Below are 44,678 nucleotides of genomic sequence, written 5' to 3' on the forward strand. Positions count from 1 at the left end.
ATAACGCTCGATACATCTGGCTTAACTAAAGACTACGATGTGCGTCCATTTGTGATGCAGTCAAACGAAAGCGATTATGACTTTTTAACCCGTTTGTGGCGTAGTGAAGGTATTAACTGGCTGGTCGATGAGTCACAGCTTTTTGTCGCTGACCCGAATGCTTCTATCCAGCCACAAGTCTTACGTTTAATTGACGATAACCAAAATTATCAGGCACTTGAACGCCGTAGCATCCGCTATCAACGCAGCAGTGCGACAGAACAGTTTGATACCATTACCCAAGTCAAAGCTGAGCGTCGTTTACAACCAACCTCGGTTCATGTGCAACGCTGGCAAGCCGATGCTTTGCAACAAGAAGAAGGTAGCGGCAGCGTACAAGGCACCCAAAAGCACAGCGAACACTATGACAATGCAAGCCTGAACCTTGAAGATGCATGGCATGTTAGCCCAGCGTGGATGCAGGATTTAAACGGGGAAGATCAAGCCACCGCTTCAGGCAATAGCCAGATTGAACAGCTTAACCAGCACATCAATGCTTACCATCACTTGAGTTCTAAACAGTTTACCGTTGCAGGCAACGTCCGTGATGCACAGGTAGGTTACTGGTTTGAACTCAATGACCATCCGGAACTTGACCAACATGACAGTGCTGATAAAGAGTTCTTAATCTTAAGCAAACACTAACACCCAAAAGCACAGCGAACACTATGACAATGCAAGCCTGAACCTTGAAGATGCATGGCATGTTAGCCCAGCGTGGATGCAGGATTTAAACGGGGAAGATCAAGCCACCGCTTCGGGAAATAGCCAGATTGAACAACTTAACCAGCACATCAATGCTTACCATCACCTGAGTTCTAAACAGTTTACCGTTGCAGGCAACGTCCGTGATGCACAGGTAGGTTACTGGTTTGAACTCAATGACCATCCGGAACTTGACCAACATGACAGTGCTGATAAAGAGTTCTTAATCTTAAGCAAACACTACTATAACCAGAATAATTTACCGAAAGAATTACAACAGCAACTCGAGCGCTTATTACCACAAGGCAAACTCAAGGCAGCCCAACTCGACAGTCAAAACCCTGAGCAGCGCCACTTTGCTGAACTGAACGTTGTTCGTCGTAATATCAAAGCTGTGCCTGAATATAACCCGCTAGAGCACCGACCAGCCGCTCACCCGCAGCGCGCTAGAGTCGTGGGTCTGGAAGGTGAAAGCATCCATGTCGACCAATGGGGGCGCATAAAAGTCCGTTTCCTGTTTACCCGAACTGACGACCATAGTCATGATGGTGGAGCAGGCAGTAACGACAATGACACCGACTCCGCTTGGGTCGATGTACTCACCCCTTGGGCGGGCACGGGCTATGGCGCACGCTTCCTGCCTCGCGTAGGCGAGATCGTTGTGATCGACTTTTTTGACGGCAATATTGACCGTCCATTTGTGGTGGGCCGCATTCATGAAGCCGAACGCCACCCGACCCAGTTCGATCAGAAAGGCCAGTTACCTGATACCAAAAAACTGAGCGGCATCCGCTCAGAAGAAGTGGATGGAAAAGGTTTTAACCAACTCCGTTTTGATGACACGACAGGCCAAATCAGTGCCCAGCTACAAAGTAGTCATGCGGCCAGCCAACTCAACTTAGGTAACTTAAGCCATCCAAAAGACAAGGCGGAAAGTGATGGACGAGGTGAAGGTTTCGAACTCAGAACAGACCAATGGGGAGCGGTAAGAGCGGGTAGTGGCTTACTCGTTAGTACTCACAAACAAGACCAAGCTCAAGGCGTACACCTTGATGCAAATGAGGCCAAACAACAAATAGAAGGTGGCCTTAACAATGCCAAGGCACTTAGTGAAGTTGCTAAAAATCAGCAAACTGATCCGTTAGAAAATTTAGAAAACTTAAAATCCTTTATTGAAAAACTCGAGCAGCAAGACAACGCAAAAGCTAAAACGTTTAAAGAAGCGATTATGCTGCTGGCAAGCCCAAATAGCGTCGCGCTAAGCAGTAATGAAGACATTCACCTAAGTGCAGATGGGCAGCTCAACCAAACTGCCGGAGACAGCATTAACCTGTCTACCCAAAAGAATTTAATCGCGCATGCCCAAAATAAAATTAGCCTTTTTGCGGCTCAAGAAGGAGCGAGGCTTTATGCAGGCAAAGGCAAAGTTGAGATACAGGCTCAAGGTGACGGAGCAGATTTAATTGCCCGTAAAGCTGTGCAGGTGATTTCGACTGAAGACAAAATCGAAGCGACCGCAGCCAAAGAAATTGTGCTCACCGCAGGTGGCTCTCAAGTCAAAATTACTGGTTCTGGCATTTTTATGACCACAAGTGGCAAATTTGAGGTGAAGGCTGGGCAGCATTTGTTTATGGGGGGCGGGAGTGTGAATAGTTCATTACCGTATCTACCACAAGGAAAACAAAAATATGGTGTATGGTTTGATGTAATGGATAAACAAGGAAATAAACTAAAACCTGGTACGGAATATATTATTTTTGATGAACATGATAAAGAAATTGAGCGCGGTAAGTTAGATCGAACTGGCTTGGTTAAGTTAGAAACTGAAGAGCCGAATAAGCAATATAAAATACATGTGGTAAATTGAAATGGATAATGTAATAGATGCCAATAAAGATATAAAAAAACAAGCGACTGAATTGTTAAAAAAAGCACATGGAAAAGTAAGTAATGTGCCGCCAGTAATTCCAGTTAAGTTAACAACTTATACTCATAGTTTAACAATCTTCATTGGAGGGGCAGCTGATAAGTATGTATTTACACCCGGAGATGTTCCTGTCGGGTGGGGGGATTTTAGACCTATTGGCCCAACATACTTTGTTGGAAACTATGTTAATAATTATTTTGCAACTATAAAAGGTGGCAGTAAAAATGCATTTGTTAAATATTATGGGTATGAAGAGGCATATGTATCTGATACAAGAGAGTTAACAGTAAATACAAATAAGGATAAAAAATTAAATGCTTTCAATGATGTAAAAAATTTTTTAAAAACCTATCCTCAAACACAAGTAAATATTGTTGGTCATAGTTTAGGTGGTTGGAATGCAGCTGGATTAGCTGAAATATTGCATAAGAATAATATTTGTAAGGTTAACGTGCTGATAACTATTGATCCAGTGGGAGAAATATTATCTAAAATTGGTTTGGGATCTAGAACTAGTATCTATTATAGTAGACCAAAGCCAGTATTTAATCTTTGGATTAGTATAAGTTGTGACCCTAAAAGTTATGAGTGGAACAATGATTTGATTGCAGATTTAGGTGGGCAATGGAGTAGTTATCCCTCTAGTAATAGTTCCTATTACTATGTAACAAGGTATAGCCATGCAGATTTCAGATTAATGATGCAAGAGAAAATTGTTAATAATTTAAGTGTGCAGGATATTTTGTCAAAAGAGTTGAGTAGAATAAAATGAAATATTTTTTATTAACATTGCTTTCTATAACATTGTCAGCATGTAATCCTTTTATAAATAATGAGAAAGCATCTAACAATAATGCAGAGATTAAGAGTTTAACTTACTCACGTCTGGATGGTATGAGTGGTGATATTTTTAAATTTAATTTAGAAACAAATGATGATTTAAATAAGATTTATCAAGAGAATAATTATAAATATTCACATTTTAAGTGCGATAATATTAAAAATTACTTTGTGACAGGAGCTATTTCAGTCGAGGGAGAGAAGTTAAAAAAAGGAAAATATACTTCATCTGGGTACTTCAAAGTCTGCGAAGATGAATCCATGAATGTATGTATCGATAAGAATCAATTGGAAAAATTGTTAACTAGCAATATGTCTTGTAGAGTAGTTTTTGGGGGTTTATTACAAAGTAGTAAAGTTGTAGCAGATAATATTTTAATATCCAAAGAAGCTATAAGAAAATCCAATTTCCAATAGAGTTTTAAATGAAAAAATTTCTTTACCTATTAGGGCTAATTTTTTTAAGTGGATGTAGTGAAAAAATTTCAAATTTCACAATAGAACATACTAGGAAAAGTAATGAAAAATTAAACTTTGCTACGAAAATTGAAGATAAGGAAGTTTTAAATAAAATAAAAGAATCTTCATCAAAAAAAATTGTTTGCAAAAATACTGCTAATAACAATCAAATGTTGGATGCTTATATAGATAAGATTGAAAATAACAAAATTGATGTATCTGTAGAATTTTGCTCAAATTATGATAATAGAAGCTGCGAGCCTATAAATATCAGTTCACTTAAAAAAATTAATTTAGAATGCCAAGCAATTTTCTCTGCAATGATTGGTAATGTCTCTAAATCAGAAAAATTTCCAATTGTATGGGAAGAAAAATAATTTGTTTAGAAATCTAAAACTTGACTTGATAACTTTAGGTCTTCCCTTGTTACTTATGGCAGGGTGTGGTCACGAATATACAATTGAGCCTGAAAGACTTCCAGTAGCCTATGTAGGTAAGGCATATAACCAGCAATTAAACATATCAGGTGGTAGAGTGATACCATATTCTTTTGAAGTTGAAACTAACTTCCCTAGTGATATGAATATCTCTATTAGCCCAATAGATGAACATGAAGCGGATGCTTATAATAATTTAAAAATTTCTGGAGTTCCAAAGTATAAGGGAACTTTTACAATTCATATATATGCGGGTTTTTATGCTACTGGGGATGGGAAGTTAGATAAGACCTATGAATTTATTGTAAATGAATAAGATATTTAACCATATGATTTTATTTGGTTTAAATAAGAGATAAGTATGAAAAAGAATTTATTAATTACCATACTAATTTTACTTTTCATCATACAGTCCTTAATAAACTATTACTTCTGGAAAAGTACAAAAGTACCAGAAATTCATGTTTTAGAAAAACCTTTAAAGATATATTCGTTTGAAGGTAAATATTCGAAAAATAGCACTTTGCCAGAATATTATATTTTGCCAGAAGGTACTGTTTTATATGATGATAGTGACTCTTTGAACAGAAGAGTTATGGTTTATTTCAATTTACAAGGTGTAGATTTTAAATTCGAAGAACAAGACCCAGACATCTTAAAACAACCTAGTGAAGTCAGTGGTATAAGGTCGAAGGACTTGCCTGATTTACTAAAAGAAATTCCTCTGACTAAAAAAGATATTTATTTAATTATTAAACATGATGAACGTATAAAAGACTCTGTGCGTTCAATTTTATTCAAAGAATACAAAATTGATACTTCAGAGTATGAAAAATAATTAAATATTTCTGGGGCATAGAAACATAAAATTAAAAAAGTTCAGAGAAGCGTAATTAATTACGCTTCTCCTCTCATAAGAAAATTATTTAAGCAGCTTGAATGGCTTCACCACAAAAGGAGACAGTCTCTTGTTTATGCTGGTGTAAATACCAGAACTGCCCCGCAATCGTTTCAGGATGTACCGTGTAGGTCTTATCTTGTGCTCCAGATGTCCCATCAACGAAACCATTCACAATTACTTGGCTCACGTAAACATTTGAGTCAGCAAGACTATGAGCAAGTAAATTTGTGGTTTTATATTGAGCGGCAGCGGTAGTTGCTAAGGATGAGTACTCTTTAGCCACCAAGTCGATACCCACTGCATCGAAAGCAAAAATTCCGTTTGTCGATAAAATGCTACCGTGGTTCTTCTCTAAATCACCTAAACAAGCCTGTACCGTCGCAATATAGCTCGAAACGCGAATATGAAAGCTTTTGGTAAGTTCTAGTGGAGGGGTTTCTAAAATATTGCCTTCAATATCATGGAAAGCATTCCAATGAATATTTTTAATCTCTCCTAATTGATCTTTAATACGTTTAATAAGATTTGGTATATCTTCAAGAACAGCTAAATCACATGCAAAAGCGTAAGCTTCAATACCTTGTGCTTTAAGTTCTAGAATAGCCTTTTCAAGTTTTTGGGCGTTTCGTGCCACTAACCCGATTTTATAGCCTTCTTTACCAAACTTATGTGCTACGGCTTTGGAAATACCTGTTCCATAACCAAAAATTATAATATTGTTGTTCATTATAAAGTTCCAAAAAACCAATTATTTGGTTAGAAATAATTTATAATATGTTTTTATAATGTATTCAAGCGCAAAAGTTATCTCTAAGAATAGTACGCAAAGAATAAAAATACTTAAAAGCGGGATTAATAAGTCGGCTTTACATGAGTTATTCGGCTAAACATAGATTGATGGAAGAGTTCCCAATTTGGTCTACAAATTTTTTAATTGGTAAAATAAACCGAAAAATACAAATAAAGTGGAATTTAAATTTAACTAATTATAGGTAAATGGGAATATATTCTTTTAAATTTGCATAATGGCGTAAAAATTCCCATAAATAATAAAAATTCGCTTTTCTTAGAAAAACAATCCCGCAGGGTGCTGGCTAAACTATATCTCAAGGGTGTGATAGGGATCGAAAAGAGTAGCATGCACCGAAACGTATAACGTTAGTGTGTACTCACCCAAAAGGTCTCGATTCGGCTTAGGACGCTATAGATCAAAAGTTTATAGGCACAAGGTTATAACTTACAAAGTTATGATTGTTGAAGTAAACCATAGATGTTTTCCCTTGACACCCTAAAAAATTCTCAATAATAAAAATGATATTTTACAAGAATATAATTTATGAATAAGCCTTATTTTTCTGCGCTACCTCCTGACATTCAAATCTTATTATATGAAGCCTATGATTTCTGCCCACCGAAAAATAGTTTCATCGACTTTACAGATTTTAGGTTAGAGCGCTATTTTTATTTACGATGCGATCAATAAAAATCGTTTATATACTAATCTTATGATTAATTGCGAGCTGGATAATATGGAGAATAAAAATCAGTGTCGCCAATGCGCCGTATGTGGAAAGAGCTTTCCTTTAAAAGATTTAGTATCTGGTGAAGTCATCCGTAACGTGATTAGTGATGAAATTTTAAAAGACCATCCAGATTGGAGTTACTCAAGCTTTATTTGTCGGGCCGATCTGGCAGATTATCGAATTAAATATGTGCAGTCGCTATTACGCTCGGAAAAGGGTGAGTTATCTAACCTAGAAAATGAAGTAATTGGCAGTATGCAACGGCATGAATTAATTAGCCGAAATACAGAGTCAGATTTTGATCAAAACTGGACGTTTGGAGAAAAACTGGCAGATAAAATCGCATCATTTGGTGGTAGCTGGGCTTTTCTCATTTGTTTTGCTTTATTTTTAACGGGGTGGATTGTTTTAAATACGGTTGTGATGGTGGTCCGTCCCGTCGACCCTTATCCCTTTATTTTGCTGAATTTAGTGTTGTCATGTTTAGCTGCAATTCAGGCACCTATTATTATGATGAGTCAAAACCGTCAAGAAGCAAAAGACCGTTTGCGTTCCCAACATGACTATCAAATTAATTTAAAAGCCGAGCTTGAGATTCGTCATTTACATGAAAAAATGGACCATCTTTTATCGCATCAGTGGGAAAGGCTTGCACATATTCAAGAAATTCAGCTTGATCTTTTAGCTGAAATGAATAAAAAACGATAAAGATTTTCCGAGTTTCACGTGGAACATAGGTAGGGCGCTATAGATTATTTTGCGGTAGGTCTGAAATTTCTTTATGATTTGCCGCCATGCTCCATTGCTGTTTCTACGACCATGCCTTTAAACGACAACTTTGTTTACGCTCCACCACAAGATCCGCTTTCAATTTTATTTGAAGATGACGATTTAATTGTGGTTGATAAACCTGCGGGTTTGTTGTCGGTTATGGGTCGGTTACCTGAACATCATGACAGTGCGTATTTAAGGGTATTGGAAAAGTTCCCTTTAGCAAAGGTTACGCACCGTTTAGATATGGCAACCTCAGGTTTACTTATGTTTGCCAAGCATCGCGATGCAGAAGTTGCGGTAAGTAAAATGTTTCAGGCTAGAACAGTCAAAAAACATTATATTGCTTTGGTACAAGGCCAAGTAAAACAAGAGGGCAGTGTTGAAGTTCCACTCATTACTGACTGGGAAAATCGCCCAAGACAAATTGTACATTTTGAATTAGGCAAACATGCTAAAACGTTGTTTCAACCGCTCGTTTATGATGAAACAACAGATCAAAGTCGAGTGTTACTTGAGCCTGTGACAGGGCGTTCGCACCAGTTACGTGTACATATGATGCATATTGGGCATCCGATTATGGGGGACAAGTTATATCATCCTGAACCTAAACGATTTCATTTGAATCGTATGGCTTTACACGCTGCATATCTCGCTTTTCAACATCCTTTGAAGGGGACAGATGTGGTGATTGAGTCACAAGTGCCTTTCTAAAAAATTAAAATTTGATGCAATTCGCAACTGAATACATATCCAAACTGCAATAAAAGTCGGTTATTCTTAATGCCGAATAATACAAATAGAGCAACAACAAGGACAATCTAATGAACCGCGATTACGAACAATTTCCAGATGATGATAACGGCAATGTACTTTGGCAAATGGTTGAAGACGGGGATGATTTAACCGAGCTTCATGAAATTGAATTTTCAATTGCATTTCAAGATCAGCAAAATGCAGAGCAATGCGCGATGCATTTACTCTATCAAGAGCAAAAAATTTCTCTTTTCCAAGATGATTCTGTTGAACCGAATGAATGGATCATTACCATCTTTGTTACGATGGAACCAGAGTATTCAGATATTGTTGATCTGGAGCAGTGGTTTTCGACAATCGCTGAGCAATTTAACGGCGAATATGATGGATGGGGCTGCATGGCTTATGTCTTCGACGAAGAAGAAGATGACATTTTACAGTAAAGCCTAAATATAGCTGGGAGGTTCTACAATGAGCTTATCTCAAAAAGAAATTGCGGTACGTTTTTTAGAGCTTGCTGCCGCTGGCGAGGTCGATGAAGCCTACGGCAATTACACCGCTCCAAACTTTAAGCATCACAATCCTTATTATGCTGGTGATAAGACTTCTTTGAAGGAAGGGATGCGTGAAAGTGCAATTGAAACCCCAAACAAAGTTCTTGAAGTTCAACATGTCATTGAGGATGGTGCTTTAGTTGCAGTACATTCGAAACTGGAAATGCAAATGAATAACAAGCTAACAATTTTAGCTGTGGTTCATATATGCCGTTTTGAAAATGGAAAAATTGCGGAGTTTTGGGATATTGGGCAAATACAGCCCGATCCACTCGTTAATGAAAATGGTATGTTTTAGTGAAAAGCCCGAAACTATTCGGGCTTTTTTATTTTATAGATAAATTAAAACTTCCACTGTGCCGAAATTGAGGCGTTCAATGGTTCACCCGGTTGAACCCATAAATCGCTATAGCTTGAGACATAGTAGGTCTTATCAAATAGGTTATTTACATTCAGCTGATAACGTAAGCGGTCAGATGGCGCATAGTAGCCATTTAAATTGACCAGCGTATAACTTGGTAAGTTAAAGCCATTATCAAGATTATGTCCGCTGCGTTCACCGACATAGGTAAGGTTGGCACCTACACCTGCTTTTCTTGCGCCGTCTTGCAGAAACTCATAATTGGTGCTTACTGAACCTTGGTGTTTTGGAACATTGCTCAGACGTGCACCCTTCGCGAGGTCTTGGTCTTTTTCAATTTGAGCATCGGTATAACTATAGTTGGCATTAACGAACCAGCGGTCATTGATCTGGCTATTTAAGTCAAATTCAACTCCTTTACTACTCACTTCGCCTGCTGCGGTTTGAAAGTTACTGTCGATTGGGTCAGTTGTGAGTACATTTCGTTTTTTCATTTTAAACAGAGCGAGACTCAACACACTTTGGTCGTTTATTTTATATTTGGTACCGACTTCATAGCTTTCGCCTTTTTCAGGAGCGAAGGTTTGTCCATTTCGGTTCATACCACTATTCATGGCAAATGAGCGGCCATAGTTTGTATAAAACGCCCATTGCTCAGAGGCTTTAAAATTTACTCCGAAACGTGGACTATTCTGGTGAAGTGTCTGGTTGTCCTCGGTCTGTTTTATATGATTTTTAAAGTCTTGTTCGACCTGATCAAAACGGTTACCGAGTAACAAGCTCCACTGGTCATTGAAAAAGATCTGGTCTTGTACATTAAGCGCGAAGTAACGCTGGCGCTCTTTGGTGTCGGTAAACGGAGTGAGATTCGGTAAATATTTGCCATATTCAGGTTGGTAAATATCAATTGTGTTTACTGTAGTAGGTGAGTTTGAGTCATGGTTGCGACGAAGCTGGTTTTGTTTGTAGTCGAGTTGACCAAGCTCGGTTGAAAGTAAAATTTCATGGCGAGCCCACGAAGTATCAATCTTGCCAAGTAACTCTGTCTGAGCCAGAACATCTTCACTTGTATGATCACGATAGCGACGTTGACGTTCTAAAGTACGTCCATCGGCTTGCATACGCCGAGGTTCGGTTGCAAAGCCGACCATTTTGGCGTCTTTATAGCTGACCGCACTATTTAGTTTCCAGTCAGGATTAAACTCGTGACTTAGACGTAATTGGTAAAAGTAATCTTTTATTTTCAGATCACCATCGTCAGGCTCACCTGTAAAGGTTTTCGGGTCCATCACAAACTGATGATTGACTGTGCTGACACCACGGTCAAAGGTTCCTTTGTGCTCTGTAAATTCACTGTCAAAGTCGAGTTGTGTTTGGTCTGAAATTTTCCATGTGAGCTGTGGTGAAAAGAACCAGCGTTCACTGCTGACATGATCACGGAAGCTTTGATTATCTTCGTGAGCCACTGCTAAACGATAGGCCAGTTCATCGTTAATAGGCGCGGTGTGTTCCAGACTTATGCGATATTGTTCTTGGGTATTGGCACGTAGGTTAAGTTCACTTTCGCTTTCCCATTGTGGTTTTTTACTGTTGAGGTTGAGTAAACCACCTGTTTCGCCGCGGCCATATAGTGCGGCCATTGGTCCTTTTAAAAACTCTAAAGATTCAATATTCACTACATCTTTTGGAGCATTAATTCCTCGGTTAACACTCAAACCGTTACGGATCATAGCCGCACCTAAATTGGGGTCGGTACTAAAGCCACGAAATGAGTAGTTATCCCAAAAACCACCACCAAAACTATTTTGATGAAAAACCCCACTGACTAAAGTTAATGCGTCATCAATCCGTTGCACGTCTTGCTGTTCCATTATTTGTTTAGAAAGATAAGCACGGTTAAAAGGGACATCTAAAACATCGTGAGTAAATTTAGTTGCCGAGCTATTTTGGCTCACATCTTCTCGAGTACTTTCGGCCTGAACACGTATGGTTTCAAGTACCGTTGATGTTTCTTCTCCCCAAGTGAGTGTCGATATAAATGATAGACCTAACGAAGACAACAATCCTAATTTATGTCGCATAAATAATCAGCCATAAAAAGACAAAAGGAATTAAATGTAATAGTATAACGTTACATTATTTTGTTGATTACTGCTATGTCTTTAGAAAAGAATATTGAACGTTTACAGTCAATTGATGCATTGCGCGGTTTGGTGATCATCATTATGTTGCTCGACCATGTAAGAGAAACTTTCTATTTACATAAACAGGTTACCGACCCAATGGACGTAACAGTAACAGAACCAGCATTATTTGGCAGTCGATTATTGGCCCATATTTGTGCTCCGGTTTTTGTACTTTTAACCGGTATTTCTGCTTTTTTATTTCAGTCAAAAAAACAAGATTTACAGCAAACACGTGCTTTTTTATTAAAGCGTGGCTTATTTTTAATTGTGTTAGAGCTTACCCTTGTGAACTTTGCATGGACGGCAACTTTTCCGCCTGAAGTCATTTACTTACAGGTGATCTGGGCGATTGGTATTAGCATGGTGGTGCTAGCTTGTTGTGTGGGTTTGCCTTTGCCTGTTCTTGCTGGTGTAGCGTTGGTGATTATTTTTGGGCACAACTTATTAGATTCTGTGCACTTCTCACAAGGCATCCTACAGAATATATGGTTCGTTTTACATGAACGTGGCTGGATTGAGATTGCAGGCATCAAGCTTCGTACAAGTTATCCGGTTTTACCTTGGATTGGCGTGATTTTATTAGGCTACGTTTTAGGTCAGTTCTTTAGTTCAAAATATTCAGCAAAGCGAAGAAGCCGCGCTTTACTCAGCCTTGGTTTAGTAAGTATTGGATTGTTTATTTTATTACGTTTTATCAATGTCTATGGTGACCAGCAGTGGCAACATTTTGAGTCATTACAACTGAGCCTCATGAGCTTTTTTAACCTCACCAAGTATCCACCGTCTTTATTGTTTATTTTGCTAAATGTTGGAATTGGCTTGCTTGTGCTCGTTGCTTTTGAACGTATGCAGCAATATTCATTTCTAAAACCATTGGTCGTGTTTGGTTCGGTGCCGATGTTCTTTTATTTACTGCACTTATATGTGTTGAAACTGATGTATGTGTTGGCACTCAGTGTGTGGGGAGCTAACTACGGAAACTATTTGTCGGTCAATCATGTGTGGATGCTGTGGTTAATCACGATTGTATTGTCTTTTGCACTCTATCCAGCGGTGAAATGGTTCTCGAAATTTAAACATCAAAACAAGCATATTTCGATTTTAAAATATTTCTAATTTCCAAAAGGTGAGTAAAGCGAGTTCAATAATGCTCGCTTTACTTGCTCACATCGAGATATAGAGTTTCTTTCACTTCTTCCATGACCACATAACTGTGTGAAGATGCCGAAGCTGGGAGTTTCTTTAATAGATCTCCTAACAAGCGGCGGTATGCACTCATTTCTTTTAAACGCGCTTTTACAAGGTAGTCAAATTCGCCTGAAATAAGGTGACATTCGAGTACTTCAGGAATCTCAACTAAGTCTCTGGCTACCTGATCAAACACATCGCCAGATTTGGCAGATAACTTAATTTCTAAAAAGACAAGCAGGTTACGGTCTACGTAGGCTGGGTTCAGCCGTGCGTAATAACCCATGATAATGCCATCGCGCTCAAGGCGCTTTACACGCTCTGAACAGGGGGTGGTAGAGAGGTTGACTCTTGATGCCAATTCACTAATCGCAATTCGTCCTTCACGCTGCAAAATATCCAGAATCATGCGATCTATACGATCTAAGGGGCGCATAGATATTTCCTCTTTTTTTAAAATTCTCGCGAGAAAAACATAAATTTACCTAGATTATAGCCTAAAAAATAGTGAAATAAACTATTGAAGCAGAAATATACTAGTGAAATAAACTGGTGTGCGTGAGGGAATGGAAATGCGCGTAATTGTACTAGGTAGCGGCGTTATTGGAGTGGCAAGTGCCTATTATCTGGCTCGACAAGGAGCCGAGGTTACTGTTCTCGATCGCCAGTCAGGTCCTGCTGAAGAAACAAGTTTTGGTAATGCAGGTCAAATTTCGCCTGGGTATTCGACCCCTTGGGCAGCACCAGGAATTCCTTTTAAAGCTGTGAAATGGATGTTCCAACACCATGCACCGCTTGCGATTAATTTAGATGGCAGTATGTGGCAATTACAGTGGATGGCGCAAATGCTGAAAAACTGTAATCCGCAAAGTTATGCTGTGAACAAAGAACGTATGATGCGTGTGGCTGAATACAGCCGTGACTGCTTACGTGAACTTAGAAAAGACACGGGTATTCACTACGAAAACCGCGCCAAAGGTACTTTGCAGCTATTCCGTAAAGAAGCACAAATGGAAGCGGTTCAACGCGACATTAGCGTGCTTGAAGAGTGCGGCGTAAGCTACGAATTATTAAATGGCAACGAGCTTGGTCGTGTAGAGCCAGCTTTGGCAAATGCACAAGATAAACTCGTGGGTGGTTTACACTTACCAAATGATGAAACAGGCGACTGCTATTTATTTACCAATGCTTTAGCTCAAATTGCTAAAGAGTTGGGCGTTAATTTTCAGTTTAACCAGAACGTAGAAAAATTGATTGTCGAAGGCGATCAAATTAAAGGCGTACAGGTCAATGGTAAAGTTTTAACCGCAGATCGTTATGTTCTAGCGTTTGGTAGCTATTCACGTGATTTCTTGAAACCGCTTGATCTACAGTTACCTGTATATCCTGTGAAAGGTTACTCGTTGACGATTCCTATTGTTGATCCTGCTTTTGCTCCGCAATCTACAGTGCTGGATGAAACTTACAAAATCGCGATCACTCGTTTTGACCAACGTATTCGCGTAGGTGGTATGGCTGAGCTAAGTGGTTTCAATTTAGGTCTAAACGAAGACCGCCGTGCAACCTTGCAAATGGTGACTCAAGACTTGTTCCCGGGTGGTGATATGGAACAAGCATCTTTCTGGACAGGTTTACGTCCAATGACACCAGACAGTACTCCAATTATTGGTGCGACTCGCTTTAAAAATCTGTTCTTGAATACAGGTCATGGCACTTTAGGTTGGACCATGGCGTGCGGTTCAGGAAAATTAATCAGTGACATCGTATTGAATCATAAGACTGATATTAGTACCGATGGCCTTTCAATTCAGCGTTATTCACACGCACATGCGGCTTAACGGACGTTAGGAAAGTAATCATGCCTCGTCCTATTACCGCAGTGATCCACCGTCAAGCCTTACAAAATAACTTGGCGGTGGTACGCAAAGCTATGCCAAACAGTAAGGTCTTTGCCGTTGTCAAAGCTAATGCTTATGGACATGGAATTGAACGTGTCTATGAAGCATTTAAAGCAGCAGATGGCTTTGCCTTACTGGATCTTGAAGAAGCAAAACGAATTCGTGCTCTAGGCTGGACAGGCCCGATTTTATTGCTCGAAGGAGTTTTTTCTCCTCAAGATTTATTTGATTGTGTGCAGTATCAGCTTAGTTTCACCATTCATAGTGAAGCGCAAATTGAGTGGGTAGAACAGCATCCTTATCCTGCTCAATTTGATGTTTTCTTGAAAATGAACAGTGGTATGAACCGTCTTGGTTTTAAACCACAGCATTATGTGCAGGCTTGGGAACGTTTAAATAATTTGGTAAATGCCGCCAAGATTACACACATGATGCATTTTTCGGATGCAGATGGTGATCGTTTCGGTCAGCAAGGTATTGATTATCAAATTACTGCCTTTGAAGAAATTGTGAAGGATTTACCGGGTGAAAGATCGGTAAGTAATAGTGCGGCAATTCTGCGTTATCAAGACCAGCTCAAATCAGATTATGTCCGTAGCGGCATCATGCTTTATGGCAGCTCGCCAGATTACCCAACCCATAGTATTGCGGACTGGGGCTTGCAGCCGACCATGAGCTTACGGTGTGAAATTATTTCCGTTCAGCATTTGGAGCCGAATGAAAGTGTAGGTTATGGCTCAAACTTTGTCGCAGAGCAACCCATGACGATTGGGATTGTGGCTTGCGGCTATGCCGATGGTTATCAACGTATTTCGCCAACAGGTACTCCGGTTTTAGTGGACTCAGTACGCACGCGTACAGTTGGTCGCGTCAGTATGGATATGTTGGCAGTCGATTTAACGGGTATTGAGAGTGCCAAAGTTGGTAGTGAAGTGGTGCTCTGGGGTCAGTCAAGTACAGGCGTCGTTCTACCTATTGACGATGTTGCAGTTTCATCCGGTACGGTGGGTTATGAACTGATGTGTGCCGTCACCGCCCGTGTTCAATTTATTAATCAGGTATAAGGAAATCCGAATGTCTAATTCAGATATACAAAAGATTAACACTAACGAAGTCATGAGCGCCGTGACTGTTTTTAACAAAGTGGTTTATTTGTCAGGTCAGGTGCCTAAAAATACCGAGCAAGATGTGGCAGGCCAAACCCGTGAAATTCTTGCAACAATTGATGAACTTTTGGCATTAGCCAATACCGATAAATCTCGCTTGCTCTCTGCGCAGCTCTATTTGAAAAATCTTTCTGACTTTTCAACCGTAAATGCAATTTGGGTTGACTGGTTAAAAGGGTGTGTTGCTCCATCGCGTGCCACAATTCAGGCCGATTTGGTCAATCCAGATTGGTTAATTGAAATTGCCGTGACGGCAGCACAAAAGTAATTCGGCTTTACTCCAAAAACGATGATGTATCTAACAGAAGGAAGATAGATACGGTTTAACCAGTCATTTTTGGTGAACAGATTCAGTGACCTATGGCATACGGTTCAATTTTCGCCATAGGTTGCTGATCTTAACAAAGGAATTCAAAAAGGAATTTTAATATGACAACGGCTCGTCATTTAGATACGGAAAATTCTCCCGATCATCTGCAACGAAAACTGTCTAACCGTCATTTACAACTGATTGCAATTGGCGGTGCAATTGGAACTGGCCTATTTATGGGCTCAGGTAAAACCATCTCCCTCGCAGGTCCTTCAATTCTCTTTATTTATATGATTATTGGAGGTATGTTCTTTTTCTTAATGCGTGCAATGGGTGAACTACTCCTTGCAAATCTGCATTACAAATCTTTTGTTGATATGGCTCATGACCTGATTGGTCCTTGGGCCGGGTACTATTTGGGTTGGACCTATTGGTTAGGTTGGGTGCTGGTCGGTATTGCGGACCTTTCAGCAGTCATTAACTATTTGAGCTTCTGGCTACCCGATGGTGCAAGCTTCTCACCAATACAGCAGGCCATGATTAGTGCAGGCTGTGTGTTGTTTGTGATGGGTCTTAACCTCCTTACAGTACGACTATTTGGTGAAATTGAATTCTGGTTTGCCCTTATTAAGATTCTGGCAATTATTGGCCTGATCGGTGTGGGTGGCTATATGATTTTCAGCCATTTTCAAGCTCCGCAAGGCGCTGTTGCCAGCATTAGTAATGTCTGGTCACATGGCGGTTTATTCCCGAAAGGTACAGAAGGCTTCTTGGCAGGATTCCAGATTGCCGTTTTTGCGTTTGTCGGGGTTGAGTTGGTTGGTACAACAGCTGCTGAAACGAAAGACCCGCAGAAGAACTTACCGAAAGCAATTAACGCGATTCCGGTACGTATTATTTTGTTCTATGTATTGGCGTTATTTATTGTGATGTCGGTAACACCGTGGGATCACATTCGTGCAGATAAAAGCCCGTTTGTTGAGTTATTCTTAAATGCAGGTATTCCGGTTTCTGCGATCATCATGAACTTGGTGGTACTGTCTTCGGTCATGTCTTCAATGAACAGCGGTGTGTTTTCAACCAGTCGTATGCTGTTCGGTTTATCAAAAGACGGTCAGGCACCGGGAGCATTTGGACGTTTATCAAAACGCGCAGTCCCTTCAAATGGTTTGATTTTCTCTTGTACTTTCATTATGGGCGGGGCAGTGCTTCAGTACTTTGTTCCAAACACAATGGAGGCATTTACATTAGCAAGTTCACTCTGTGTGATTCTATTCATTAGTGTCTGGAGTCTCATTATGGTGTGCTATTTACGCTATCGTAAATTACGTCCTGAATTACATGAAAAATCTACATTCAAAATGCCGGGCGGCATTTGGATGAGTTATGTTGTTTTGGCATTCATGCTTTTCACTTTGGTGATCTTGGCATTAGAGCCTGATACCTTAAAAGCGCTATATGTCAGTCCAGTATGGTTGATCATTTTAGGTGTGACTTATCATGTGCTGTATAAACCGCGTATGAAAAGACTAGGACGTGAACTCGTCAACGACCATTAAGTTTTATTAAAAAGCCAATCTAACATGATTGGCTTTTTTTATTTTCTTTAGGTTTTTTATCGGAATAATATTGTTTATTTTTGAGTCATCAGTGCAGTTTTGGAGGGGGTGGTAAAGCGACATCGAACAATATCGCATGCTACACTTCGGCTCATCTGGTGAATTGAGATTGGATAATTAAAATTGCCGTGAAGGCAGTACATAAATAATGCAATTTAAAAAAATAGGGATAAAAGATAGATCAATTAAGGAAAAAATATACTTGAACATCTTGTCCCGATGTATAGACTCAGCAACCCACGATATACGGTTCGTTTTCTCCCTATATGTTGCTGATTGAAATTAAGCAAATATAAAAAGGACTTCTAATATGACAATGGTTCATCATTCAGATGAGGCAAGTTCCCCTGATCATTTACAACGGAAATTAAGTAATCGCCATTTACAGCTCATTGCAATTGGCGGTGCAATTGGTACGGGTCTATTTATGGGCTCGGGCAAAACCATCTCCCTCGCAGGTCCTTCGATTCTCGTTATTTACATGTTAATTGGCGGTATGTTCTTTTTCCTTATGCGTGCATTAGGTGAATTACTGCTTGCTAATTTACATTACAAGTCATTTGTTGATATGGCATATGACTTAATCGGCCCATGGGCTGGCTATTATATTGGCTGGACCTATTGGCTAGGCTGGGTATTGGTCGGTATTGCCGATCTATCAGCAGTTATTAATTATTTAAGTTTCTGGTTGCCCGAGGGTGCCAGTTTCTCACCAATGCAACAGGCCATGATTAGTGCGGGCTGTGTACTATTCGTGTTAGGACTTAATTTGCTTACGGTCAAGTTGTTTGGTGAAGTAGAATTCTGGTTCGCACTCATTAAGATTTTGGCAATTATTGGCTTAATTGGTGTGGGTGGATACATGATTCTCACTCATTTCCAAGCTCCTCATGGTGATGTTGTCAGCATCAGTAATGTCTGGTCGCATGGTGGTTTGTTTCCAAAAGGTGTAAGTGGTTTTTTAGCCGGATTCCAGATTGCCGTATTTGCCTTTATTGGTGTTGAGTTGATTGGTACCACAGCGGCTGAAACGAAAGATCCGCAAACTAACTTACCAAAAGCAATTAACGCGATTCCGGTACGTATTATTCTGTTTTATGTGCTAGCACTTTTTGTCGTGATGTCAGTGACGCCTTGGAATCATATCCGTGCAGATAAAAGCCCGTTTGTTGAATTGTTCTTAAATGCAGGTATTCCGATTTCAGCAATTATCATGAACTTGGTTGTGCTGTCTTCGGTCATGTCTTCGATGAACAGTGGCGTGTTTTCAACGAGCCGTATGTTGTTTGGTTTATCTAAAGATGGTCAGGCACCGAGTGTCTTGGGACGTTTATCAAAACGTGCTGTACCGTCAAATGGTTTAATCTTCTCATGTATTTTCATTATGGGCGGAGCAGTGCTTCAGTACTTTGTTCCAAACACAATGGAAGCATTTACTTTGGCAAGTTCGCTCTGTGTGATTTTATTCATTAGCGTGTGGATTTTAATCATGGCGTGTTATTTACGTTATCGTAAAATTCGCCCAGAGTTACATGCAGCATCTACCTTTAAAATGCCGGGCGGTGTGTTGATGGCTTATGCCGTTATTGCATTCTTCTTGTTTACCTTGGTGATTTTGGCATTAGAGCCAGATACCTTAAAAGCGCTATACGTTAGCCCAGTATGGTTAGTGGTTTTAAGCGTGACCTATTATGCGTTCTATAAGCCGCGTATGAGAAAATTAGGTCAAGAAATCTTTTAATTAACCTGTCTCGATTTACCAGAAAGCCAATCATATGATTGGCTTTTTATTTATTATTTAATCAACCAGTAAATGTTGGTATTTATCGGCCTGTTTACGCAAGTAATCCCAAACCAGTTTAATGCGCGGCTCATGCTGTAAATCAACGAAGGTCAGCATCCAGAAGGTATGAGTAAAACGAACTTGTTGTTCTAACACCTCTTCAAGCTCAGGCTTATCATCTGCCAAAAACTTGGGCAAAATTGCAAGACCTGCGCCTGCGCTGACCGCAATTTGTTGCGCCAAAATGCTGCTACTGCGAAAGTTCGCGTTAAGCTTTAAAGGTAAGCGTTCTAGACAATATAGCTCGGGGCTATACACCAGATCATCAATATAGTTCACAAAGCGGTGCTGGGTTAAATCTTCCAGACGGCGAATTGGTGGGTTTTGCGCTAGATAGGTTTGGCTACCATAAATTTTTAAACAGTAATCAGATAAGCGCGTAATGATATAAGGCCCTGAGGTTGGGCGTTCAATCGATACCACAATATCTGCCTCACGGTGCGAGAGCTTAATCATTTTTGGTACGGGTATCAGGTCGATGGTAAGCAGAGGATACTGGATGGAGAACTCAGCCAGTAAGCGGGCTAAAAATGCAGTTCCAAAACCCTCAGGTGTGCCAATTCGCACACGACCTTGTAAAGGTTGATGCGGTTTTTCAATTTGTAAGAAAGCTTGTTCCATTTGTTCAACTCGAGGGACAAGTGCCATCCCTTCGAGAGTTAACTCATAGCCCGTTGCTTCACGCTTAAATAGCGTGGTACCTAAAGCAAGTTCTAGTGCCTGAATCCGTCTAGCCACAGTACTGTGCTCGACACCTATAATACGTGCAGCATTGGTTAGAGTTTTAGTGCGTGCTAAAACCAGAAAAAACTGTAGATGATCCCAATCCACTTTCATTTTTGTTATTGTCCCTGTGCATATTTGCACAACAATCGTGCATGAATTTGCGTTGGTGGTCAAAGATTTCTTTGTTAGTCTCAAATAAAACCTGAATAAAGAAAATACATAGAAAAGTATTTTCTAATAACTGAACACAATAAAAATATGACCTACGGAGAGGTTATGAACACAATCCAGAAAATCGAATTGGACACCGCTAAATTACTTATTAACGGACAGTTTATCGAATCTAAAACACAAGAATGGCAAGACATTGTTAACCCTGCAACTCAGGAAGTGATTGGCCGCGTGCCTTTTGCAACGGTTGAAGAAGTCGACGCTGCTATTCAGGCTGCACAAGATGCTTTTGCTTCATGGCGCCAGACCCCAATTCAGGCACGTATGCGCATCATGCTCAAGCTACAAGACTTGATCCGTGCCAACATGAAAGACATTGCACAAGTATTGACGGCTGAACAAGGTAAAACCTTGGCAGATGCCGAAGGCGATATTCAACGTGGTCTAGAAGTGGTTGAACATGCATGTTCAGTTGGTACTTTACAAATGGGTGAATATGTTGAAGGTGTAGCACGTGGTGTAGATACATATACCTTGCAACAACCTTTGGGTGTTTGTGCGGGTATTACGCCGTTTAATTTCCCAGCCATGATCCCGCTTTGGATGTTCCCAATGGCTATCGTGTGCGGCAATACTTTTGTTTTAAAACCTTCAGAACAAGATCCATTATCGACCATGATGTTGGTTGAGCTTGCGATACAAGCAGGTATTCCGGCAGGCGTGCTGAACGTTGTGCATGGCGGTAAAGAAGTGGTTGACCGTTTGTGTACCCATAAAGACATTAAAGCAATTTCATTTGTAGGATCAACAGCGGTTGGAACACATGTTTATAACCTTGCAGGGCAGCATGGCAAACGTGTGCAAGCCATGATGGGTGCAAAAAACCATGTGGTTGTGATGCCGGATGCCAATAAAGAACAAACTTTAAATGCTTTAGTAGGTGCAGCGTTTGGTGCTGCTGGGCAACGCTGTATGGCATTGTCGGTTGCAGTGATGGTTGGTGACAGTAAACAGTGGATTCAAGAGTTAGTTGAAAAAGCCAAAACTCTAAAAGTAAATGCAGGCCATGAACCAAATACTGACATTGGTCCAGTGATTTCAAAACGTGCCAAAGCGCGTGTAATTGACTTGATTAATAGCGGTGTTGAGCAAGGTGCAGAGTTACTACTCGATGGTCGCAATGTTCAAGTACAAGGTTATGAGTCAGGTAACTTTGTGGGTGCCACGATTTTTAGTGGCGTAAATACCGACATGCGCATTTATAAAGAAGAAATCTTTGGCCCGGTACTTTCAATTATTTGTGTAGATACACTCGATGAAGCGATTGCTTTGATCAATGCCAACCCATTTGGTAACGGTGTAGGTCTATTCACACAAAGCGGTGCCATTGCACGTACTTTCCAAAACCTTATTGATATTGGTCAAGTCGGTATCAATATTCCAATTCCTGTACCAGTGCCGTTCTTTAGTTTTACCGGTTCAAGAGGCTCAAAACTAGGTGATTTAGGACCATACGGTAAACAGGCTGTGCAGTTCTATACCCAAACCAAAACGATTACCAGTCGCTGGTTTGAAGATAGCCATGAAGTTGGCGGTGTAAATACAACCATTAGTTTACGTTAAGGGGATCACGGATGAATATCGCCTTTATCGGTCTAGGCAATATGGGCGGCAGAATGGCCCAAAACCTACTAAAAGCCGGACTCAAAGTTTATGGTTACGACCTCAGTGAAGTCGCGATTCAGCACTTCGCCGAGGCAGGGGGGGTGGTTTGCGACAGCCCACAGGACGCAGCTTAAAGAGGTTTACTTGGGCGAAAATGGTGTCTTGGAAGTGCTAAAAGCAGGTAGCTTATGCATTGATAGCAGCACCATTGACCCGCAAACCATTAAAGACATTGCTGCTGTTGCACGTAGCAAAAATATTAAAATTTGTGATGCACCAGTTTCTGGTGGAACCATTGGTGCTCAAGCAGGAACCTTAACCTTCATGGTCGGTGCCGATGAGCAAACCTTTAATGAGGTGAAACCTGTGCTCAGCCACATGGGCAAAAATATTGTTCACTGTGGTGATGTGGGTGCAGGTCAAATTGCCAAAATTTGCAATAACCTGATTTTAGGAATTTCAATGGCTGCGGTGGCCGAAGGCATGGCGCTGGGGGTGAAGCTAGGCATCGACCCACAAGCATTGGCAGGTGTAATTAATACTTCAAGTGGCCGTTGCTGGAGTTCGGATGTATGTAACCCATGGCCACATATTAATGAAAATGCGCCCGCATCTCGAGGCTATCAAGATGGGTTTGCGACACAGCTAATGTTAAAAGATTTAGGACTCGCTGTAGAAGCCGCAGGCCAAGTGAAACAGCCGGTTTTATTAGGTGGCATGGTACAACAGCTTTATCAGCAAATGTGTATGCGTGGTAATGCTCATCTCGATTTCTCGAGCATTATTCAACAATACCTACCACAAGAGACATAACGGTAAAGCCAAAGGATGGCTTTAAACGAATAAATCAAACCCTGTCGTGAATAACAACAAATCCGGACTGAGGGAAAAGATATGATGGATTATCAAAATGCTGTACAGGCTTTCGATTTGGAAAGCACTGCTAAACAGATGTTGTCAGGTTCACTCGATGCATTGAACGCATGTTATGAATGTTGTGATAGACATGCAAATGGCGACAAAATCGCACTGTACTGGCAAGGAAAAGACGGTCGCAAAGAACAATATACCTTCCGTGAACTAAAAGAATGGTCGAGTCAGTTTGCTAACTTTTTAAAATCACAAGGTGTGAAAGCGGGAGACCGTATTTCAGGCTTATTGCCAAGAACACCTGAACTGATTGTGACCATTTTGGCAGCTTGGCGAATTGGTGCGGTGTACCAACCCCTATTTACTGCCTTTGGTCCCAAAGCGATTGAGCACCGTATTCAACTTGCTCAAAGTAAGCTGGTGGTGACCGATATGGGCAACCGTAGCAAGCTCGACGAAATTGAAAAGTGCCCTGCAATTATGACAGTGGCCGACGCACAAGGTACTCCGCTTAAAGCAGGTGATTTTAATTTCTGGAATGAAGTGAAGCAGCAGTCCGATCAATGTGATCTAGTCATGCGTAGCATCCAAGACCCGTTCTTGCTTATGTTTACGTCTGGCACTACAGGACCAGCGAAACCATTGGAAGTGCCACTAAAAGCATTGATTGCTTTTGGTCGATATATGCAAGATGCCATTGGTTTAACCGAAGAGGATTCATTCTGGAATATTGCAGATCCGGGTTGGGCGTATGGGTTGTACTATGCGATTACTGGGCCGTTATTTTTAGGCCATGCCACTTTGTTCTATGAAGGCGGTTTTAGCACCGATAGCCTATGCCAAATTGTGAAAGATTATAAGGTTAACAACTTGGCAGGTGCACCAACCGCTTACCGCATGATGATGGCAGCTGACCCAGCACAAATGGCACCGTTAAAAGGACAATTCCGTGTGGTGAGTAGTGCAGGAGAGCCGCTAAATCCGGAAGTAATTCGTTGGTTTAAACAAGTCCTTGATGCTCCAATTTATGACCACTACGGGCAAACTGAAGTGGGCATGGTGGTGTGTAATCATCATGGTTTAAAACATGAAATTCATGCTGGTTCAGCAGGTTTTCCAAGTCCGGGCTATCGTGTTGCGATTGTTAATGAACAAGGTGAAGAGCTTCCGCCAGACACACCGGGAATTTTAGCAGTCGACATTAGCCAGTCTCCAATGATGTGGTTTGGTGGCTATAAAGAAAGTCGAAAATCGCCATTTGTTGGTCATTACTATTTAACGGGTGATACTGCCGAACTCCATGCCGATGGCAGTATGAGCTTTGTCGGCCGTAGCGATGATGTGATCACCACATCAGGCTATCGTATTGGACCTTTTGATGTGGAAAGCGCACTACTTGAACACGACGCTGTGATTGAAGCCGCAGTAATAGGCGTGCCTGATCCAGATCGCACTGAAGTGGTTAAGGCTTTTGTAATTTTAGCTGCGGGCGTACAACCTTCAGATGCGCTTGCTGAAGAACTCAGCCAGTTTGTTAAAAGACGACTTTCTGCTCATGCTTACCCACGATTAGTTGAATTTGTGAGTGAATTACCTAAAACTCCAAGTGGCAAAATTCAGCGCTTTTTATTGCGTAATCAAGAAATTGCTAAACAACAAGCTAAAGCAGGGTAAAGGAAATAATAATGCAATTTACCGAAGAACAATTACTCATTCGTGATATGGCGAAAAGTTTCGCCCAAGAACAAATCAAGCCTAATGCCAGTGATTGGGATCGAGATGGAACTTTTCCAAAAGAAACTCTGACTCAAATGGGACAACTCGGTTTTATGGGAATGCTTGTTTCAGAGGAATGGGGTGGTTCAGACACGGGTAACTTAGCCTATGTACTGGCACTCGAGGAAGTTGCAGCAGCGGATGGTGCAACCTCGACCATTATGAGTGTACATAACTCGGTTGGTTGTGTGCCTATTTTAAAATTTGGGACCGACGAGCAAAAAGAGCGCTTTTTAAAACCTTTGGCACAAGGTGAAATGATAGGAGCTTTTGCCTTAACCGAACCGCATACTGGCTCAGATGCAGCAGCCATCAAGACCCGTGCGGTAAAAGATGGTGACGATTACATTTTAAATGGTGCCAAGCAGTTTATTACCTCGGGTAATAATGCCGGCGTCATTATCGTGTTTGCTGTGACCGATCCGAGCGCAGGTAAAAAGGGCATTAGTGCCTTTTTAGTTCCACGCGAGACACCGGGTTATGAAGTGATTCGCGTTGAAGAAAAACTAGGTCTGCATGCTTCAGATACGTGTCAGATTGCTCTAACAGATGTACGCATTCACAAAAGCCTCATGCTAGGCAAAGAGGGCGAAGGCTTAAAAATCGCTCTCGCTAATTTAGAAGGTGGGCGTATTGGTATTGCTGCACAAGCAGTTGGTCTAGCACGTGCGGCGCTCGAAGAAGCAACTCGTTATGCCAAAGAGCGTATTACTTTTGGCAAACCAATTTTTGAGCATCAAACCATCGCATTTCGTCTTGCTAGCATGGCAACAGAAATCGAAGCAGCGAGACAACTGGTTCACTACGCTGCACGTCTCAAAGAAGCAGGTCAACCGTGTCTCAACGAAGCCTCAATGGCCAAGCTATTTGCTTCAGAAATGACGGAACGTGTGTGCTCAAGTGCCTTACAAGTGTTTGGTGGCTATGGCTATCTCAGAGACTTCCCAATTGAGCGTATTTATCGTGATGCGCGTATTTGTCAAATTTACGAAGGCACAAGTGATATCCAACGTTTAGTCATCGCACGTAGTCTATAAAACCAGAACAAGGAATAAATAATGCAGTGGCAAAGTATTTTATTAGAAAAGTGTAATGGGGTTGGATTGATTACATTAAATCGCCCTCAAGCGCTCAATGCTTTAAATAGTGAATTAATTAGCGAAATTAATCAGGCATTAGATCAACTCGAAAAAGATCGCGAAATTGGCTGCATCGTATTAGCCGGCTCAGAAAAAGCTTTTGCCGCAGGGGCCGACATTAAAGAAATGGCCGATTTGGCATTTCCCGATATTTATTTAGATGACTTTTTTCATCTTGCAGACCGTATTGCACAGCGCCGTAAACCTTTAATTGCTGCGGTGAGTGGCTATGCATTGGGTGGTGGCTGTGAATTAGCACTCATGTGTGACTTTATTTATTGTGCTGATAACGCCAAGTTTGGTTTACCCGAAGTCACTTTAGGGGTAATTCCGGGTATTGGTGGGACACAACGATTAACCCATGCCATTGGTAAAGCTAAAGCAATGGAAATGTGCCTTACCGCTCGTCAAATGGGCGCAGTAGAGGCAGAACAAAGTGGTTTGGTTGCACGTGTGTTTAGTAAAGAAGAATTACTTGAACAAACCTTGCAAGCCGCTGAAAAAATCGCAGCACGGTCTTTAACTGCAAACATAATGCTCAAAGAAACCATTAATCGAGCTTTTGAGGTGAATCTCACCGAAGGTTTACGTTTTGAACGCCGCATGTTCCACTCCATTTTTGCAACTGCGGACCAAAAAGAAGGCATGCAGGCATTTGTTGAAAAACGGCAGGCAAATTTTAAAAATCAGTAAGAGATCAATAAAATGAATACAGAAAATCACTTAATGATTGAGCGACAAGGTAAGCTTGGCGTGATCACCTTAGATCGTGTGACTCATCTCAATGCATTGTCGCTAGATATGATTGAAGGGATTGGTGCCCAATTGGAGTTGTGGCGAAATGATGCTGCTGTTCAGGCGATCTTAATCAAATCAAATAGCCCAAAAGCCTTCTGTGCAGGTGGCGATATTCGCTATCTCTACGACAGTTATAAAAATGGCACAGCCGATTACAAAGGCTACTTTAGTGCCGAATATAAAATGCTCAATACACTGCGCGAATATGAAAAGCCAATCATCGTTGTGCTTGATGGCTATGTATTAGGTGGTGGTTTTGGCTTGGCTCAGGCGTGTCACATTGTGGTAAGCAGTGAAAAGTCCAGATTTGCCATGCCTGAAACAGCGATTGGTTTTTTCCCGGACGTTGGCGCAACTCATTTCCTGTCTCGTCTTGATGATATTGGCGTTTATATGGCAATTACGGGTGAGCAGATCAGCAGTAGCGATGCGCTCTATCTCGACTTAATTGACTACCATGTGCCAAGCGATCAGTTACAAGCTTTACAAGACGCTCTCGTTGACGCGCCAAGTTTAAGCAAAGAGGGAATTGAACACATCATTACCCGATTTATTACTCGTCCTGCTGAAAGTGAGCTCAAACAGTTGGCAGAAGGTATCCGTAAACATTTTGGATTTCAGCATTTAGATGAGATCGAACAAAGCCTTGAAAATGAACAGGATGAAAGCTTAAAGACTTGGGCAAGTAAGATGCTGAGTATTTTGCAGCAGCGTTCATTTATTGCCAAACAAACCAGCTTGAAACTGCAACATTTAGGCCGTGGACTTTCACTACAGCAGTGTATGCAGCTTGAGCGTGATTTACAGGATATCTGGTTTGAGCATGGTGACTTTATTGAAGGCGTTCGTGCGCTCATTGTTGATAAAGATAAACAACCACGGTGGCAAGAACGTAATCCTGAGCTGGAACAAATTTTAGAAAAACTAAGCTAAACCATTTTTCAAACACATAAAAAGCTTAAGGAGATCAAGCGAGACCTGAACATGCTTATGGTCAGGATAGATCATAAGCATAAAAAGACAAAACAAGAAAATCTAAAAAGGACATTACGATGCAAACAATACATGGAAACGGTTCACATCCTAAAAAGTCGTCACATCGATTAGCAGGCATCTCTAGCATGGTCGGCACCACGATTGAGTGGTATGACTTTTTTGTTTATGGTGCAGCAGCAGCCCTCATTTTTAACAAACTATTTTTCCCAAATCTGGACCCACTTACAGGTGTGCTTGCAGCATTTGCAACCTATGCTGTTGGGTTTATTGGGCGGCCTTTAGGTGGTTTAGTCTTTGGCCATTTCGGTGACAAGATTGGCCGTAAGTCAATGTTGTTGCTAACGCTGATGCTCATGGGGATTCCAACCGTACTGATTGGCCTCTTACCGACTTACGAATCAATTGGATATTGGGCTGCAATTGGCTTGGTGATCTTGCGATTTATTCAAGGTATGGCCATGGGCGGTGAGTGGGGCGGTGCCGTGCTTATGGCAGTAGAACATGCACCCGAAGGTGGTAAAGGGTTTTGGGGAAGTTTACCTCAAGCCAGTACCGGTGGGGGCTTAATGCTCGCCTCAATCGCACTAGGACTGGTGTCGTTATTACCTGAGCAAGCATTGTTTAGCTGGGGCTGGCGATTACCATTTCTTGCCAGCATTATTTTACTGGCAGTGGGTTGGTATATTCGTGTAAAAGTGCCTGAGTCACCAGACTTTGAAAAAGTAAAACAACAGTCCGAAGAAGTCAAAGTTCCGGCTTTTCAGGTTTTTAAAAACCATCCAAAACAACTTATCACCATTATTTTGGCGAGAGCTGCTGAAAATGCATGGTTCTATATTGCTTCAACTTTTACGCTAGCTTACACCACCACACAATTAGGTATTCCACGACAAGACATTTTGTTTGCTACCATTTGCGGTGCAGCCGTGATTTTATTTATGACGCCGTTATGCGGACATTTGTCCGATAAAGTCGGTCAACGCAATATGTTTATGTTTGGTCTATGCGTATTGGCACTTTATTCTTATCCATTTTTTAGCATGCTCAATACCAAAGATCCGGTACTGGTCTGGACGGCAATTGTTTTGGCAATTGGTGTGGTGTTTCCGATTATGTATGCGCCACAAGCTCAGCTTTTTGCGCGTCAATTTCCTGCTGAAATTCGTTATAGCGGTATTTCGATTTCGGTACAGTTGGCAGGTGTTTTGGGTGGTGGTTTAGCCCCTATGATTGCCACTAAACTGCTCAGTATTGGGCAAGGCAATCCATATTTAATTATGTTTTATATCGGAAGTATGGCTGTAGTTGCGATTATATCGACATCATTTATGCCGCGCGATTGGAGCTATAAAAAGGATGAGACTTATTATAAGAAAGCAAACCTAAATCTAAAAACCAAGATTGATTAATATGCACTCATTGCTCGGTCATATGTATAGATTGCTATGTAAAAATTAGGACTCATGCCCCAAGGATAGGCATGAGTCCTATATAAGAAATTAGATATCAATCAAGCATGCAAACATCGAATATCCATCAATCGTCATTGGTGGACCTGCACGATGGGCACGAAAACCCGCAGCACGTAATAAACGTTCTACTCCAAGAGGAGAAGTCGTAATGAGTTGTTTTGCGCCTTGTTCTCTTGCAAAGTTGATTGCTTCTTGCAGAATTGCAATTGAGACAGGTGATGACACAGCCTGACTGGTAGAGGAAGGTGGATTTGAAAAATCTACGGCTGAAAACCTTGATAATTCCCAAATTTCTGGTGAGCAGGGAATAGGCATTCCATTGAGAAGTTGGGGAAATATTTCCCCGAGTAAATAGGGTTGTGTGGTGGGTAGTAGTCTGGCACAACCAATGATATTGGATTCTCTGTCTTGAGCCACGACATAAGCTGTATCGACTTTATCAAATTGATCTAGTTCTTCATTGTTTGGACAGTTCAACTCCCAACCCAAATATTCAACAAATACCCTGTAGCGGTAACTTTTAAATTTGGTATATAGGCCTTCTGAAAAATTGTTTTGAAATCCAGCAATAATATTCATTACAAGTGCTTCCACTTATTTTTCAAGTGACTTTACTGAACAGCTGGAAAGGCGGTAACTGTAAGAATTTACAGGTTTCTAAGAGAAGGTTTGACTTAATGAAGACTTGGTTAAGGACGTATCGATTTGGGCATAAATAAACGGTTCCCAGAACAAAGTATCTATTTTTTTCTCGAGTAATGTTTCATTAATATCAAATCCGATATCCATACCAGATACATCAACAATCATGATATTGCTTCGAGGTAACCCCACTCGTTTTACGGTAGTGATGCCATTATTCTCAATGAGTTCCCAATCCCATCCGGTACTTAAAGCTGGAGTTTGTGAAGTTGCCCATTCAGTAAAACCATAATAGAAAATTTGAGACGCTTCAGTATGTCTAGATTCAACGGTGGAGATGATGTGTTGGAGAGGATAACTCATGAGTTGGTTTTCGTTCATTCGAATAAAACCATCTGTTGAGATAGAGAAATGAGGGGGTATGCTAACCATGCTACCTGCTTAAGTACCCTAAATTAAGATTTAATGAATAAATAACATAAATTTTTGCCAATAAAATACTGTTATATTTAACAGGTTAACTGTAATTTGTTAGCACATCTTTAAGCTCTTCTTATTAGAGAGATTTTCGGGTAAAAAGTTATTTTTTTAAAGAGAATCCTTCGATGGAGCTTATTACATAGTCAATATTGCTACTACTCAAATAATAATTACAAGTATAGGGATTTCTACAGTAATTGATTGGTTTTTAAAATATTATAATTATTTTTAGTTTTTATATATAAAAAATAAGAAAATTGGAGATATCGAATAATTGATAGACAATATTATTTAATTAAATTAATAAAAGCATACTATAAAGATTAAGTGGTCGACCTCTTTATAAATTAAAAAAATATATATTTTGGAATAAAATGCATCGTATAAATTTTAATTTTTAAAGCATAATCTGCGCATGAAATATAACAACCTTGAAAGCTTTCAGACATCTAGTTTATCTGAATAATTTGCAACCATTCCGGGCTTAAAAGTGTTGTTAATTGGATGATGAATTCAAAATCTTTAATTGAGAGCTCTAATAGAAGAGTAGGCGCCGAAAATATATTTAGCAACTTCAGAATCTTTTAGATTTTTGAAGGACTTTATGGAAATTACGGTAAAAGATTAGACCTGCACTTCAATTTGATTGCTTGGATTCACAATATGCAACCGAATAAAAAATAGTCTGTGAATGGAGTCTAATGAGAGCAAATGGAAAGTTGGCAAGAGGATTTATTATCAGCATTTTTGGTGGTAAAAAATGAATACCAGTTGTTTGATATTGTTAAATCTACCGCATCAAGGCTCGGATTTGACTATTGCGCTTATGGTATGCAATCACCCTTATCTATTGCTGAACCAAAAACGATTATGTTGAATAATTATCCAGAAGCATGGCAGAAACGTTATGTGGAACAGCAATATGTGAAGATAGATCCAACTGTGCAGCATTGTATGGTATCACTTCAACCTCTTGTTTGGTCGAGTCAATCTGCAAAGACACAGGCAGAAAAAGATTTTTGGGAGGAGGCGCGTTCTTATGGTTTAAATATCGGTTGGGCTCAGTCAAGCCGTGATTTTATTGGGACCCGAGGAATGCTAACACTGGCAAGATCCAACGACCAGTTATCAGAAAAAGAGCAAAAAGCACAATATACGAATATGTACTGGTTAACTCAAACAGTGCATTCCAGCATTGCTAAAATAGTAAATGATGTAGAGTTTGCTAAATTCAATCTTTATTTAACGAACAGGGAAAAAGAGGCGCTACGTTGGACTGCCGAAGGCAAAACGTCAGCAGAAATAGCTCAGATTCTTGGAGTAACTGAAAGAACCGTAAATTTCCATCTCAGTAACTCCATGCAAAAGTTAAATGTAAATAATAAAATTTCAGCAGCTATTCGAGCAGTAATGCTAGGGCTTTTGTAGAGAGTATAAATAACACAGGACTTTAATATTAAAATTAAAAGAAATAAATAATTTTAAGATTTATATGATTGATTTACATTAATTAAATGTTTTAAATTTAAGGAAATATAATAAATTAATTTTCAATATTAAAATATCTATCTATCTATCTATCTATCTATCTATCTATCTATCACTATGCTATATTTTTAAATATTTATATTTTATATATGCCTATATAAATATAATAATTTGATTTTTAATTTATATTATTTTTATAAAGTTTTTGAAATTATTTAATCTAGAGTTAAAAATAATAAGAAAGAAACTGTTTAAGAGTAAAAAACCTTCAAAATCTTGGCTTGTGCGTATCTAAATTAGGTATAGATGAGGCATTAATTTAAAATAATGATAAGAAATTAAAAATATATAACTAAACAAAAAATGATTCATATAAAGGATTTAGCTTCTTAATTTTCGATAAGAGACCACTAACCTGTAAACACTTACAGGTGTAATAATCAACACTCATACATAAAATATAATGTGAATTTATATTTTAAATAAAAAGTATATTTATTCTTTATTAAGAAACCTAGCAAGAAATGTCGTTTCTGAATTAGCAGATTTTAAAGGTTAATTATAATTAATCGGAGTAAGTTATGGCTGTAATGTGTACGGATAATATCATTGCAACTTTGGAATCCCACGCAAAATTAAATGGAAATAAGATCGCTTTTGAGTATTTGGGACGCCAGTCTGGTGGTATTCAATCTCTGACATATGCAGATTTGAATGAGCGAGTTCAACATCAAGCCCAAATATTAATGAATCTTGTAGACAGTGGTGACCGTGCCGTATTGCTGTTCGAACCTGGGTTGGATTTTATCGTATCGTTCTTTGCCTGTTTGAAAGCTAAAATTATTGCAGTACCAGTCAGCTTACCGTTTAACCGTAATGGTTTTTCTAATATTTTGAATATTATGAATGACTGTGAGCCTAAGATTGTATTCACAACAAAAAAGATTCTTGAGCTAGCAGGTCTTATCACACTAAAAGCTCAAAATGAAAATTTGATATTACATGCTGTTGATGCCGAATTGCAGCGTGACTTGGTGGAAAAGGATTTTCCGCTTATTACTGAAAAAGATATCTGCTTCCTTCAATATACTTCAGGCTCAACAGGCTGGCCTAAAGGCGTAATTGTCACTCATAAAAATATTATGGCCAATGAAGTCATGATTGCCGAAGCTTTTGGTACACAACCAGAAGATGTTGGCCTGACATGGCTGCCTGTTTACCACGATATGGGGTTGATTGGCTCGGTTTTGCAAACCGTATATGTGGGACTGACTTGTTATATCATGTCGCCGCTGGACTTCATTCGAAAACCTCTTAAATGGCTACAATTTATTAGTGAAAAAGGCGTCACGATTAGTGGTGGACCAAACTTTGCCTATGAATTGTGTCTACATCGCATCACTGATGAGCAGGCTGCAGCGCTTGATCTAAGCCGTGTGCGTGTGCTGTTTAATGGTGCCGAGCCGATCAAGGCCCATGTTATGCAACACTTCATGGAAAAGTTCAATACACAATCGAAGCTCCGACTAGATACTTTCTTGCCATGTTATGGCTTGGCAGAAGTGACGCTCTTAGTCAGTGGCGTAACTGGCCCTCTCAATGCAATTTCACTTGATCGTGACAAGTTAAATGCCCATTTGGTACAGACCAGCCAAGATCAGACAGCCGTACAAGTAGTGAGCTGTGGCAAGATCTCGAAACATATTGATTGTCGTATCGTTAATCCTCATACCCGTAAAGAGGTGGCGGCTCACGAAGTCGGTGAAATCTGGCTAGCAGGTGAGAGTGTCACTGCGGGTTACTGGCAAAAGCCGGAAGTTAATCAGGAAACCTTTGAAGCAACGATCCTTGATGAGGCGGGACAACCTAGCCAAGTACACTACTTAAGAACGGGTGATATGGGCTTTATCAAAAACGGAGACCTTTATATAACCGGCCGCCTTAAGGATGTGATTATCATTCGTGGCAAAAACTATTATCCGCAAGATATCGAGTGCTCTGTTGAAATGGCACATCCTGCTGTTCGTAAAGGTTGTGTCGCAGCAGTGAACTTTGCTGATTCTGAAGGGGTTACGGTTGTACTTGAGATTAAGAAAAAGTCCTTAGATAAAACACTTAATTTTGATACCATCAGAACTCAAGTTAAAGAACAAGTGGCGGCTGATATTGGCTTGCCTGTAGACGGTGTCTATTTACTGCACCAAGGCCGAATAAATAAGACCACTAGCGGCAAAATTAGAAGAAGAAAAATTAAAGAGCAGATCGAACGCGGTCAACTGGTCTGTTTAACCCATCCAAACCGTAGAACGGTGATTGCTCGAAACTATGTCAAGAACGGCTTAGACGTCATCCGTGATCGTGAGCAGCGGGGGCAGCTGATTCGTTATAGCTCCAATCTACTCAACTCAATGATCAAGGAACGTGAAGTACGCACGCTGATTTTTAATCGTCTGAAAAGTGCTTTGTTTTAACCCTTATCTTTTAAATCTTTGAGTGAAAATCCATGTCACTTACGTCCAATTTGCGGCAGTTTCAATCTGCCGCTCGTCTGGAGCAAATTTTAGGCTCCGTACATGATACCAATAATGATTTTTCTTGGTCCGCAGCTATCGAGCGTGATGAGAAAGAGCAATATCCACAGCGAGCTGTTGATTTTCTGAATGCGGTGGGTATGAACCGTTTCTATGTGCCTTCAGAGCTTGGAGGCCGTATGGAAATTGGTGAAGAGTTGTTATATCTGCATCGCGTGTTGGCACGACGCGATCTGACCATCAATTCGACCTATAGCACGAATGCTTGGTCTGTGATCGTATGGATCGGTGGTAATGAGAGCCAATGCCAAAACATCGCTAACCGAATTTTAAGTGGTGCTGCTCCAGCGCTGGCTTATAGTGAGAAAGCGCATGGTGCTGACCTGTTATCTAGTGAAGTGACTGCGCAGCCTTCCGACAGTAAGTACATCTTAAATGGTGAGAAATGGTCGATCAATCGCGCCACTTTAGGAGATTCTTTAAGCTTAATCGCTAAAACGTCAAATGATCGTGGACCCCGTAGCCTGAGTGCATTCTGGCTCGATAAGCGTCATATGGCTTCTAAAGGAACGTATAGCCTGAACCGTCTTCCAACAGTAGGTATGCGTGGTCTAGATATCAGCGGTATTGGTTTTAATAACGCTGAAATTCATAAAGATGCCCTAATCGGTGAAGAAGGCCAAGGATTAGAGCTTGGGCTTAAGACGCTACAGGTAACACGTGCATATTGCAGTAGTTTCTCTCTAGGCGCTGGCGATACGATGCTACGCATCGCAACTGAGTTTGCGATTGAACGCGAGTTATATAACAAAAAAGTAATAAGCATACCGTTGGTACGTGAGCAACTCGCTACAGCTTATGCCTACCTTTTAGCAGCGGAGGTGTTATCACTTGTTGGTGCGCGAGGGTTACACGTTTGTATCAATCAATTCAGTACATGGTCACCAATCGTCAAGGTACTGGTGCCTGAATATGTAGAGTCGCTTGCCAAAATCACATCCTCAGTGCTTGGGTCACGTTTTTTCTTAAGAAATGCATATGCAGATGGAATGTTCCAGAAAGCATTCAGGGACCATCTGATTGTCAGTGTGTTTGACGGTAGTAGCACCGTCTGTCTAGACAGTCTGAGTTTTCAGCTCAAATCTGCCAATAAAGGGCGCAGTAAAAAAGCCGACCATCTCAATCAAGCTGAAGCGAAAGCACGCTATCGTCAGTTATATGACTTACAGGTAGAGACAGGTGCTATTGATTTCCGTGAGCTTGAGATTTTCAACCGAGATGGTGACTTGGTGATGGAGTCACTCGAAACAATCATTGAAATGCTCAACGATCCTAATGTCACAGTTGGGTTGTCTGCTGAGATGCTAGCTACGCTACGTGAGCGAGCAGACCAACTTCTTGTTGAACAGCGTTCATTGGATCAAAAAATTCAGGACTACTTTTCAAATTCTGAGCAAAGCAAGGAGTTTGAAACGATGCGCTTCAGTCTTGCCCGTAACTATGCCGAGTTATTCGCTCGTATTGCTGTGTTGGGTTTCTGGGTTTTTAACCGCCATGGTTTAAGGCCTGCTTTACAGGATGGTGCATGGCTGATCATTTTCTTAAATGCTGCTGAAGGGCAGACAGCTCCTCCTATGACGTCACTACGTGAAAGCACATTGGCAGATCTGCTGGACCGAATTTCAACCAATCACATGTTATCTGTCATCGATTTTGCACTGGCACCGCGTGATGCCAAACCGGTTAAAAAGGAGATTACCCCATGAATAAAGATAAAGCTTACTGGAGCGCAATCATTCGTACGCTAGTCGCTAAAGAGATGCGCGTAGAGCCTGAGACGATTGATCCAGATCAAAAATTTACCAGTTATGGTCTTGATTCGATTGTTGCTTTGTCTGTGTCTGGGGATTTAGAAGATCTGACGAAATTAGAACTTGAGCCAACACTATTATGGGATTACCCAACAATCAATGCGTTGGCTGAATATCTTGTTTCTGAGTTGCAGCAGGGAGTCGCTTCATGAACAACTTTGCACGACTAGAACCGGAAGTTCTGTCGCGTCATGCGATTTCTGCAGAGCAGCTTGGCATTTGGTATATCCAGCGTCTTGAGCCAACTTGCAGTGCCTACAATATGGTGGTGGCCTTTGATGTGAAGGTTAACCAACCATTAGGTAACAAGCCAATAGAAATACTAGAAGCGGTAATGCATGATTATCCGCTACTGCGCGTAAGCATGCCAGCCAATGATCAGGGAATTGAGCAACTCATCTGGGATCGCGTGTACCCGAATATCATCTTTTCTGATGCTCGTCATATTGATGCTTCTGATTTGACGCAATTGGTTGAACAGGACACCAAGCAGCCATTTGACCTGACTCAGCCACCGTTATGGCGTATTCATTGTTATGAACGAGGTCAAAATCATTATGTAATCGCATTTGTGATTCATCATGCGCTCATGGATTTTTGGTCAATTGGTCTATTGCTGCGAGACGTTAGCAAACGTTTTGGACTCGTTGCAGAGTCGGATGCAGTGAACGGAATCGAGTTTGCACAGTATGCCGATAAGCAGCAGAGCAGCGTGATTGATGATACTGATGAGAGCTTAATTTTCTGGAAAAATGTACTGAAGCATGCACCACATGTGCATAGCATTCCGCTTGACTATCCTCGTCCAGCCGTACAGCAACATAAAGGTAGTTCACTGGTTTTCCGTGTGCCTGAGTCAGTGTCATCTGGCCTTGTAAACTTAGCAAAAGATTATGAGATCACATTATTCGGACTTGTGCTCTCTAGCTTTTATGTTCTGCTACACAAACTATCTAATGAAAATAATCTAGTCATTGCTACGCCCGTAGCAGGTCGACTTGAACGTTCTTTACGTAATGCATTGGGTCAGTTTGTCAACACGATTGCTATTCACATAGACATCGATGCTGATCAGACTTTACGTCAATTTACCCAGCAGGTTCAGGAACAATTAAGACAAAGCCTTAAACATCAAAAAATTGCCTTTTCTAGAGTAGTTGAAGCTGTCTCACCAAAGCGTGATGGCAGTATTAATCCATTGGCTCAGATAGGAATGTTCTGGGAACGTCTGGGTGGTATGGATGAGTTTAAAGAACTACTCCTACCAATCCAGACTCCGGCCACTTTGGTTGGACAAGATTTGACGTTAGGAAGTTTTCCGGTTCGCCAGCAAGAAGGACAGTTGGATATTACGCTGGAAATGGGCGGTGAATATCAAGGTGAACTCGTTGGTGTATTGAAATACAACACTGATCTATTTTCTGCGCAGTCTGCCGAGAATATGGTGCAATTGTTGCAAGCTGTACTCGCAGAGATGGTGGCCCATCCTGAACGTAAGATTGTTGAGCTAGATATCGCTCCTGATTATAAAGATGGCATTCAGTTCGAGGCTCTCCGTGGAAAGGTGACTGATTATGCTCAGCATGATCTACTTGGAATGATTCTAAAGCAGATTGTTGAGCGTGGTGAAAATCATGCTTTAACCTCAAACGATCATACGATTAGTTATCATGACTTAGGTCAACATATTGCTGGTATTGCTGAATATTTGCGTGCACACGGTATTACACGTGGCGATCGTGTAGGACTAATGTTAGACCGCACGGCGTTATTGCCAGCAGCAATCCTTGGGATCTGGGCGGCAGGTGCAGCTTATGTGCCACTGGATCCTAATTTCCCAACTGAACGTCTACAGAACATTATTGAAGACGCTGAACCTAAAGTCATCTTGACTCAAACCGAGTTAATGGATGGTCTTAACGTTTCTGTGCCATGCTTAGATATCAATCAAGCTGGTGTTGTGTCACTAGAGCACGTGCGCGAGACGCTTGCCTTTGGTGACATAGCTTATGTGATGTACACATCAGGCTCGACAGGTAAGCCTAAAGGTGTCCGTATTGGGCATCCTTCAATTATCAATTTCTTGCTATCTATGAATGATAGATTGCAAGTAACGACTGAAACTCAGCTATTAGCAATTACCACGTATGCCTTTGATATTTCAATTCTTGAATTACTCATTCCGCTGATGTACGGCGGTGTGGTCCATGTTTGCCCACGTGAAGTATCACAAGATGGCAATCAATTGGTGGATTATCTAAATGCTAAGTCTATCAATGTCCTGCAGGCAACACCGGCTACTTGGAAAATGCTCTTAGACAGCGAGTGGAGCGGCAATGCGGGATTGACAGCACTCTGTGGAGGCGAAGCGTTAGATACTATTCTGGCAGAAAAACTGCTCGGTAAAGTCGGTTGTCTATGGAATGTCTATGGTCCGACCGAAACTACAGTGTGGTCTAGTGCGGCTCGTATCACTGATGCAAAGTATATTGATTTAGGTGAACCACTGGCGAACACTCAGCTTTATGTCCTTGATGAGCAGCAGCGTTTAGTTCCACCAGGCGTTATGGGTGAGCTTTGGATTGGCGGTGATGGTCTGGCAGTTGATTACTGGCAACGCCCTGAACTGACAGATGCACAATTTAGAACATTGCCATCTCTACCAAATGCCGGTCGACTCTACCGTACAGGGGATAAAGTCTGCCTGCGTACAGATGGACGTCTGACTCATCACGGACGTCTGGATTTTCAGGTCAAGATTCGTGGGTTCCGTATCGAACTAGGTGAAATCGAGAATGTCCTCAAACAGATCGACGGTATCACAGATGCAGTAGTGCTGGTTAAAACTACAGGTGATAACGACCAGAAACTGGTGGCATATGTAACTGGACAAGAGCTTGATATTGCTGGTTTAAAAAAGACCCTGCAAATCCATCTTCCAGCTTATATGGTGCCAAGTGCGTTTATCCGATTGGATGAGTTTCCAATGACGGCCAACAATAAGTTGGATCGTAAGGCATTTCCTGAGCCGATCTTTGAGCAGAGCAATGATTATGTTGCACCACGTGATCCGATCGAAATCGAGCTGTGTACTACCTTTGAACAGATCTTGTCGGTCAAGCGAGTTGGTATACATGATGATTTCTTTGAATTAGGTGGGCATTCACTATTAGCTGTGAAGCTTGTCAATCATCTCAAAAAGGCTTTCGGTACCGAACTGTCAGTTGCTTTGTTGGCACAGTACTCCACTGTGGAACGTCTGGGTGAGATCATTCGTGAAAATAAAGAAATTAAACCATCCATCGTAATTGAGCTGCGCCGTGGAACCTCTGAGCAACCGTTGTGGCTGTTCCATCCAATTGGTGGCAGTACCTTCTGTTATATGGAACTTTCGCGTCATCTTAATCCGAACCGTACCCTACGTGCTATTCAGTCTCCTGGACTGATTGAGGCAGATGCTGCGGAAGTGGCGATTGAAGAAATGGCGACGCTCTATATTGCTGAAATGCGAAAGATGCAGCCTCAAGGGCCTTATTTCCTCGGTGGTTGGTGTTTCGGTGGGGCGATTGCCTACGAGATTAGCCGTCAGTTGCGTCAAATGGGACAACAGGTCACAGGTATTGTCATGATCGATACCCGTGCTCCAATTCCAGAAAATGTACCTGAAGATGCCGATGATGCCATGCTTTTGTCTTGGTTTGCCCGTGATTTGGCTGCGCCTTATGGCAAAAAGTTGACGATTCCAGCGCAATATTTGCGTGAGTTGAGTCCAGATCAAATGTTTGATCATGTACTTAAAGAAGCTAAGGCCATTAATGTTCTGCCTCTCGATGCAGACCCATCAGATTTCCGACTTTACTTTGATACCTATTTGGCGAATGGCATCGCACTCCAGACCTATTTCCCAGACCCAGAAGATTTTCCAATCCTTTTGGTTAAGGCCAAAGATGAGCCAGAGGATTTTGGGGAAAGCTTAGGTTGGGATCAACTAGTCAAAGACACGTTGACACAAGTCGATTTGCCTGGTGACCACTCATCAATTATGTACGCTGAGAATGTCGTAGCTGTAGCCCAGACAATTGATCAGATGTACCCAATTCCTGCATAAGAAATATAAGAAGGTAGAACCACTATGGTGACCATAGAACATGCTTTCCTCATACCGGCCAAGATTGACAAGGTTTTCAACTACCTTGCAAACCCAGCCAATGATGCAGGTTGGCAATTGTCGTGTAAACATTCTGAACTGCTAGACAGTACTCCGCGTGTGGGCAGTAAGTACGAGATTGGTTTTAGCTTTATTGGTCGTGAAATGTCCTTTAAAGGTGAAATTACACATCTAGTACCGAACGAATTGTATGCGTTTAAAGTAGTGGAGGGACCCTTTCACTACACAGGTACTTACCGTTTCAAACCACATCCGGAAGGTACATGGATTGAATGGGTGTTTGAAGCTGAACCAGGTAGTTTTTTTGGTGTATTGCCGCCAGCACTGCTAAAAAAGATGGTGCTCGCCCAGTTCAAAAAAGATGTCGACAATCTTCAAGCATTGGCTCAGAAGGGTGAAGCCTATGAGTCAGTTGGCAATGAAAATAAACCAACTCTCGAAACCAATAGACCACCTCATAAGACTCAACAAATGATGGAGAGATACGCGCGTTGGATTCTTAGCCACCGCCGTATTGTCTTGACTTTGGTGATGCTCTTAACACTTGCTCTGGCATATCTGGCATCTGGTGTAAAAATTATTATTGACCCAGATGCACTTGCACCTAAAGGGCATCCCTACATCACCTCGACCAAGCTGATTGAAAAGAAATTCGGCTCCAAATATATGGTCGTGATTGGTATTACTCCGAAGCAGGGTGATATTTATCAGCCGCAAGTATTGGAGAAAGTCAAACGCATTACAGAAGAAGTTGATAATGCACCGGGCGTGGTCCGTTCCACGATGATGAGTCTGGCTGCACGTCAGGCAAAAGGTATCGAGGCGAATGCAGAAGGGTTCGATGCCAAGAAACTATTGCCGAGTAGTTCAGTCACTCAAGAAGATATCGATCACCTGAAAAAACTGCTGGCACTGAATCCAACCTATATGAATTCAGTGGTATCTAAAGATCAACAAACTGCTGCGATTTTGCTTGAGCTTGAGGAAAGTCCAGAGGGCTTCCAGAAAATGATGGGCCCGATTAATAAAATCGTAGAAAGCGAACAATCTAAAGATATGACCATCAGTGTCGGTGGCAATCCTGTGTATCTGGATAAAGCTGAAGACTACTCTAAGCGTATCAATATCTTGTTCCCGATTGCCGTATTAGTGATTGGTTTATTGCACTTTGAAGCATTCCGCAGCAAGCAAGGTTTGATTCTGCCGCTCGTTACAGCTTTGTTGGCTGTGGCATGGGGTATGGGCATGATGGGCTTGTTCAAACAGCCAATGGATATCTTTAACTCGCCTACGCCAATTCTGATTCTGGCCATCGCGGCAGGGCATGCCGTGCAGTTGCTCAAGCGCTACTATGAAGATTTTGATCGCCTGATTGCTCAAGGGATGGAGCCTAAAGCTGCCAATAGCGAAGCTGTAGTGCAGTCTTTGGTTCGTGTTGGTCCAGTTATGGTGTTGGCTGGTGGTATTGCAGCAGCTGGATTCTTCTCTCTGTTGACTTTCAACATTCCAACGATTCGTTCATTCGGTATTTTTACAGGAATTGGGATCATCAGTACGCTGGTGATCGAGATGACTTTTATTCCGGCACTCCGCTCAATGTTGCCACCACCTTCGGTTGTGAAGGTCAAACGCAAAGGCTTGCCAATTTGGGATTGGATTCCAAATCGTATTGGTGATGTCATTTTGTCAGTTCGTCCACGAATGATGTTAATGACTGCGATTGCGGCAATGGGCGTCTTACTTGCTATCGGCACGAGCCGTATTGTGGTAGACAACGACAGCCGTAATTTCTTCTCTCGTGACTTACCAATGCAACAAGACGACAGATTCTTGAATCAGTCTCTCGGTGGCACAAACAGCCTTTACATTATGGTTGATACCAAAGTTCGTGATGGTATTGAAAACCCTGAAATCCTAAAAGCGATTGATAATACAGAAAAGTTCGCGAACTCAATTCCAGAGGTCGGTAAAACCATCTCTATCGTGGACTATATCAAACGAATGAATCAGGCAATGAATGCTGATCAGCCACTAGCATTTCAGGTTCCTGCAACCAAAGATGTCGTTGCTCAGTATCTGCTGCTGTATTCAATGTCTGGTGAGCCGACTGATTTTGATTCATACATTGATACCACTCAGCGCTATGCCAAGATCACGATTCTTCTGAAAACTGGCAGTAATCATCGCATTAAAGAAATCCTTGAGTCGCTAAAAACGTATATGGCGGGTCAATTGGGCGATAAAGCTGTAGTAAGTTTTGGTGGTGATGTGACGCAAACCATTGCCTTAACTGAAACCATGGTTCACGGCAAGCTCATGAACATTCTACAAATTTCATTTGCCGTATTCTTTATTTCAGCATTGGTTTTCCGTTCGATTTCAGCGGGACTGATTGTTCTTACACCACTTCTGTTCTCAATTCTTGCCATCTTTGGTGTGATGGGCTGGCTCGACATTCCGCTCAATATTCCGAACTCTCTCATCTCGGCCATGGCTGTAGGTATTGGTGCGGATTATGCCATCTACTTCCTCTATCGCTTGCGTGAAATCTTGCGCGAAGAAGGCGGCGATATCAAAGATGCTATCCGTAAAACCTTAAGTACTGCTGGTAAGGCTTCTCTTTTTGTTGCGACTGCGGTTGCTGGTGGGTATGGCGTATTGTCCTTATCACAAGGCTTTCACGTCCATCAATGGCTCGCGATGTTTATTGTGATTGCGATGCTTTTCAGTGTATTTGCAACCTTAATTATGGTACCTACAATGATTCTAATATTAAAACCTCGTTTTATCTTTTCTCCAAAGAAGAAGAGCATACCTGTTGCACAAACTGTGATGACAAGCCTTTTGTTGGGTACAGCGCTCACAATGTCGATGCCTAAAACATCTCATGCAGATGAAGTTCAAGATATTGTTAATCGTAGTGATGATGCCTCTAAGTTCTTGTCTTCAACGGCTAGTGCCAAATTTATTTTGACCTCTAAAAATGGGGAGCAACGTGTACGTTTAACTAAAAATATGACCAAGCTTGCTGGAAATACGCAGAACAACATGCGTTTGACTGAGTTCATTTCACCAGCAGATGTCCAAGGAACCACGACGCTGTTGATTGAAAATGCGAAAGGCAGCGATAGTATGTTTGTCTATTTGCCTGCGTTGAAAAAAGTACGCCGTCTTGCATCAGCGAATAAGGGTGATGCTTTTATTGGTACAGACTTTAGTTATGGTGATGTTCTTGGCTATAAGCTCAGTGACTGGAAGTACACGAAACTGGCAGATGGCAAATTTAATGGCAAAGATTGCTACATGATTGAAGCAACGCCAATCAATAATACGGTGAAGAGTGACTTTGGTTATAGCAAACGTCGTATGTGCATACTCAAAGACAACTTTGTTACAGCAACCATCGATATTTGGGATACAGCAGGCAAACCATTAAAACATATTGAATTCACCGATATCCGTCCTTACGGCAAAGTGAAACCAAGATGGCAAGCCATGAAATCTATGGCGAAGAATCTGCAAACTCAACATATGACGCAAGTGATCGTCAATGATTTTGCGGCAGAAAAAACCTTGTCCGATAAGCTTTTCTCACCGCAGAGTCTTGAGAAATGACGCAAGGTGCCTATTGGGTATTTGTATGCTGCAGTAGCTTTATGCTACTGCAGCATACTTATGCAGATGACAGCGAAATGAGTTTTGTGAGCCAAAACTCAGCTAGACTCGATGTGTGGTCATCAGATCGCGATTTAAGTTCGTTAAAAAACATTGGGCAAGCAAGTTTCTGGTCCAATGGTACACTCAAATTTAACCCTGCATTTAAGCTGCATTACGACATAGTGGTTTCAGACGAAACAGACCACACTGTAAACCCAGATCAGGTGAGTAAGGTAAATCGTAACTTACGTGAGTTGTATTCGTCATATAATTGGGACCAGACCGTCTATGTCGATGTTGGTCGTCAGATTGTCGTCTGGGGGAGAGCAGATGGAATTAACCCAACGGATAACCTATCGCCCCGTGACTATACGCGTCTAGTACCAGACGAGACAGATCAACGTCTAGGAAATGATGCAATCAAATTGATGTATATTCCTGAATCTGGAACCAATAAATGGACGGCATTGTGGTATCCGCGTAGTCGTTCAGATGTGATTCCATTGCGTCAGATTGCTGGTGTTCAGTATGACATAGACCGTAAGAGCCGTCCTGCATTTGCAATGCGTTGGGATTATTCCGTAGATGGTCTAGATGTAGGGGCGTCGTATTTCTCAGGTTTAGATCATATGCCTGATCTGTCAGTTCTTTCAGCGTCTCCAACCGGGGAGGCCACATTGCAACTGAAAAATAACCCTATGTCTGTCTATGGGTTTGATTTCAGTTATAACCATAACGATCTCGT

The 44,678-nt window shown here is 41.3% G+C and carries 33 protein-coding genes and 3 pseudogenes; 30 read left to right on the plus strand and 6 right to left on the minus strand.

The window, feature by feature from the left end:
* The 6 genes and pseudogenes from C1642_RS05565 to C1642_RS05590 all read left to right on the plus strand — a co-directional run.
* A pseudogene (locus C1642_RS05565) lies at nt 1-2,608 on the plus strand (contractile injection system protein, VgrG/Pvc8 family); the annotation flags it as partial.
* Between the two features lie 4 nt (nt 2,609-2,612).
* On the plus strand, nt 2,613-3,443 hold the full coding sequence (locus C1642_RS05570; RefSeq protein ID WP_000370898.1) for a hypothetical protein: 831 nt from the start codon (nt 2,613-2,615) through the stop codon (nt 3,441-3,443).
* On the plus strand, nt 3,440-3,928 hold the full coding sequence (locus C1642_RS05575; protein WP_000873301.1) for a hypothetical protein: 489 nt from the start codon (nt 3,440-3,442) through the stop codon (nt 3,926-3,928). The genes C1642_RS05570 and C1642_RS05575 overlap by 4 nt, the downstream gene beginning before the upstream one ends.
* An 8-nt stretch (nt 3,929-3,936) precedes the next feature.
* The gene (locus tag C1642_RS05580) at nt 3,937-4,347 is read left to right on the plus strand and encodes a hypothetical protein (RefSeq protein WP_000714238.1); all 411 of its coding nucleotides are present in this window, start codon (nt 3,937-3,939) and stop codon (nt 4,345-4,347) included.
* Nucleotides 4,301-4,723, plus strand: a complete 423-nt coding sequence (locus tag C1642_RS05585; protein WP_000056184.1) for a hypothetical protein — start codon at nt 4,301-4,303, stop codon at nt 4,721-4,723. The genes C1642_RS05580 and C1642_RS05585 overlap by 47 nt, the downstream gene beginning before the upstream one ends.
* A gap of 45 nt (nt 4,724-4,768) precedes the next feature.
* On the plus strand, nt 4,769-5,245 hold the full coding sequence (locus C1642_RS05590; protein ID WP_000739893.1) for a hypothetical protein: 477 nt from the start codon (nt 4,769-4,771) through the stop codon (nt 5,243-5,245).
* A gap of 88 nt (nt 5,246-5,333) precedes the next feature.
* Here the strand turns inward: C1642_RS05590 and C1642_RS05595 are convergent, their stop codons facing one another.
* Nucleotides 5,334-6,035, minus strand: coding sequence for an SDR family NAD(P)-dependent oxidoreductase (locus C1642_RS05595; RefSeq protein WP_001063519.1), 702 nt, complete (start codon nt 6,033-6,035; stop codon nt 5,334-5,336).
* Nucleotides 6,036-6,837: 802 nt separating this feature from the next.
* Here C1642_RS05595 and C1642_RS05600 point away from each other — a divergent pair.
* The 4 genes from C1642_RS05600 to C1642_RS05615 all read left to right on the plus strand — a co-directional run bounded on the left by C1642_RS05600 (nt 6,838) and on the right by C1642_RS05615 (nt 9,210).
* Entirely contained in the window at nt 6,838-7,539 is a 702-nt protein-coding gene (locus C1642_RS05600) for a DUF1003 domain-containing protein (RefSeq protein ID WP_000428563.1), read from the plus strand.
* A 111-nt stretch (nt 7,540-7,650) separates the two neighbouring features.
* Entirely contained in the window at nt 7,651-8,316 is a 666-nt protein-coding gene (locus C1642_RS05605; RefSeq protein ID WP_001130511.1) for an RluA family pseudouridine synthase, read from the plus strand.
* A 110-nt stretch (nt 8,317-8,426) separates the two neighbouring features.
* Nucleotides 8,427-8,801: a ribonuclease E inhibitor RraB gene (locus tag C1642_RS05610; RefSeq protein WP_001078193.1), complete on the plus strand. Its 375-nt coding sequence runs from the start codon at nt 8,427-8,429 to the stop codon at nt 8,799-8,801.
* A gap of 28 nt (nt 8,802-8,829) precedes the next feature.
* Nucleotides 8,830-9,210, plus strand: coding sequence for a nuclear transport factor 2 family protein (locus C1642_RS05615; RefSeq protein ID WP_000059270.1), 381 nt, complete (start codon nt 8,830-8,832; stop codon nt 9,208-9,210).
* Nucleotides 9,211-9,254: 44 nt separating this feature from the next.
* Here the strand turns inward: C1642_RS05615 and C1642_RS05620 are convergent, their stop codons facing one another.
* A complete protein-coding gene (locus C1642_RS05620) occupies nt 9,255-11,354 on the minus strand; it encodes a TonB-dependent receptor (RefSeq protein WP_213064256.1) in 2,100 nt (699 codons plus the stop codon).
* Nucleotides 11,355-11,429: 75 nt separating this feature from the next.
* Here C1642_RS05620 and C1642_RS05625 point away from each other — a divergent pair, with 75 nt between their 5' ends.
* Nucleotides 11,430-12,575 (plus strand): DUF1624 domain-containing protein, encoded by a 1,146-nt coding sequence (locus C1642_RS05625; RefSeq protein ID WP_072689096.1) that lies wholly within the window; start codon nt 11,430-11,432, stop codon nt 12,573-12,575.
* 40 nt (nt 12,576-12,615) lie between these two features.
* On the opposite strand, the gene C1642_RS05630 is transcribed toward C1642_RS05625, so the two are convergent.
* Nucleotides 12,616-13,083, minus strand: a complete 468-nt coding sequence (locus C1642_RS05630; RefSeq protein WP_001247568.1) for an Lrp/AsnC ligand binding domain-containing protein — start codon at nt 13,081-13,083, stop codon at nt 12,616-12,618.
* Nucleotides 13,084-13,219: 136 nt separating this feature from the next.
* Between C1642_RS05630 and C1642_RS05635 the strand changes: the two genes are divergently transcribed.
* From C1642_RS05635 to C1642_RS05655, 5 genes are all read left to right on the plus strand, one after another.
* Nucleotides 13,220-14,485: a D-amino acid dehydrogenase gene (locus tag C1642_RS05635; RefSeq protein WP_001263981.1), complete on the plus strand. Its 1,266-nt coding sequence runs from the start codon at nt 13,220-13,222 to the stop codon at nt 14,483-14,485.
* Nucleotides 14,486-14,505: 20 nt separating this feature from the next.
* Nucleotides 14,506-15,609, plus strand: coding sequence for an alanine racemase (gene alr, locus C1642_RS05640; RefSeq protein WP_103236031.1), 1,104 nt, complete (start codon nt 14,506-14,508; stop codon nt 15,607-15,609).
* A gap of 10 nt (nt 15,610-15,619) precedes the next feature.
* Nucleotides 15,620-15,979, plus strand: coding sequence for a RidA family protein (locus C1642_RS05645; protein WP_000071347.1), 360 nt, complete (start codon nt 15,620-15,622; stop codon nt 15,977-15,979).
* A 161-nt stretch (nt 15,980-16,140) separates the two neighbouring features.
* Complete coding sequence (locus C1642_RS05650; RefSeq protein ID WP_103236032.1) at nt 16,141-17,580, plus strand: amino acid permease; 1,440 nt, start codon at nt 16,141-16,143, stop codon at nt 17,578-17,580.
* A gap of 370 nt (nt 17,581-17,950) precedes the next feature.
* Nucleotides 17,951-19,381 carry an amino acid permease gene (locus C1642_RS05655; RefSeq protein WP_000178999.1) on the plus strand — a complete coding sequence of 477 codons (1,431 nt, stop codon included), beginning with the start codon at nt 17,951-17,953 and terminating at the stop codon, nt 19,379-19,381.
* A 57-nt stretch (nt 19,382-19,438) separates the two neighbouring features.
* Here C1642_RS05655 and C1642_RS05660 read toward each other — a convergent pair whose 3' ends face one another.
* The gene (locus C1642_RS05660) at nt 19,439-20,320 is read right to left on the minus strand and encodes a LysR family transcriptional regulator (protein ID WP_049590025.1); all 882 of its coding nucleotides are present in this window, start codon (nt 20,318-20,320) and stop codon (nt 19,439-19,441) included.
* A 165-nt stretch (nt 20,321-20,485) separates the two neighbouring features.
* On the opposite strand from C1642_RS05660, the gene C1642_RS05665 reads away from it, so the two are divergent.
* The 7 genes and pseudogenes from C1642_RS05665 to C1642_RS05695 all read left to right on the plus strand — a co-directional run bounded on the left by C1642_RS05665 (nt 20,486) and on the right by C1642_RS05695 (nt 29,033).
* On the plus strand, nt 20,486-22,003 hold the full coding sequence (locus C1642_RS05665; protein WP_001092383.1) for a CoA-acylating methylmalonate-semialdehyde dehydrogenase: 1,518 nt from the start codon (nt 20,486-20,488) through the stop codon (nt 22,001-22,003).
* 11 nt (nt 22,004-22,014) lie between these two features.
* Nucleotides 22,015-22,858, plus strand: a pseudogene (gene mmsB / locus C1642_RS05670) (3-hydroxyisobutyrate dehydrogenase).
* Nucleotides 22,859-22,939: 81 nt separating this feature from the next.
* The gene (locus C1642_RS05675) at nt 22,940-24,589 is read left to right on the plus strand and encodes an AMP-binding protein (protein WP_103236033.1); all 1,650 of its coding nucleotides are present in this window, start codon (nt 22,940-22,942) and stop codon (nt 24,587-24,589) included.
* Between the two features lie 11 nt (nt 24,590-24,600).
* The gene (locus C1642_RS05680) at nt 24,601-25,728 is read left to right on the plus strand and encodes an acyl-CoA dehydrogenase family protein (protein WP_001160766.1); all 1,128 of its coding nucleotides are present in this window, start codon (nt 24,601-24,603) and stop codon (nt 25,726-25,728) included.
* A gap of 21 nt (nt 25,729-25,749) precedes the next feature.
* Nucleotides 25,750-26,523 (plus strand): enoyl-CoA hydratase, encoded by a 774-nt coding sequence (locus C1642_RS05685; RefSeq protein WP_103236034.1) that lies wholly within the window; start codon nt 25,750-25,752, stop codon nt 26,521-26,523.
* A 12-nt stretch (nt 26,524-26,535) separates the two neighbouring features.
* Nucleotides 26,536-27,561, plus strand: coding sequence for an enoyl-CoA hydratase/isomerase family protein (locus C1642_RS05690; RefSeq protein ID WP_103236035.1), 1,026 nt, complete (start codon nt 26,536-26,538; stop codon nt 27,559-27,561).
* Nucleotides 27,562-27,680: 119 nt separating this feature from the next.
* A complete protein-coding gene (locus tag C1642_RS05695) occupies nt 27,681-29,033 on the plus strand; it encodes an MFS transporter (RefSeq protein ID WP_001193289.1) in 1,353 nt (450 codons plus the stop codon).
* Nucleotides 29,034-29,123: 90 nt separating this feature from the next.
* On the opposite strand, the gene abaI is transcribed toward C1642_RS05695, so the two are convergent.
* Nucleotides 29,124-29,690, minus strand: a complete 567-nt coding sequence (gene abaI / locus C1642_RS05700; RefSeq protein WP_000387874.1) for an acyl-homoserine-lactone synthase AbaI — start codon at nt 29,688-29,690, stop codon at nt 29,124-29,126.
* Between the two features lie 63 nt (nt 29,691-29,753).
* Nucleotides 29,754-30,170, minus strand: a complete 417-nt coding sequence (locus C1642_RS05705) for a DUF4902 domain-containing protein (protein WP_103236036.1) — start codon at nt 30,168-30,170, stop codon at nt 29,754-29,756.
* 759 nt (nt 30,171-30,929) lie between these two features.
* Here C1642_RS05705 and abaR point away from each other — a divergent pair.
* From abaR to C1642_RS05740, 7 genes and pseudogenes are all read left to right on the plus strand, one after another.
* The gene (abaR, locus tag C1642_RS05710; RefSeq protein WP_098732607.1) at nt 30,930-31,646 is read left to right on the plus strand and encodes a LuxR family transcriptional regulator AbaR; all 717 of its coding nucleotides are present in this window, start codon (nt 30,930-30,932) and stop codon (nt 31,644-31,646) included.
* A 641-nt stretch (nt 31,647-32,287) separates the two neighbouring features.
* On the plus strand, nt 32,288-34,177 hold the full coding sequence (locus tag C1642_RS05715; protein WP_103236037.1) for a fatty acyl-AMP ligase: 1,890 nt from the start codon (nt 32,288-32,290) through the stop codon (nt 34,175-34,177).
* A 50-nt stretch (nt 34,178-34,227) separates the two neighbouring features.
* Complete coding sequence (locus tag C1642_RS05720) at nt 34,228-36,003, plus strand: acyl-CoA dehydrogenase (RefSeq protein ID WP_103236042.1); 1,776 nt, start codon at nt 34,228-34,230, stop codon at nt 36,001-36,003.
* Nucleotides 36,000-36,260, plus strand: a complete 261-nt coding sequence (locus C1642_RS05725) for an acyl carrier protein (protein WP_001030690.1) — start codon at nt 36,000-36,002, stop codon at nt 36,258-36,260. The genes C1642_RS05720 and C1642_RS05725 overlap by 4 nt, the downstream gene beginning before the upstream one ends.
* Nucleotides 36,257-40,216 (plus strand): non-ribosomal peptide synthetase, encoded by a 3,960-nt coding sequence (locus tag C1642_RS05730; RefSeq protein ID WP_103236038.1) that lies wholly within the window; start codon nt 36,257-36,259, stop codon nt 40,214-40,216. Before C1642_RS05725 ends, C1642_RS05730 begins: the two co-directional genes overlap by 4 nt.
* A 24-nt stretch (nt 40,217-40,240) precedes the next feature.
* Complete coding sequence (locus C1642_RS05735) at nt 40,241-43,891, plus strand: outer membrane lipoprotein-sorting protein (RefSeq protein ID WP_103236039.1); 3,651 nt, start codon at nt 40,241-40,243, stop codon at nt 43,889-43,891.
* Nucleotides 43,888-44,678: pseudogene (locus C1642_RS05740) on the plus strand (porin); the annotation flags it as partial. The gene C1642_RS05735 and the pseudogene C1642_RS05740, both read left to right, overlap by 4 nt.

The sequence above is a fragment of the Acinetobacter sp. AKBS16 genome (genome assembly GCF_002899995.1).
GTDB lineage: Bacteria > Pseudomonadota > Gammaproteobacteria > Pseudomonadales > Moraxellaceae > Acinetobacter > Acinetobacter baumannii.

What these genes read in the sequence shown, in the direction of transcription:
- C1642_RS05570 (WP_000370898.1), top strand. Translation starts at nt 2,613, where the DNA reads ATGGATAATGTAATAGATGCCAATAAAGATATAAAAAAACAAGCGACT.
- C1642_RS05575 (WP_000873301.1), top strand. Translation starts at nt 3,440, where the DNA reads ATGAAATATTTTTTATTAACATTGCTTTCTATAACATTGTCAGCATGT.
- C1642_RS05580 (WP_000714238.1), top strand. Translation starts at nt 3,937, where the DNA reads ATGAAAAAATTTCTTTACCTATTAGGGCTAATTTTTTTAAGTGGATGT.
- C1642_RS05585 (WP_000056184.1), top strand. Translation starts at nt 4,301, where the DNA reads ATGTCTCTAAATCAGAAAAATTTCCAATTGTATGGGAAGAAAAATAAT.
- C1642_RS05590 (WP_000739893.1), top strand. Translation starts at nt 4,769, where the DNA reads ATGAAAAAGAATTTATTAATTACCATACTAATTTTACTTTTCATCATA.
- C1642_RS05595 (WP_001063519.1), bottom strand. Translation starts at nt 6,035, where the DNA reads ATGAACAACAATATTATAATTTTTGGTTATGGAACAGGTATTTCCAAA.
- C1642_RS05600 (WP_000428563.1), top strand. Translation starts at nt 6,838, where the DNA reads ATGGAGAATAAAAATCAGTGTCGCCAATGCGCCGTATGTGGAAAGAGC.
- C1642_RS05605 (WP_001130511.1), top strand. Translation starts at nt 7,651, where the DNA reads ATGCCTTTAAACGACAACTTTGTTTACGCTCCACCACAAGATCCGCTT.
- C1642_RS05610 (WP_001078193.1), top strand. Translation starts at nt 8,427, where the DNA reads ATGAACCGCGATTACGAACAATTTCCAGATGATGATAACGGCAATGTA.
- C1642_RS05615 (WP_000059270.1), top strand. Translation starts at nt 8,830, where the DNA reads ATGAGCTTATCTCAAAAAGAAATTGCGGTACGTTTTTTAGAGCTTGCT.
- C1642_RS05620 (WP_213064256.1), bottom strand. Translation starts at nt 11,354, where the DNA reads ATGCGACATAAATTAGGATTGTTGTCTTCGTTAGGTCTATCATTTATA.
- C1642_RS05625 (WP_072689096.1), top strand. Translation starts at nt 11,430, where the DNA reads ATGTCTTTAGAAAAGAATATTGAACGTTTACAGTCAATTGATGCATTG.
- C1642_RS05630 (WP_001247568.1), bottom strand. Translation starts at nt 13,083, where the DNA reads ATGCGCCCCTTAGATCGTATAGATCGCATGATTCTGGATATTTTGCAG.
- C1642_RS05635 (WP_001263981.1), top strand. Translation starts at nt 13,220, where the DNA reads ATGCGCGTAATTGTACTAGGTAGCGGCGTTATTGGAGTGGCAAGTGCC.
- alr (WP_103236031.1), top strand. Translation starts at nt 14,506, where the DNA reads ATGCCTCGTCCTATTACCGCAGTGATCCACCGTCAAGCCTTACAAAAT.
- C1642_RS05645 (WP_000071347.1), top strand. Translation starts at nt 15,620, where the DNA reads ATGTCTAATTCAGATATACAAAAGATTAACACTAACGAAGTCATGAGC.
- C1642_RS05650 (WP_103236032.1), top strand. Translation starts at nt 16,141, where the DNA reads ATGACAACGGCTCGTCATTTAGATACGGAAAATTCTCCCGATCATCTG.
- C1642_RS05655 (WP_000178999.1), top strand. Translation starts at nt 17,951, where the DNA reads ATGACAATGGTTCATCATTCAGATGAGGCAAGTTCCCCTGATCATTTA.
- C1642_RS05660 (WP_049590025.1), bottom strand. Translation starts at nt 20,320, where the DNA reads ATGAAAGTGGATTGGGATCATCTACAGTTTTTTCTGGTTTTAGCACGC.
- C1642_RS05665 (WP_001092383.1), top strand. Translation starts at nt 20,486, where the DNA reads ATGAACACAATCCAGAAAATCGAATTGGACACCGCTAAATTACTTATT.
- C1642_RS05675 (WP_103236033.1), top strand. Translation starts at nt 22,940, where the DNA reads ATGATGGATTATCAAAATGCTGTACAGGCTTTCGATTTGGAAAGCACT.
- C1642_RS05680 (WP_001160766.1), top strand. Translation starts at nt 24,601, where the DNA reads ATGCAATTTACCGAAGAACAATTACTCATTCGTGATATGGCGAAAAGT.
- C1642_RS05685 (WP_103236034.1), top strand. Translation starts at nt 25,750, where the DNA reads ATGCAGTGGCAAAGTATTTTATTAGAAAAGTGTAATGGGGTTGGATTG.
- C1642_RS05690 (WP_103236035.1), top strand. Translation starts at nt 26,536, where the DNA reads ATGAATACAGAAAATCACTTAATGATTGAGCGACAAGGTAAGCTTGGC.
- C1642_RS05695 (WP_001193289.1), top strand. Translation starts at nt 27,681, where the DNA reads ATGCAAACAATACATGGAAACGGTTCACATCCTAAAAAGTCGTCACAT.
- C1642_RS05705 (WP_103236036.1), bottom strand. Translation starts at nt 30,170, where the DNA reads ATGGTTAGCATACCCCCTCATTTCTCTATCTCAACAGATGGTTTTATT.
- abaR (WP_098732607.1), top strand. Translation starts at nt 30,930, where the DNA reads ATGGAAAGTTGGCAAGAGGATTTATTATCAGCATTTTTGGTGGTAAAA.
- C1642_RS05715 (WP_103236037.1), top strand. Translation starts at nt 32,288, where the DNA reads ATGGCTGTAATGTGTACGGATAATATCATTGCAACTTTGGAATCCCAC.
- C1642_RS05725 (WP_001030690.1), top strand. Translation starts at nt 36,000, where the DNA reads ATGAATAAAGATAAAGCTTACTGGAGCGCAATCATTCGTACGCTAGTC.
- C1642_RS05730 (WP_103236038.1), top strand. Translation starts at nt 36,257, where the DNA reads ATGAACAACTTTGCACGACTAGAACCGGAAGTTCTGTCGCGTCATGCG.
- C1642_RS05735 (WP_103236039.1), top strand. Translation starts at nt 40,241, where the DNA reads ATGGTGACCATAGAACATGCTTTCCTCATACCGGCCAAGATTGACAAG.